The 41,905-nt window shown below is 65.7% G+C and carries 50 protein-coding genes and 1 tRNA gene; 21 read left to right on the top strand and 30 right to left on the bottom strand.

Annotated features, from left to right (window positions below):
• Positions 1–252 precede the first annotated feature (252 nt).
• Complete coding sequence (gene murA, locus AU192_RS15865) at positions 253–1,506, bottom strand: UDP-N-acetylglucosamine 1-carboxyvinyltransferase (RefSeq protein WP_064397820.1); 1,254 nt, start codon at positions 1,504–1,506, stop codon at positions 253–255.
• 70 nt (positions 1,507–1,576) lie between these two features.
• Between murA and AU192_RS15860 the strand changes: the two genes are divergently transcribed.
• Positions 1,577–2,155 (top strand): cob(I)yrinic acid a,c-diamide adenosyltransferase, encoded by a 579-nt coding sequence (locus tag AU192_RS15860; protein WP_064397818.1) that lies wholly within the window; start codon positions 1,577–1,579, stop codon positions 2,153–2,155.
• On the opposite strand, the gene AU192_RS15855 is transcribed toward AU192_RS15860, so the two are convergent.
• From AU192_RS15855 to fadD1, 16 genes are all read right to left on the bottom strand, one after another.
• Positions 2,152–2,598, bottom strand: a complete 447-nt coding sequence (locus AU192_RS15855) for a DUF2550 domain-containing protein (RefSeq protein ID WP_064397817.1) — start codon at positions 2,596–2,598, stop codon at positions 2,152–2,154. The two genes, AU192_RS15860 and AU192_RS15855, sit on opposite strands and share 4 nt — an antisense overlap.
• Positions 2,599–2,637: 39 nt before the next feature.
• Positions 2,638–3,003: a F0F1 ATP synthase subunit epsilon gene (locus AU192_RS15850; RefSeq protein ID WP_064397815.1), complete on the bottom strand. Its 366-nt coding sequence runs from the start codon at positions 3,001–3,003 to the stop codon at positions 2,638–2,640.
• Positions 3,004–3,005: 2 nt separating this feature from the next.
• Positions 3,006–4,532: a F0F1 ATP synthase subunit beta gene (gene atpD / locus AU192_RS15845; protein WP_064397813.1), complete on the bottom strand. Its 1,527-nt coding sequence runs from the start codon at positions 4,530–4,532 to the stop codon at positions 3,006–3,008.
• A 21-nt stretch (positions 4,533–4,553) separates the two neighbouring features.
• Entirely contained in the window at positions 4,554–5,480 is a 927-nt protein-coding gene (locus AU192_RS15840) for a F0F1 ATP synthase subunit gamma (RefSeq protein ID WP_064397811.1), read from the bottom strand.
• A gap of 13 nt (positions 5,481–5,493) precedes the next feature.
• Positions 5,494–7,140: a F0F1 ATP synthase subunit alpha gene (gene atpA / locus AU192_RS15835; protein ID WP_064397810.1), complete on the bottom strand. Its 1,647-nt coding sequence runs from the start codon at positions 7,138–7,140 to the stop codon at positions 5,494–5,496.
• A gap of 41 nt (positions 7,141–7,181) precedes the next feature.
• The gene (locus tag AU192_RS15830; RefSeq protein ID WP_064397808.1) at positions 7,182–8,513 is read right to left on the bottom strand and encodes a F0F1 ATP synthase subunit B/delta; all 1,332 of its coding nucleotides are present in this window, start codon (positions 8,511–8,513) and stop codon (positions 7,182–7,184) included.
• A gap of 3 nt (positions 8,514–8,516) precedes the next feature.
• Positions 8,517–9,035: a F0F1 ATP synthase subunit B gene (locus tag AU192_RS15825; protein WP_064397807.1), complete on the bottom strand. Its 519-nt coding sequence runs from the start codon at positions 9,033–9,035 to the stop codon at positions 8,517–8,519.
• Between the two features lie 8 nt (positions 9,036–9,043).
• Positions 9,044–9,292, bottom strand: coding sequence for a F0F1 ATP synthase subunit C (locus AU192_RS15820; RefSeq protein WP_064347125.1), 249 nt, complete (start codon positions 9,290–9,292; stop codon positions 9,044–9,046).
• A 65-nt stretch (positions 9,293–9,357) separates the two neighbouring features.
• Positions 9,358–10,113 (bottom strand): F0F1 ATP synthase subunit A, encoded by a 756-nt coding sequence (gene atpB, locus AU192_RS15815; RefSeq protein ID WP_064397804.1) that lies wholly within the window; start codon positions 10,111–10,113, stop codon positions 9,358–9,360.
• A complete protein-coding gene (locus AU192_RS15810; protein ID WP_064397803.1) occupies positions 10,113–10,565 on the bottom strand; it encodes an ATP synthase subunit I in 453 nt (150 codons plus the stop codon). The genes atpB and AU192_RS15810 overlap by 1 nt, the downstream gene beginning before the upstream one ends.
• Positions 10,566–10,801: 236 nt before the next feature.
• Positions 10,802–12,019 (bottom strand): glycosyltransferase family 4 protein, encoded by a 1,218-nt coding sequence (locus AU192_RS15805; protein WP_207544948.1) that lies wholly within the window; start codon positions 12,017–12,019, stop codon positions 10,802–10,804.
• A 2-nt stretch (positions 12,020–12,021) separates the two neighbouring features.
• Positions 12,022–12,675, bottom strand: a complete 654-nt coding sequence (locus AU192_RS15800) for an L-threonylcarbamoyladenylate synthase (protein WP_064397801.1) — start codon at positions 12,673–12,675, stop codon at positions 12,022–12,024.
• A gap of 22 nt (positions 12,676–12,697) precedes the next feature.
• Positions 12,698–13,561 carry a peptide chain release factor N(5)-glutamine methyltransferase gene (prmC, locus tag AU192_RS15795; RefSeq protein ID WP_064397799.1) on the bottom strand — a complete coding sequence of 288 codons (864 nt, stop codon included), beginning with the start codon at positions 13,559–13,561 and terminating at the stop codon, positions 12,698–12,700.
• A complete protein-coding gene (gene prfA, locus AU192_RS15790) occupies positions 13,558–14,649 on the bottom strand; it encodes a peptide chain release factor 1 (RefSeq protein ID WP_064397797.1) in 1,092 nt (363 codons plus the stop codon). Before prfA ends, prmC begins: the two co-directional genes overlap by 4 nt.
• A gap of 87 nt (positions 14,650–14,736) precedes the next feature.
• On the bottom strand, positions 14,737–15,006 hold the full coding sequence (gene rpmE / locus AU192_RS15785; RefSeq protein ID WP_064397795.1) for a 50S ribosomal protein L31: 270 nt from the start codon (positions 15,004–15,006) through the stop codon (positions 14,737–14,739).
• Between the two features lie 215 nt (positions 15,007–15,221).
• The gene (gene fadD1 / locus AU192_RS15780) at positions 15,222–16,790 is read right to left on the bottom strand and encodes a fatty-acid--CoA ligase FadD1 (protein WP_064397793.1); all 1,569 of its coding nucleotides are present in this window, start codon (positions 16,788–16,790) and stop codon (positions 15,222–15,224) included.
• Between the two features lie 101 nt (positions 16,791–16,891).
• On the opposite strand from fadD1, the gene AU192_RS15775 reads away from it, so the two are divergent.
• Positions 16,892–17,503 carry a TetR/AcrR family transcriptional regulator gene (locus AU192_RS15775; RefSeq protein ID WP_064397791.1) on the top strand — a complete coding sequence of 204 codons (612 nt, stop codon included), beginning with the start codon at positions 16,892–16,894 and terminating at the stop codon, positions 17,501–17,503.
• Here AU192_RS15775 and AU192_RS15770 read toward each other — a convergent pair.
• The gene (locus AU192_RS15770) at positions 17,500–18,090 is read right to left on the bottom strand and encodes a maleylpyruvate isomerase family mycothiol-dependent enzyme (RefSeq protein ID WP_064397790.1); all 591 of its coding nucleotides are present in this window, start codon (positions 18,088–18,090) and stop codon (positions 17,500–17,502) included. The genes AU192_RS15775 and AU192_RS15770 overlap by 4 nt on opposite strands.
• 68 nt (positions 18,091–18,158) lie before the next feature.
• On the opposite strand from AU192_RS15770, the gene AU192_RS15765 reads away from it, so the two are divergent.
• On the top strand, positions 18,159–18,608 hold the full coding sequence (locus tag AU192_RS15765) for a MarR family winged helix-turn-helix transcriptional regulator (protein WP_064397788.1): 450 nt from the start codon (positions 18,159–18,161) through the stop codon (positions 18,606–18,608).
• A gap of 60 nt (positions 18,609–18,668) precedes the next feature.
• On the opposite strand, the gene rho is transcribed toward AU192_RS15765, so the two are convergent.
• The 6 genes from rho to argS all read right to left on the bottom strand — a co-directional run bounded on the left by rho (position 18,669) and on the right by argS (position 27,310).
• The gene (rho, locus tag AU192_RS15760; RefSeq protein ID WP_064397787.1) at positions 18,669–20,591 is read right to left on the bottom strand and encodes a transcription termination factor Rho; all 1,923 of its coding nucleotides are present in this window, start codon (positions 20,589–20,591) and stop codon (positions 18,669–18,671) included.
• Between the two features lie 296 nt (positions 20,592–20,887).
• Positions 20,888–21,832 carry a homoserine kinase gene (gene thrB, locus AU192_RS15755; protein WP_064397785.1) on the bottom strand — a complete coding sequence of 315 codons (945 nt, stop codon included), beginning with the start codon at positions 21,830–21,832 and terminating at the stop codon, positions 20,888–20,890.
• 3 nt (positions 21,833–21,835) lie between these two features.
• Positions 21,836–22,918 (bottom strand): threonine synthase, encoded by a 1,083-nt coding sequence (gene thrC, locus AU192_RS15750; protein ID WP_064397782.1) that lies wholly within the window; start codon positions 22,916–22,918, stop codon positions 21,836–21,838.
• Positions 22,915–24,240 (bottom strand): homoserine dehydrogenase, encoded by a 1,326-nt coding sequence (locus AU192_RS15745; RefSeq protein WP_064397780.1) that lies wholly within the window; start codon positions 24,238–24,240, stop codon positions 22,915–22,917. Before AU192_RS15745 ends, thrC begins: the two co-directional genes overlap by 4 nt.
• Positions 24,241–24,242: 2 nt before the next feature.
• Positions 24,243–25,622, bottom strand: a complete 1,380-nt coding sequence (lysA, locus tag AU192_RS15740; RefSeq protein ID WP_197505954.1) for a diaminopimelate decarboxylase — start codon at positions 25,620–25,622, stop codon at positions 24,243–24,245.
• A gap of 35 nt (positions 25,623–25,657) precedes the next feature.
• A complete protein-coding gene (gene argS / locus AU192_RS15735) occupies positions 25,658–27,310 on the bottom strand; it encodes an arginine--tRNA ligase (protein WP_064397777.1) in 1,653 nt (550 codons plus the stop codon).
• A gap of 102 nt (positions 27,311–27,412) precedes the next feature.
• Here argS and AU192_RS15730 point away from each other — a divergent pair.
• A tRNA-Arg gene (locus AU192_RS15730) sits at positions 27,413–27,485 on the top strand.
• A 74-nt stretch (positions 27,486–27,559) separates the two neighbouring features.
• On the opposite strand, the gene AU192_RS15725 is transcribed toward AU192_RS15730, so the two are convergent.
• The gene (locus tag AU192_RS15725; RefSeq protein ID WP_064397775.1) at positions 27,560–28,771 is read right to left on the bottom strand and encodes a tyrosine-type recombinase/integrase; all 1,212 of its coding nucleotides are present in this window, start codon (positions 28,769–28,771) and stop codon (positions 27,560–27,562) included.
• Positions 28,764–29,348: a helix-turn-helix domain-containing protein gene (locus tag AU192_RS15720; protein WP_165593310.1), complete on the bottom strand. Its 585-nt coding sequence runs from the start codon at positions 29,346–29,348 to the stop codon at positions 28,764–28,766. Before AU192_RS15720 ends, AU192_RS15725 begins: the two co-directional genes overlap by 8 nt.
• A 113-nt stretch (positions 29,349–29,461) precedes the next feature.
• Here AU192_RS15720 and AU192_RS25125 point away from each other — a divergent pair, with 113 nt between their 5' ends.
• The 9 genes from AU192_RS25125 to AU192_RS15685 are packed head-to-tail and all read left to right on the top strand — an operon-like array spanning position 29,462 to position 33,264.
• Positions 29,462–29,701 (top strand): helix-turn-helix domain-containing protein, encoded by a 240-nt coding sequence (locus AU192_RS25125; RefSeq protein ID WP_082695032.1) that lies wholly within the window; start codon positions 29,462–29,464, stop codon positions 29,699–29,701.
• Positions 29,698–29,916, top strand: coding sequence for a hypothetical protein (locus tag AU192_RS15715; RefSeq protein ID WP_064397772.1), 219 nt, complete (start codon positions 29,698–29,700; stop codon positions 29,914–29,916). The genes AU192_RS25125 and AU192_RS15715 overlap by 4 nt, the downstream gene beginning before the upstream one ends.
• The gene (locus AU192_RS15710) at positions 29,913–30,371 is read left to right on the top strand and encodes a hypothetical protein (RefSeq protein ID WP_207544947.1); all 459 of its coding nucleotides are present in this window, start codon (positions 29,913–29,915) and stop codon (positions 30,369–30,371) included. Before AU192_RS15715 ends, AU192_RS15710 begins: the two co-directional genes overlap by 4 nt.
• The gene (locus tag AU192_RS25580; protein ID WP_133148033.1) at positions 30,368–31,249 is read left to right on the top strand and encodes a hypothetical protein; all 882 of its coding nucleotides are present in this window, start codon (positions 30,368–30,370) and stop codon (positions 31,247–31,249) included. Before AU192_RS15710 ends, AU192_RS25580 begins: the two co-directional genes overlap by 4 nt.
• Positions 31,246–31,461, top strand: a complete 216-nt coding sequence (locus AU192_RS25575) for a hypothetical protein (RefSeq protein WP_133148032.1) — start codon at positions 31,246–31,248, stop codon at positions 31,459–31,461. Before AU192_RS25580 ends, AU192_RS25575 begins: the two co-directional genes overlap by 4 nt.
• Positions 31,462–31,464: 3 nt before the next feature.
• Positions 31,465–31,803: a hypothetical protein gene (locus tag AU192_RS15700; RefSeq protein WP_064397769.1), complete on the top strand. Its 339-nt coding sequence runs from the start codon at positions 31,465–31,467 to the stop codon at positions 31,801–31,803.
• Positions 31,800–32,192 (top strand): hypothetical protein, encoded by a 393-nt coding sequence (locus AU192_RS15695; protein WP_064397768.1) that lies wholly within the window; start codon positions 31,800–31,802, stop codon positions 32,190–32,192. Before AU192_RS15700 ends, AU192_RS15695 begins: the two co-directional genes overlap by 4 nt.
• Positions 32,189–32,515: a hypothetical protein gene (locus AU192_RS25810; RefSeq protein WP_064397766.1), complete on the top strand. Its 327-nt coding sequence runs from the start codon at positions 32,189–32,191 to the stop codon at positions 32,513–32,515. The genes AU192_RS15695 and AU192_RS25810 overlap by 4 nt, the downstream gene beginning before the upstream one ends.
• Before the next feature lie 20 nt (positions 32,516–32,535).
• On the top strand, positions 32,536–33,264 hold the full coding sequence (locus AU192_RS15685; RefSeq protein WP_064397764.1) for a hypothetical protein: 729 nt from the start codon (positions 32,536–32,538) through the stop codon (positions 33,262–33,264).
• A gap of 235 nt (positions 33,265–33,499) precedes the next feature.
• Here the strand turns inward: AU192_RS15685 and AU192_RS15680 are convergent, their stop codons facing one another.
• Positions 33,500–34,306 carry an alpha/beta fold hydrolase gene (locus AU192_RS15680; protein WP_341271751.1) on the bottom strand — a complete coding sequence of 269 codons (807 nt, stop codon included), beginning with the start codon at positions 34,304–34,306 and terminating at the stop codon, positions 33,500–33,502.
• Between AU192_RS15680 and AU192_RS25730 the strand changes: the two genes are divergently transcribed.
• The 3 genes from AU192_RS25730 to AU192_RS15670 all read left to right on the top strand — a co-directional run bounded on the left by AU192_RS25730 (position 34,241) and on the right by AU192_RS15670 (position 36,073).
• Positions 34,241–34,420, top strand: a complete 180-nt coding sequence (locus AU192_RS25730; RefSeq protein ID WP_165593308.1) for a hypothetical protein — start codon at positions 34,241–34,243, stop codon at positions 34,418–34,420. The genes AU192_RS15680 and AU192_RS25730 overlap by 66 nt on opposite strands.
• Positions 34,421–34,953: 533 nt before the next feature.
• On the top strand, positions 34,954–35,169 hold the full coding sequence (locus AU192_RS15675) for a ribosome modulation factor (protein ID WP_242656958.1): 216 nt from the start codon (positions 34,954–34,956) through the stop codon (positions 35,167–35,169).
• Positions 35,170–35,332: 163 nt separating this feature from the next.
• The gene (locus AU192_RS15670; protein ID WP_064397758.1) at positions 35,333–36,073 is read left to right on the top strand and encodes a DUF5131 family protein; all 741 of its coding nucleotides are present in this window, start codon (positions 35,333–35,335) and stop codon (positions 36,071–36,073) included.
• On the opposite strand, the gene AU192_RS15665 is transcribed toward AU192_RS15670, so the two are convergent.
• Positions 36,070–37,065, bottom strand: coding sequence for a three-Cys-motif partner protein TcmP (locus AU192_RS15665; RefSeq protein WP_064397825.1), 996 nt, complete (start codon positions 37,063–37,065; stop codon positions 36,070–36,072). The two genes, AU192_RS15670 and AU192_RS15665, sit on opposite strands and share 4 nt — an antisense overlap.
• Before the next feature lie 154 nt (positions 37,066–37,219).
• Here AU192_RS15665 and AU192_RS15660 point away from each other — a divergent pair, with 154 nt between their 5' ends.
• Positions 37,220–37,513: a GIY-YIG nuclease family protein gene (locus AU192_RS15660; protein WP_064397757.1), complete on the top strand. Its 294-nt coding sequence runs from the start codon at positions 37,220–37,222 to the stop codon at positions 37,511–37,513.
• A gap of 32 nt (positions 37,514–37,545) precedes the next feature.
• On the opposite strand, the gene AU192_RS15655 is transcribed toward AU192_RS15660, so the two are convergent.
• Entirely contained in the window at positions 37,546–38,439 is an 894-nt protein-coding gene (locus tag AU192_RS15655) for a GIY-YIG nuclease family protein (RefSeq protein ID WP_064397823.1), read from the bottom strand.
• A 468-nt stretch (positions 38,440–38,907) separates the two neighbouring features.
• Between AU192_RS15655 and AU192_RS15645 the strand changes: the two genes are divergently transcribed.
• The 4 genes from AU192_RS15645 to AU192_RS15635 all read left to right on the top strand — a co-directional run bounded on the left by AU192_RS15645 (position 38,908) and on the right by AU192_RS15635 (position 40,966).
• Positions 38,908–39,153 (top strand): hypothetical protein, encoded by a 246-nt coding sequence (locus AU192_RS15645; RefSeq protein WP_064397755.1) that lies wholly within the window; start codon positions 38,908–38,910, stop codon positions 39,151–39,153.
• Positions 39,150–39,482, top strand: a complete 333-nt coding sequence (locus tag AU192_RS15640) for a hypothetical protein (RefSeq protein ID WP_064397754.1) — start codon at positions 39,150–39,152, stop codon at positions 39,480–39,482. Before AU192_RS15645 ends, AU192_RS15640 begins: the two co-directional genes overlap by 4 nt.
• 388 nt (positions 39,483–39,870) lie before the next feature.
• Positions 39,871–40,020 (top strand): hypothetical protein, encoded by a 150-nt coding sequence (locus tag AU192_RS25725; protein WP_165593309.1) that lies wholly within the window; start codon positions 39,871–39,873, stop codon positions 40,018–40,020.
• A 106-nt stretch (positions 40,021–40,126) separates the two neighbouring features.
• Entirely contained in the window at positions 40,127–40,966 is an 840-nt protein-coding gene (locus AU192_RS15635; RefSeq protein ID WP_064397752.1) for an AbiJ-NTD4 domain-containing protein, read from the top strand.
• Between the two features lie 42 nt (positions 40,967–41,008).
• Here the strand turns inward: AU192_RS15635 and AU192_RS15630 are convergent, their stop codons facing one another.
• On the bottom strand, positions 41,009–41,794 hold the full coding sequence (locus tag AU192_RS15630) for a phospholipase D-like domain-containing protein (protein WP_133148031.1): 786 nt from the start codon (positions 41,792–41,794) through the stop codon (positions 41,009–41,011).
• Positions 41,795–41,905: the final 111 nt, after the last annotated feature.

Here is a 41,905-nt window from a genome sequence, read left to right as displayed (position 1 = left end):
AAAACAGGGCATGGCAAAAAACAACAACAAACAAAAACCACCAAACACACTATTGAGTTCTCAAACAACACACCCGCTTTTGGGGCAACCCTGCCAGTCTATACCGATCTGGACAGAGACGTCAAACCCCGTCCGCCAGTCCGATTGGCCTGGGGCCGTGGGCTTCTCACAAGAGGATACGCCAGTTCCGAACAAACCCCAAAGCGGGTCCCGGGGCCAGGGACACAGTTCGCGGCAGCCCGGCGGTGCCGGTCAGGCTACGCGCTCGATTTCGGCGCCCAAGCTCTGGAGATTCTCGACAAACAGCGGATAACCGCGGTCGATGTGGAAGACGTCGTGGACCTCGGTATCGCCGTCGGCGACCAGCCCGGCCAGGACGAGCCCGGCACCGGCCCGGATATCGGACGACCAGACCGGCGCACTGGAGAGCTGCGGGATACCCCTGACCACCGCGTGATGGCCGTCGGTCCTGGCATCGGCTCCCAGGCGCACCATTTCCTCGACGAATCGGAAGCGGGCTTCGAAGACGTTCTCGGTGATCATCGACGTGCCGTCGGCGATCGACGCCAGGGCGATCGCCATCGGCTGCAGGTCCGTCGGGAAACCGGGGAACGGAAGCGTCGCGACGTTCACCGCCTTCGGACGCTCGTACTGGACCACCCGGAACCCGTCGTCGGACTGCGTCACGGTGGCGCCGGCGTCGTGCAGCTTGTGCAGGACCAGCTGCAGGTGCTGCGGGTCCACGCCGGTCACGGAGATATCGCCGTGCGTCATCGCGGCGGCGATTCCCCACGTCGCCGCCACGATCCGGTCGCCGATCACCCGGTGCTCGGTCGGATGCAGCCGGTCAACGCCGGTGATCGTCATCGTCGGGGTGCCCGCGCCGGAAATCTGGGCGCCCATCTGGTTGAGCATCGCGCAGAGATCGACGACGTCGGGTTCGCGCGCGGCATTGTGGATGGTCGTGACACCCTCGGCGACGACGGCCGCCATCAGAATATTCTCGGTGGCACCGACGGAGGGAAACTCCAGCTGGATCTCGGCGCCGCGGAGGTGGTCGGCCTCGGCCACCACACAACCGTGCTCGATGTTGCACCGCGCACCCAGCTGGCGCAGGCCGGCCTGATGCATGTCCAACGGTCGCGACCCGATCGCGTCGCCGCCCGGCAGCGCGACTTTGGCTCGCTTGCACCGGCCGACGAGCGGCCCCAATACGCACACTGAAGCGCGGAACTGACGAACGGCGGCAAAGTCGGCGTCGTACTTGGGTTCGTCGGGCGAGGTGATCCGGACGACGTCGCCGTTCAGCTCGACGGTGGCCCCGAGACCCCGCAGCACCTCGGCCATCAGTGGTACGTCGAGGATGTCCGGGCAATTCGTGATCGTGCTGGTGCCTTCAGCCAGCAGGGTCGCGGCCATCAGCTTCAAGACGCTGTTCTTTGCTCCCCCGACGGCAACTTCGCCAGATAACCGGTTTCCGCCGGTCACCACGAATCGCTCGCTCACGCGGGTAAGTCTAAACAGCGCCGCGGGCCATGTCAGTTTCCTCGGCCACGGGTTCCGGTACGGTTTGACCATGGCGGTCCATCTCACCCGGATATACACGCGTACGGGCGATGACGGCACCACGGGCCTGAGCGATTTCAGCAGGGTGTCAAAGAATGACGCCCGCCTCGTGGCGTATGCCGACTGCGACGAAGTCAACGCCGCCATCGGCGTTGCCATCGCCCTGGGAAGTCCCACCGAGCAAACGTCGAAGGTGCTCAAGCAAATTCAGAACGACCTCTTCGATGCGGGCGCTGACCTTTCGACTCCGGTGGTCGAGAACCCCGAACACCCGCCGCTGCGCATCACTCAAAGCTATATCGACCGACTCGAAGCCTGGTGCGACGAGTTCAACGAGCCGCTACCCGCGCTGAATTCGTTTGTGCTGCCCGGCGGTAGTCCCCTATCCGCGTTATTGCACGTCGCTCGCACGGTTGCCCGCCGCGCTGAGCGATCGGCCTGGGCAGCGGTCGAGTATCACGGCGATTCGATCACCGTGCTACCCGCGAAATACCTGAACAGGCTGTCGGATCTGCTCTTCATCCTGTCCCGCGCTGCCAACCCACAGGGCGACGTGCTGTGGCAACCGGGCGGTCCGGCAACGGATTAGAAGCTTCGGCGCCGCGCGCGAGGCGACGGCCGGGACTCCAGCCAGGACAGAAACGCCGTCAGCGCACCACGATCCAGCGCGATCTCGTAGCCGCGACGACGTTCAGGGCTGGTATCACGCAGCTCCAGAACCACGATTTCGTCGGTCATGATGTCGTACTCGTCGCCGCGCGGACCGCGGCGCGACACGATCTCCAGGCCGCGGCGGCTCAGCCGACGGTCGGGCCACCAGCGCAGACTCGACAACCGGTAGAAGCCGGCTTCGCCACCGCGATAACGCATTACACCGTGGCGCCAGCCCTGGCCACCGACAGCCGGCACGTCCCGCAAAATCCCTGCGGTACCGCCTACCTGCCGTAGCTTCCACAGCCGGTAGGACAGCGCGATCACGACGAAAAGCAGCACGCAGATCAGCGCGACCATGATGAACATGAGCGCGCTCATCTGTCTATCCCGTCGCTCCGCTCGCCCAGGCGCCGACCGCTAGTCGATCTGGCCCAGGGCGCGAAGCCTGGCTCGACCTTTTGCCGCGACTGCGGGATCGTCGGATTCGGAGTCCTGCCGCGCACGGTCGCTATCGATCTCGGATTCGAGTTCGGCGGACTCCGCAAGGATGATCACGCCTTCACCGGTGACCGACATGAACCCGCCGTCGACGGCGATGCGCAGATCCTCCTCGCCCTCTCGCTCGACGCGCACCATGGCGTCGTCGACGAGCTGAGCAACCAACGGGATATGGCGGGGCAAGATGCCGATCTCACCCGCAGTGGTGCGGGTGAACACGAACGTCGCCTTGCCCGACCAGATTTCCCGCTCGACGGCGACAATGTCGACGTCCAGATCTGCCATCGCTATTCGTCCTTGTCGGAATCGTCGCCCTTGTCGGCGTCGCCGTTCGAGTCCGTCTGAGCGGGGGCGCCGTCACCGCCGCCGGCATCCATCTTGGCGCCGAGGCTTTCTGCCTTCTTCTCCAGATCCTCGAGACCGCCGATGAGGAAGAACGCCTGCTCCGGCAGATGGTCGAAGTCGCCCTTGGTCAGCTTGTCGAACGCTTCGATGGTCTCCTTCAGCGGAACCGTCGAGCCGGGCTGCCCGGTGAACTGCTCGGCCGCCATCATGTTCTGCGACAGGAAGCGCTCGATCCGACGGGCGCGCTGCACCAGCTGCTTGTCCTCTTCGGCCAACTCGTCGATACCGAGGATCGCGATGATGTCCTGAAGGTCCTTGTAGCGCTGCAGGATCCGGATGACCTCTTGGGCGACGCGGTAGTGCTCGTCGCCGACCACGCTCGGGTCGAGGATCGTCGAGCTGGACGCCAGCGGGTCCACCGCCGGGAAGATGCCCTTGGAGAACACCGAACGGCTCAACTCCGTGGTGGCGTCGAGGTGGGCGAACGTCGTCGCGGGCGCCGGGTCGGTGTAGTCGTCGGCGGGCACGTACACGGCCTGCATCGAGGTGATCGAGTGGCCTCGGGTCGAGGTGATGCGCTCCTGCAGCTCACCCATCTCGTCGGCGAGCGTCGGCTGATAGCCCACCGCCGAAGGCATGCGGCCCAGCAGCGTCGAAACCTCCGAACCCGCCTGGGTGAATCGGAAGATGTTGTCGATGAACAGCAGCACGTCCTGGCCCTGCTCGTCACGGAAGAACTCGGCCATCGTCAACGCGGACAACGCGACTCGCATACGAGTGCCCGGCGGCTCGTCCATCTGGCCGAACACCAGCGCGGTGTCCTTGAGCACGTCGGCGTCGGCGAGCTCGACCCACAGGTCGTTGCCCTCGCGGGTGCGCTCGCCCACACCGGCGAACACCGAGGTACCGCCGAAGTTGCGGGCGATGCGGTTGATCATCTCCTGAATCAGAACGGTCTTGCCGACGCCGGCACCACCGAACAATGCGATCTTGCCGCCGCGGACGTAAGGGGTCAGCAGGTCGACGACCTTCAGGCCCGTCTCCAGCATCTCGGTCTTGGGTTCGAGCTGATCGAACGCAGGCGGCTTGCGGTGGATCGACCAGCGGTCGAAGTCCTTGCCGTAGCCGGGCTCGTCGAGGCAGTCGCCCAACGCGTTGAACACGTGGCCCTTGACGCCGTCGCCGACCGGCACCGAGATCGAGCTGCCGGTGTCGGTCACCTCGACACCACGCACCAGGCCGTCGGTCGGCTGCATCGAGATGCAGCGCACGAGGTTGTCGCCGAGGTGCTGGGCGACCTCGAGGGTCAGCGTCTTGGCCAGGTCCTTGTAACCGATCTCGGCGTGCAGCGCGTTGAACAGTTCCGGCACGGAACCGCGCGGGAACTCGACGTCGACGACGGGGCCGGTGACACGTACGACGCGGCCCGCGGTGTCGGTGCTGGTCGCTTTTTCAGCAGTAGCAGTCATTGTCTTCTTCGCTTTCTGGGGCTACTTCTTGGCGGCGTCCGCAAGCGCGTTCGCGCCACCGACGATTTCGCTGATTTCCTGGGTGATCTGAGATTGCCGTTCGCGGTTGGCCATCAAGGTCAGGTCCTTGATGAGATCGTCGGCGTTGTCGGTCGCCGACTTCATGGCGCGCCGGCGAGAAGCCGACTCCGACGCCGCCGCCTCGAGCAGCGCGGCGAAGATGCGGGTGGAGATGTACCGGGGCAACAGTGCGCCGAAGAGAGTTTCGGCATCCGGTTCGAAGGAGAACAGCGTCTGCAGTCCGGGGTCTTCTTCGCTGTACTCCACCACCATCGGTGCGATCCGGCGTGCGATCGCAGACTGCGACAGCATCGACCTGAATTCGGTGAAGACGATGTGCAGTTCGTCGACTCCGAGGACGTTGTCGGCACCGGGGTCGTCGCCTTCGTCGTCCATGCCGGCCGTGAACGCGTCGACCAGCGTGCTCGCGATCTCCTGAGCGTTTTCGTAGTCGGGCCGCTCGGAGAAGCCGGTCCACGACTCCTGGATGTCCCAGTTGCGGAAGCTGTAGTACCCGAGAGCTTTACGACCCACCACGTACAGGATCGGTTCCTTGCCCTCCGAACGAAGAAGGGCAAACAGCTCCTCGGACCTCCGGAAGATGTTCGCGTTGTACGCACCGGCGAGACCTCGGTCCGACGACACCACCAACACGGCGGCCCGCCGGGGATTCTCACGCGGGACGAGCAGCGGGTGATCGAGTGCGCTCGCGCTCGCGAGTTCGGTGAGCATGTTCGTGATCTCGCGGTCGTAGGGCCGAGCCGCCTCGACTCGGGCCTGCGCCTTGGCGATTCGCGACGTCGCGATCAGCTCCTGGGCTTTGGTGATCTTTTTGATCGAGCCCGCGGAGCGGATGCGGCCGCGCAATTCGCGCAGTGTGGCAGCCATCTGTGTTCAGGCCTTACTTCTTCTTCGGTGCGGGCTTGCGGACCTTCACCGATTCCTTTTCGACGTCTTCCTCGTCCATCGCCTCGACATGCTCGTCGGGCACGACCGAGCTGCCGTCGGTGGTGGCGAAGCCCTTCTTGAAGTCGTTGACGACCTTCTCGAGCTTCTCCTCCAGTTCCTCGGAGAGCTTCTTGCTCTCCCGGATCTCCTTGAGGATGCCCTCCTGCGACCCCTTCACGTGGTCGAGGAATTCCCGCTCGAACTTCTGAACGTCTTCGACGGGAACGGAATCCAGGTGACCCCTGGTGCCGAGGAAGATCGCGACCACCTGTTCCTCGACGGGCATCGGGCTGCTCTGCGGTTGCTTGAGCAACTCGACGAGCCGGGCGCCGCGGTCGAGCTGCGCCTTCGAGGTCTCGTCCAGATCGGAGGCGAACGCAGCGAACGACTCGAGTTCGCGGTACTGCGACAGGTCCAGACGCAGCGACCCGGCCACCTCCTTCATCGCCTTGATCTGTGCGGCGCCACCGACACGCGACACCGAGACACCCACGTTGATGGCCGGCCGCACACCCTGGTTGAACAGGTCGGTCTCCAGGAAGCACTGACCGTCGGTGATCGAGATGACGTTGGTCGGGATGTACGCCGAGATGTCATTGGCCTTGGTCTCGATGATCGGCAGACCGGTCAACGAACCGCCGCCGAGCTCATCGGAGAGCTTTGCGCAGCGCTCCAGCAGCCGGGAGTGCAGGTAGAACACATCGCCCGGGTACGCCTCGCGGCCCGGCGGGCGACGCAGCAGCAGCGAGATCGCGCGGTACGCCTCGGCCTGCTTGGTCAGGTCGTCGAAGACGATGAGCACGTGCTTGCCGTCGTACATCCAGTGCTGAGCGATCGACGAGCCCGTGTACGGCGCAAGCCATTTGAACCCGGCCGAGTCCGACGCCGGCGCGGCGACGATCGTCGTGTACTCCATGGCGCCGCCCTCTTCGAGGGTCTGGCGCACGCTGGCGATCGTGGTGCCCTTCTGCCCGATCGCCACGTACACACAGCGGACCTGCTGATCGGGATCGCCGGACTCCCAGTTCTGCCGCTGGTTGAGGATGGTGTCCACACACACCGCGGTCTTACCGGTCTTGCGGTCGCCGATGATCAGCTGACGCTGGCCGCGACCGATCGGGGTCTGCGAGTCGATGGCCTTGATGCCCGTCTGCAACGGCTCGCTCACGCCCTGGCGCTGCACCACCGACGGCGCCTGGAGCTCGAGCGCGCGCCGTTCGGTCGTCTCGATCTCGCCGCGGCCGTCGATCGGCTGGCCCAGCGGGTTGACCACGCGACCGAGGAAGGCGTCGCCCACCGGCACCGAGAGGACCTCGCCGGTGCGCTTCACCTGCTGGCCTTCTTCGATCTTCTCGAAGTCACCGAGGATGACGGCACCGATGCTGTGCTCGTCGAGGTTCAGTGCCACGCCCAGCACGCCGCCGGGGAACTCGAGCAGCTCCTGGGTCATCACCGACGGGAGACCCTCGACGTGAGCGATGCCGTCGCCGGCGTCGATGACGGTGCCGATCTCTTCGCGCTCGGTGTCCGCCTCGAAGCCGGAGACATACTCCTCGATCGCGCCCTGGATCTCATCCGCCGAGATCGTCAACTCTGCCATGGTGTTCTTCCTACTTCGTGTGTGGGTCTTGGTGTGGTGGGTCAGTCGGGTAACCGGGTCTCGGCCGCCGCCAGCTTCGACGCCAGCGACCCGTCGATCACCTCGTCGCCGACGGCGATCGTCAAGCCGCCGAGCAGTTCGGGGTTGACGTCGAGCTGAATCGACACCGGACGGTCGTAGATACGGGTGAGCAGTTCGGTGAGCCGCTCGCTCTGGGCGTCGCTGAGCTCAGCGGCCGCGCGAACCTGCGCCACGACCTCACCGCGCCGCGAGACAGCCAGGTTCGCGAGTTCGCGAACGGCCTCGTCGGCGCGCTCCCCGTGCAGCAGATCGAGCGTCTGACGCAGCAGGTCGGCGGTGTTCTTGCTCGCCCGTCGCCCAAGCACGTTGTTCAGCAACCCGATTCGTCCCTCGAGCGGGGCGGTGTATTCACCCAGCAACGAGATCAGGCGCGGCTCAGAATCGAGGATGCGGCTGAACCGGAACAGCTGATCTTCGACGTCCTCGATCTGACCCTCCCCCTCGGCCCGCACCAGAAGTGCCAACCGGGCGAGGTGCTGGAAGCTGTGAATCAGATCGGACGTGGCCGACCAGCGCTGCGACACAGCGGTTTTGATCAGGTCGAGCGCGGAGTCCGAGACCTGGCCCGAGAGCAACCGCTCGACGAGCTGAACCTTGGGCTCATCAGCGCTGGAGGGATCGGCCAAATGCCGGGAGAGCACGGGCTCGCGGCGCAACAGTTTCGAGGTGGACGCCAGATCGTCGGCCAGCCGCGTCAGCGCTTCCCCGTCCAGACCGTCGGCCACCCCGTCGAACCGCTCGACCAGCTGAGCCAGGGAGTCGCGGCTGGCGGCACGAAGCTTCGCCGTGACGACGTCGGTGAACGTCGTCGTCGACGGGGCCATCTCGTCGAGCTCGGCGAGGAAGCGGTCGACAGTCGCGGATTGTTCGGAGCTATCGGAGACGAAGTCGCGCACCAGGTCGCCTGCCCGCTGCACCGATTCGGCACCGAGGCTCTGCCGGAGCTCGCGAACGAGCTGTTGGCGCAGAAGCTGAACCTGTTGCGCCCCTAGCGTCTTGATGCGCTCCAGCTCGACGTCGGCCTGCGCGCGCAGCTGCTCGGCGATGATCTCGGCATCCCTGCGAGCCTCTTCGATCACCTGTGCGGCCTCGGCCTTGGCCTGTTCCAGAGCTTTTGCGTGCTCGGTATCGGCGTCGGCCACCTTCTTCTCGGCCTCGGCGTGTTCGGTCAGCTGATCGCGGATCGTCTCCTGCTGGGTCCTCATCATGTTGCGCACCGGCGGCACGACAAACTTCACGATCAGGAACACAATAAGGATGAAGCCGATGAATTGGCCGATAAAGGTCGACATGCGTCAGCGCTCCCGTCCTGTCGCGACCGGCACCGTGCGCGTCGCCACGTCGACGCCGAGCACCCGACTAGCGAGGTTGGCGGCCAACGTCTCCACCGACGACTGGAGATCGGTCGTCAGTGCCCGCGACTGCTGCGTGAGCTGTTCGTTCGCCTGCTGCAGAAGTGTCGAGACTTCCGCGTTGGCGCGGGCCCGCGCGTCGTCGACGATCTTGCGACCCTCTGCACGGGCCTCTTCACGGACCGACGTCGCCTCGCGGCGGGCGTCCGCCATCACATTGCGATAGTCGGCGTCCGCGGCTGCCCTCAGTTGGGCTGCCCGTCGATTGTCCTCGGCCGTCTTGAACACCATCGCCTCGCGCTCGTGCAGGACCCGAGAAATCGGGGGCACGACCCACTTGGCGATCACTCCGAGCACGATCAAAAAGATCAGCAGCACGAAGATGAAGGTGCCGTTGGGGATGAGGAAGTTGCTCTGACCGCCTCCCTCAGCCGCCAACAGAACGACGTTCGAGTCAGCCATGGCCGGCTTTAACCTCCGACCGGCGTGGCGAACACGAACAGCGCCATGAACGCCAGGTTGATGAAGTACATGGCCTCCACCAGACCCACCGTGATGAAGAACGGCACGAACAGACGACCCTGAGCTTCGGGCTGGCGGGCTACGCCGTTGACCAGAGCGCTACCGACGACACCGTCGCCGATCGCGGCACCGATGGCGCCGCCGCCCAGAAGAAGTCCACCGCCGATGAGCGCTCCGGCAGCGATAGTGGGATCCATTCCTTATCCTCCTTGATTTCTGGTAGCAGTCCTACCAGGTGGTTTTGTCGAGCATTTACACGTGGTCAGTGATGTTCATCCTCAAGCTCCATCGACTGACCGAAGTACAGGATCGTCAGCAGCGCGAAGATGAACGCCTGGATGGCGCCGATGAACAATTCGAACGACTTCCACAGGGCATTCGGTGCCCACAGGATGTACGCCGGAAACAGGGCGATGATCGTGACCATGATGCCGCCGGCGAAGACGTTGCCGAAAAGTCGGAGTGACAACGAGACTGGCTTGGCGAGCTCTTCGACGAGGTTGATCGGGGCGAGGAACGACACGTGCCCCTTGAGCAGTCGCACGGGGTGGCCGAGCGGACCGCGGCGCCAGAACCCGGCGGCGTGATAGCAGATGAATACGAACAGGCCGAGCGCCAACACGAAGTTGATGTCGGCGGCCGCGGGTTTGAGCAGTTCGTGAATCCCGGTCTCGTCGCTGTACTGCCACGGAAAGACCGACAGCCAGTTCGCGATCAGGATGTAGACGAACAGCGTCACCGCGAGGGGCAGCACGAACGGCGCGATCTTCATACCGATCGCGGACTCGACCTGGTTGCGCACCTGGACGGTGATGGCTTCCCAGAAGAGCTGCACTCCGCTGGGCACACCGCTCGACGTCACCTTCGCGCGCAAGTAGAACGCCAGCGCCAGCACGATCACAGCGGCGATCGACGCGGAGAGCAACGTATCGGTGTTGACAGTCAGCCCAAACCAATTGGCCTCGGTATGCGTGCCGACGTGAATTCCGGAGTCGGCGGCGAGGATGGTTTCGGTCATTACTGGATGGCCTCCCCTTGGGGTCCAACGGTGTCAGTCGGGCTACCTGCGCGCAGTTTCCGCGCGACGGGCACGGCGGTCGTGAACACGAGCAACATCTGGAACAACGCCATTCCGAAGACCACACCCAGTCCCTCGGGCCGGAACGCAAACGCGATCACCAGGCCGATCACCGTCAGGACCATCAAGCGTACGGCGGAGTTCACGGCCATTTTGCTCTTCAGCGGGTGAGCATGGGCGGTGATCCGCAGGGCCGATCGTCGTACCAGAATTGCGTTGAACAAGCCGAGGCCCAAGCCGATGCCGAAGAAGATTCCGACCATCGGATGGCCGAGCAGGGCGGTCGCCACCGTGGCGAGCACGGTCAGCGCAAAGCAGATCACCGAGAGCCGTAATGGGCGGAACGCAACGGATGGCAACACCAATGGCGCATCTTGCGCTGGCGTCGTCACAACTTCACCTCAATCCGCGGTTCACGGTGGCTGCCCCGATGATTTGCGTGCATGCGCCCTGAGAGTATCGGAGGGCGTTTGGCTCGCTGGAATCACCCACGGGGCAGCTCCCTTTGTCGGTCGTGGTTCCGTTCCGATCGGTGGTGTACCGATGGCCCGGGGGCCGGCAACCCGTGAGGTTTTTTCGGGTTCTGAATGCACCCTAACACATGGTGGGAGGCATAAAAGGGGGTCTACTACTTTTCGTCGTACATCGCCTGGAATTGGCCGTTTCGCCGACGGAGAAGAGGGATCAGGGTCACGACGACGGCGACGAGAATTGCGGCCAGCATGACGGCTCCGCTGTAGCGCGGATCGATGAAGATCGTGCTGGCCGCACCGAAGCAGACGATGGCCACCCACAGATAGATCACCAGGACGACTCGCCGGTGCGAATGTCCGATCTGGAGCAACCGGTGATGCAGGTGCATCTTGTCAGGTGTCGTGAAGTGCACGCCCGCGCGGGTACGCCGGATGATCGCCAGCAGGGTGTCGAGCGCGGGGACGAACATGACCGCGACCACGAGCAGGAACGGCGACAGCAGCGCGAAGACGTCGCGCACCCCGTACGCCGTCTGAGAGATGGGGCCCGCGGCGGTGGTGGCCGCCGCCGCCAGCATCAGGCCGATCAGCATCGACCCGGAGTCGCCCATGAAGATCCGGGCGGGGTGGAAGTTGTGCGGCAGGAACCCGAGGCACACCCCGGCCAGCACCACCGAGATCACCGCGGGCGGATAGAACAGGACGTCGCCGCCGTGGTCGCGCAGCAGCCCGACCGAGAAGATGCAGATCGCCGATGCGGTGATCAGCCCGAGGCCGGCCGCGAGCCCGTCGAGCCCGTCGATGAAGTTCATCGCGTTGACGATCGACACCGTCAGCGCCAGCGTCAGCAGGATCGATGACACCTGATCCAAAACGATGGTGCCGACGCCGCCGATCGGGATGTAGAGCACGCTCCACGCCACCCCCATGGTGACGAGCACACTCGCCGCGGTGATCTGACCGGCGAACTTCGTCAGCGAGTCCAGGCCCCAGCGGTCGTCGATCAGGCCGACGACCATGATCAGCCCGCCGGCGACGACCACCGCGGGCATGCCCGTCGAGTAGACGAATCCTCGCGTCAGCGCCGGCAGTTGGGAGGCCAGCAGGACGGCGAACGCGACGCCGATGTACATGGCGAGTCCGCCCATCCGCGGGATGGGTTGCGCGTGCACGTCTCGGTCGCGCGGAATCGCCACGGCACCGAAGCGACGCGCCATGACCCTGACCCACCCGGTCGCGAAGTAGGTGATGATCGCGGCCGTCAGACCGACCAGCGCGAGCTCCCGGATCGGTACGCCCGCACCGCGATCGTTGAGTGCCAGCAGCGTGTCGGTGGCGTAGACCACCGGTGAACCGTACTGCACGAAAGCCAATCTCAGTCCGTCAAAGTCGTCGGCTCGACACCGAGCACGGTCGCGATCGCCTCCACACCGACCGGGCCTTCGCGTAGCACGCGGGGATGTGCGCCGGTGAGGTCGACGATCGTCGACGCGGCCTGCCGCTCGGATGGTCCTGCTTCGAGGTACACCTCGACTTGTTCGCCGAGTTGTTCTCGCGCCGCTTCTGCGGTGACTGCCGGGGGTTGTCCGGAGACGTTGGCACTCGAGACCGCCATCGGCCCGACTGCGCGCAGCAGTTCGATGGCCACCGGATGCAACGGCATGCGCAGCATCACAGTTCCGTGCGCATCGCCGAGGTCCCAATGCAGCGACGGGGCCTGGCGTACCACCAGGCTCAGCGCGCCCGGCCAGAAAGCGCGGATGAGTTCGCGTGCGCTGCTCGGCACGTTGTAGACCAGGCCCTCGATTGTGTGCCACGAACCGACCAGGACGGGCACCGGCATGTCGCGGCCCCGCCCCTTGGCGGCAAGCAGCGCCGCGACGGCTTCACCATCGAATGCGTCGGCGCCAACGCCGTAGACGGTGTCGGTGGGCAACACGACCAGGCGGCCGCCCTTGAGCGCGCTGATCGCCGACGCGATACCGGTCTCACGCTGGTCGGCGTCGGAGCAGTCGAACAACTGGCTCATGTCGCGACTTCTCCTTCGGGCGTCATCTGGTCCTCCGCGCGGTCACGAACCGTGGCCGCCCGGTGAGGTCGCGCCGGGCGGTGACGTCGTCGAAACACGTTGCGAGGCGGAAACACTCGACGGTACGGTCCGACGTCGTGTCGTCGTGCTCGACGGCCACCAACCCGCCCGTGCGCAGCCACCGGCCCGCCAGGCCGACGATCGCCTCGATCACTCGCATCCCGTCGGGTCCCCCGAACAATGCGTGGGCCGGATCATGTTCGGCCACTTCGAGTTCCAGCTGCGCACCGTCGGGAATGTAGGGCGGGTTCGCAACGATGAGGTCGACCGAACCGTCGAGTTCGGGCAGCAGCGTGGGTGCGGTCACGTCGGCGCAGACCACCTCGACGCCGGTTCCGGCGAGATTGCGTCGCGCGTATTGGAGCGCCGACTCGGAGTCGTCGACGGCGTTGATGCGCGCGTCGGGCCGGTCATTCGCCAACGCGAGCGCCAGCGCACCGCTGCCGGTGCACAGGTCGACGATCACCGGGGCATCGGGTAACCGTTGCGTCAGAGACCATTCCAGCAAGGCTTCGGTCTCGGGGCGTGGGATGAACACGCCCGGGCCGACGTGCACGTCGACCGGCCCGAACGCGGCGGTGCCGACCAGGTGCTGCAGCGGGACGCGCCGGGCGCGCCGGTCGATGAGATCGTCGTATCGTTGCGCGAAGTCGGGTCCGGCCTCGATGAACCGCAGACGGCCCCGGTCGGTGCCCAACACGTGCGCGGCCAGCAGTTCGGCGTCGACGCGCGGCGTGGCGACACCCGCTTCGGCCAGCACCGTCGCGGCGGCGTCGATGGTCTGGCTCAGCGTGGTGGATGCCGGCGCCGGGCTGGGCCGGGTCATGTGGCCTGCAGTCTCGCTTGCTTGTCGGCGGCGGCCAGCGCGTCGAACAGGTCGTCGAGGTCGCCGTCGAGCACCTGGTCGAGGTTGTGCGCTTTGAAGTTGATCCGGTGATCGGCGATCCGGTTCTCCGGGAAGTTGTAGGTCCGGATGCGCTCGCTGCGGTCCACTGTGCGGATCTGGCTGGCGCGGTCGGCCGAGGCGTCGGCCTGCGCCTGCTCCTCGGCCATCGCCTGCAGTCGCGCGGCGAGCACCTGCATCGCACGGGCCTTGTTCTGCAGCTGCGACCGCTCGTTCTGACAGGTGACGACGATGCCGGTGGGCAGGTGGGTGATGCGCACCGCGGAGTCGGTGGTGTTGACGCCCTGGCCCCCCTTGCCCGACGACCGGTAGACGTCGACGCGCAGATCAGATTCGTCGATCTGCACCTCCTCGATCTCTTCGGGTTCGGGGTAGACGAGCACTCCGGCCGCGGAGGTGTGCACGCGGCCCTGCGACTCGGTGACCGGGACGCGTTGCACCCGGTGCACGCCGCCTTCGAACTTCAGCCGCGACCACACGCCGTCGGCGGAGTCACCCTTGCTCCGGATCGACAACGTGGCGTCCTTGTAGCCGCCAAGGTCGGAGAAGGTCTCGTCCAGCACGGTGACGGTCCAGCCGTGGCGCTCGGCGTAACGGATGTACATCCGGGCCAGGTCGGCGGCGAACAGCGCGGACTCCTCGCCGCCCTCCCCCGACTTGACCTCGAGCACGATGTCGTCGGCGTCGTGCGGGTCGCGGGGTGCGAGCAGGTCGGTCAGCTGGGTGTCGAGCTGCTCGACGGTGGACACCAGCTCGTCGACCTCGGCCCCGAACGACGGGTCGTCGGCGACCAGCTCCCGTGCCGCCTCTAGGTCGCCGCGGGCTGCCTCGAGCTTGCGGTACGTCGCGACGATCGGCGACACCTGCGCGAAGCGCTTACTTACCTTGCGGGCGCGGGCGGCGTCGGCGTGCAGGTCCGGATCGCTGAGTTGGCGTTCGAGGTCGGCATGCTCGGCCAGCAGCGTGTCGATCGCTCCTCCCGACTGAGTCGGGGACTGCGCGCGAGCCATGTCGACCTCCTCTCCGTAGCCCCTCGCGAACGCAAACCGGCGCCCGGCCTGGCCGCTGATGCGGCAGAACGGGCGCCGGAAAGGACGCTACTTGTCCGCTGAGCCTTTGTCGGCCGCGGCCTCGGTTTTTCCCGTCGCTGCGCTCGCCCCGGTGCGCTTGCCGTAGCGCTTCTCGAAGCGCGCCACCCGGCCGCCGCTGTCGAGGATTTTCTGCTTGCCGGTGTAAAAGGGATGGCACTGCGAGCAGACCTCGACGTGGATCTGTCCGCTCTGCTTGGTGCTGCGCGTGGTGAACGTGTGGCCACAGCCGCAGTGCACGGTGGTCTCTACGTAATCAGGGTGAATACCCGTTTTCATGGTTTCCTCTTCGATCGTGGCCCCGGGTCGCCCCTCCGTGCTGGAGGTGACGGGCGTGAACCGGAACCGAGGGTCGGCGGTCCATTATGCCAGCTAGGGCCGCCAAGTGCCTAAACGCGTGCGCACCGGGCGGTATTCCGCTTCCACCTCCGGCCGAACGTGGGTTACCGGCACGCGGCGGGGCGGTTTGGCGTGCCATATCCCCACAATCGCGCCTAAAGAGGCTGGTACCTGCCGCCGTCGCGCCGCCAGAGGGTTCTGCCGTCGGGTGTGACTCCCCGCGCGACGAGCTCACGCTTGAGGATCTTGTTGGTCGCGGTGCTGGGCAGGTCGTCGGCCACCCACACGTAGCGCGGCCAGGCCTTGGGCGAGAGGTCCCGCTGGGCCGCCAGGAACTGCTCGAACGCCCCCGAATCGAGTTCGGCGTCGTCCTGCAGCACCAGGGCGGCCATCACCTGGTCGCCGACGAGTTCGTCGGGCACCGGATAGACAGCGACGCGGTTGACCGCCGGCAACCGGAGCAGGATCCGCTCGATCGGCGCGGTCGCGAGATTCTCGCCGTCGACCCGCATCCAGTCGGCCGTGCGCCCGGCCAGGTAGATGTAGCCGTCGGCGTCGCGGTAGGCCAGATCCCCCGACCAGTACATGCCGTGGCGCATCCGCTCGTCGGTGGCGTCCGGGTCGTTGTAGTAGCCGCGGAACAGGCCGCTGCCGTCGGTGTTGACGAGTTCGCCGATCGCCACGTCGGCGTTGGTCAACGCGCCGTTCTCGTCGAACTCCGCCACCGGGCACTCGGTGACCGTGTCGCTGTTGTAGATCGCCACGCCTGGAAAGCCTTGCCCGATCGAGCCTTTCGGTGTGTCGGGGGTGCGGGTGATGATCACGGCGTTCTCGGTCGAGCCGAAGCCGTCGTCAACGGTGACATCGAAGCGCCGGCTGAACTGCTCGATGTCGCGGTCGGTGGCCTCGTTGCCGAATGCGACGCGCAGCGGGTTGTCGCGATCGTCGGGTTGCTCGGGTGTGGCCAGCACGTAGGCCAGCGGTTTGCCCACGTAGTTCATGTAGGTCACGCCGTGGCGTCGGATGTCGGCCAGGAACCGCGACGCGGAGAACTTGGCGGGCACCATCGCGGCCCCGGCGACGAGTGCGGGTGCCCATCCGCCCACCACGGCGTTCGAATGGAACATCGGCATCGACAGGTAGCAGACGTCGCGCTCGGTGAGTTCGAACTTCTCGGCCAAGGCGTTGCCCGCGAACAGCACCATGAGGTTGGCCACCTGGACCGCTTTGGGCTCTCCGCTGGTGCCCGACGTGAAGATCATCATGAATGTGTCGTCGACGGCGGCTTCCCGGTGCGCAACGAATGTCGTCGCGGTGGCCAGGAAGTCGGACCAAGCAGTGCTGGACGTGTCGAGCAGCGTGACCCCCGGAAGGTCCAAACCGTCGAGCAGCGGGCGGTGCTCGGCGTCGGTGATCAGGAACTGACAGTGCACCTTGGCGACGTCGCGCGCCAGGGCCTCACCGCGGCGCGTGGTGTTGATACCGCACACCACGTAGCCTCCCAGGCCGGCCGCAGCCAGCGCGATCAGCATGTCGGGGGTGTTGCCGAGCAGGACGCCGACGTGCAGGGGACGGTCCTGGTCGGCGGCCCCGATGAGCGCGGCGGCCTGCGTCTTCGCCTCGGCAACGTACTGGCGGTACGTCCAGGTGCGGTTCCCGTACCGGATGGCGACGGTGTCGCGGTCGGCACGCTCGTTGAGCAGCTGCTGGAGCGTGTCCGCCATGGCTCACCTTCCGACAGTGAACAGATTCGCGATTGTGTCTACCATGACACAATGCTCCGATCGGCCCACTTGAGGGCGAGGTTAACGGAGGAGCCCACCCGGTGACGAGCGATGCCGCCACCAAGAGCGTCCGCGATCGACTGATCGACGCGGCCGAGATCTGCCTGCGCGCCAAGGGAATCCGCGCGACCACTGTGTCCGAGGTGGCTGAGGTGGCGGGCGTCTCCCGCGGTTGGCTGTATCGCCACTTTCCCGACAAGGTCTCGCTGCTGGGGGCGGCGATCGTGCGGCTCAACGAGGCCTATTGGTCCGAGGCGCACGAGATGCTCGAGCGCGTCGACGGCCTCGACCGGCAGCTCGCCGCCGGCGTCCTGCACGGGCGCACGGCCTATGACGACCCTGGCACGTTGTTGATGAAGCTGCGCATCGACGAGCCCGAGGAGTTCGCCGCGTGCGCAGGCGCCGGCGTCCAGGGCCTGGTGCCCGACCTGGCAGATTTCTGGTCTCGCTACCTGATCACCGCGCGCGAGTCGGGCGAGATCCACCCCGACACGGACGTCGCCGCGGCATCGGAATGGCTTGCCCGCGTGCTGATTTCGCTGGCAACGGTACCCGGTAAGACGCTCGATCCCAGCGACGGCGACGCGGTGTTGCGGCATCTGCGCCGCTACGTCATGCCGGGACTGCGAGCCGACCCGCCGAGTGATCTTTAGGCGACGTCGATGGCGGCGGCGGGCCGGCCCACGAGCGTCATGAGGATGTCACGGATCGGCGCCTCGACGCGGCGGCCCTCGCCGGCCTGGAATTCGGCGTCCGTCGCGGCGAGTTGCACGCCACGAAAGCGTCGCTGCGCCTGGAAGGGGAAGCCCATCGTCCACACCCTTTCGGCCGCAGCGACCGCCGCGTCCACCGGCATGGGACGGTCGATTCCAAGCGGCACCGCGATGTCCTGGGTGTGCACCAACACATCCATCAACGGGTCGAGTTCGGCGGTGCCCGGCGGGCGTTTACGCGATCCCCGCATGGCGCGCAGCGCCGCGGTGAGCTCTGCAGGAGATCGGTTGTCCTGCACCGCTACTCGATAGATCATCGCGTTGATCCGAAAGCCGGATCGCAGCAGTTCGAACAGCAATCTCGGTTTACCTGATGCGGAGTGTGTGATGTGGGCGGCCACATCACGAACGGTCCATCCCTCGCACAGGGTCGGTGTCGACCATTGTTCGGGTTCGAGGCCGTCGAGCATGTCGGCGAGGCCCGCGCGCTGTTCGTCGATATTCCGCCAAACGGTGTCGGACTCCACGGACGCCTCCTCCAGTTAGTCAGGTACCCTGACGAATATAGTCAGGATCCCGTACTAAGGTCAATGGGGTGAGCGACTGGGTCAGCACGGCGACGTTGATGTTCATCGGCCATCGTGCTGCCGAGGCACGCGTCATGGAGGCATTGGTCGCGGCAGGTGCCGACGACATCACGCTCGCGCAGTCCAGGCTCATGCAGCGCCTTGACCTGCGGCAGGTGAATTCGAGCGGAATGCGGCTTACCGACCTCGCCGAGCAGGCACGCGTGACCAAGCAGACCGCCGGCGCGCTGATCGATCAACTGGAGCGGTCCGGTTATGTGGTGCGCACGACGGACCCCACGGATGCGCGCGCTCGACTCGTCACGTTGAGCGACAAGGGCATGGCGGTGTGCCGGGCCGCGGGCGAGGAGATCGCCAAAGTCGAGGACGAGTGGCGACGCTTCCTCGGTGAGCGCCGGTTTCAGCAACTTCGCGACGCGCTGACGGCACTGCGCGAGATCACCGACCCCTACCGATGAGCGGTTTCGGTGCCGCTCGTCGCGCTCAGCGCAACCGGCGGCACCGAAATCAGCACGCGGTCAGTCGGCGTCCATCGAGCCCGGAGCGGTCTTGGAGACCTGCACCAAGAACTCGTAGTTGTTCTTGGTCTTGCGCAGCTGGCTCATCAACAGGTCGATCGCCTGGTGCGGATCCAGCCCCGACAACACGCGCCGCAGCTTGTGCACGATCGCGAACTCGTCCGGCGACAGCAGCAGCTCATCCTTGCGGGTACCGGACGGATTGACGTCGACGGCCGGGAAGACGCGCCGCTCGGCGATCTTGCGGTCGAGCTTGAGCTCGGCGTTGCCGGTGCCCTTGAACTCCTCGAAGATGACCGTGTCACCGGTCGACCCGGTCTCCACCATCGCGGTGGCGACGATGGTCAGCGAGCCACCCTCTTCGATGTTTCGGGCCGCACCGAGGAACCGCTTGGGCGGATACAGCGCAGTGGAGTCGACACCACCGGACAGGATGCGACCCGAGGCCGGCGACGCATTGTTATACGCGCGGCCGAGGCGGGTGATCGAGTCGAGCAGCACGACGACGTCCTTACCCTGCTCGACGAGCCGCTTGGCCCGCTCGATCGCCAGTTCGGCGGCCTGGGTGTGATCGGACGGCGGCCGGTCGAACGTCGAGGCGATGACCTCGCCCTTGACCGAGCGCTGCATGTCGGTCACCTCTTCCGGACGCTCGTCGACGAGCACCACCATCAGGTGGCATTCCGGATTGTTGGTGGTGATCGCGTTGGCGATGTCCTGGAGGATCGTCGTCTTACCCGCCTTCGGCGGGGACACGATCAGCGCGCGCTGACCCTTGCCGATCGGCATGATCAGGTCGATGACGCGGGTGGTCAGCTTCTCAGTGTTGGTCTCCAGGCGCAGCCGCTGGTTCGGGTAGAGCGGCGTGAGCTTGTTGAACTCCGGCCGCTTCTTGGCCTCCTCGACCGGCTTGCCGTTGACGGTGTCCAAACGCACCAGCGGATTGAACTTCTGCCGCGGATTCTTGTCGCCGCCTTCTCCGTCTCGGGGCACGCGCACGGCGCCGGTCACGGCGTCACCGCGGCGCAGACCGTTCTTGCGCACCATGTTCATCGAGACGTAGACGTCGTTCGGGCCGGCCAGGTAACCGGAGGTGCGGACGAACGCGTAGTTGTCGAGAACGTCGAGGATGCCGGCAACGGGCTGAACGACGTCGTCCTCGCGCAGTTCGGTGTCGCGGTCACCGCCGCCGTCACCGCCACCGCGCTCACGACGCCTGCGGTCCCGGAACCGGCGACCGCGACGACCGCCCCGGCCTTCGCCGTCGTCGTCGTTGTTGCCGCCTCCGCCGCCGCGGTTCTGGCCACCCTGCTGCTGGTCGCCGTCGGACTTGCTGTCCGACTTGTTGGACTGGTCGCTCTTGTTGGACTGGTCGCTCTGGCGGTCACCTGTCTTGGCGTCGCCAGTGGCGTTGTCCGATTGGTTACCCGATGCGTCGGGTGTGCCGGCTCCGCGCGACGCGCCACGTCGCTCACGGCGCCGGGGCTGCTGCTCGGCGTCGGCGTTGGAATTACGGTCGTCGCCGCTCTCGGCGCCCTGCTCGGCGTTCGGAGCCTCCTTGGCGGGTTCGGCGGTCTTGGCTTCGCTGCTCGCGGGAGCCTCGCCACCGGCGGAAGCCTTTCCGCGGCCGTTCGAATCGCCGCGCCGCTCACGGATGGCGGCGACCAGTTCGCTCTTGCGCATACCGGACGCGCCCTCGACGCCGATTTCCTTGGCCAAGGCGCGCAGTTCGGGCAGCACCATGGTCGACAAGGCGCCCCCGCGGTTGCCCGAAGCGACCTCGGCGGTCGGTGCGGTTTCGGCGGTCGGCGTGGCGTTCGGCGCGTCCGCCGCCGCAGAAGTAGAAGAATCTGAACTCACGGCGTTTGGCAGCTCACCGTTTTCGCTGCTGCCCCCAGCCGTGATCAGGTCCGTTTCAGTCACGGATGTCCTTTCTTTCCCTCGCAGAACGAGTCGTGCGGGGATTCGGTGCGATCAGTCGATCCACTGAACGCATGGGCCCCACCATTGCCCCTGCAACGGTGATGGCCGGGCCTCGCCGGTATACGGCGAACCGTCAATCCACGAGTAGACCACGGGGAAAATGGGTGGTGTCCTATTGTCGGCGCAGGTAGAGACGCTGCGATTGCCTGACGACAGCGAGAATATCCCGCATCGGGACGGGAAGCAAGAAAGACATGGGTGTCGTGTTGCTCCTGTGATTCCTGTTCCGACCGCTTTCAGCGTCGTGCTGCTGCGCCTGACATCCACTTCGCGCCGTCACCAATGGTCATGGGTTTGACGGTGAACCCGTTCGCGGTACCGCACTCGAGAGCTTCTGCGGGCAACTCCGAGGACGTGCACAGTGCAAGTACCGACGGACCCGCTCCTGAGAGCACCGCTGCTACGCCGCAACGTCGCAGGACCCCCAGGTATTCCGCGGAAGCCGGCATGGCCGACGCCCGTTGCGGCTGATGCAGGACGTCTTCGGTCGCGGGCATCAGCAGGTCGGGCCGTGTTGTCAACGCGACCATCAGCAGGGCGGCCCTGCTCACGTTGAAGCGCGCGTCGGCATGGCTGACCTTCTCCGGTAGGAGCACGCGTGTCTCTGCGGTCGACGAGCGCTCGTCGGGTATCGCGACGAACAGGCGGATGTCGGGGTGCACCCGGATCGGCGCGGCGTCGAATCGGGGCGCCGACTCCGGTCCTTCCGTCCAGGACACCACGCCGCCGCCCAGCACCGCCGCCGAGGCGTTGTCGGGATGCCCTTCGAACTCCGAGGACAGCTGGACGAGGTCGTGTTCGGAAAGGATCTCCGAAGAAGTCTGCGCGGCAAGGCCGTTGACGACCGCGAGTCCGCTGACCACCGCTGCTGCCGAGGATCCGAGGCCTCTCGAGTGTGGGATGTCGTTGCGGCACCGCACCGTCATGCCGGAAGCGGCGATGTTCAGGGCGTCGAGCCCTCGCCGGATGGCCCGCACCACAAGATGGCTTTCATCCAGCGGCACTTGCCCCTGGCCCTCACCTTCGACCTCGACCGTCAGACCGGAATCCGTTGTCTCGACGACGATCTCGTCGTAAAGGCTCAACGCGATGCCCAGGCTGTCGAAACCCGGGCCGAGGTTCGCGCTGGATGCCGCCACCACGGAGGTGGCCCTCAGTCCCGGCGGCAGTACGTGAGTCACCGGCTATCCCAGCCCCAACTGTTCGACGACGGCCACTGGATCAACAGGCACCGCGACGACGGACGGCATGCCCTTCAACGCGGTGTCCGGATCCTTGAGCCCGTTGCCCGTCACCGTGCACACGACCGTCGAACCCTTGGCGACCCAACCGTTTTCGACAGATTTGAGCAGACCGGCGATGCTGGCCGCCGACGCGGGCTCGACGAACACACCCTCGCTGCTGGCCACCAGGTGGTAGGCCTCGAGGATCTCCTCATCGGTGGCGGCCAGGAATCGACCGTCGGACTGCTGCGCTGCGGCCACGGCGGTGGTCCACGATGCGGGCGAGCCGATTCGGATGGCCGTCGCGATGGTCTCCGGATTCTTGACCGGTTCCCCGTGTACGAGCGGCGCCGCGCCAGCCGCCTGCGTGCCGAGCATGCGGGGAAGACGATCCGAGACACCGTCGCGGTGATACTCGGTGTAGCCCTTCCAGTAGGCGGTGATGTTGCCGGCGTTGCCCACCGGCAGCGAATGCACATCGGGCGCGACTCCCAACGCGTCGACGATCTCGAAGGCCGCGGTCTTCTGTCCTTCGATCCGGTACGGGTTGACGGAGTTGACCAGCGAGATGGTCGGGAAGTCGGCGGTCAGTTTGCGCGCGAGTTCCAGGCAATCGTCGAAGTTGCCGTCGACCTGGATGATCTTCGCACCGTGCATGACGGCCTGGGCCAGCTTGCCCATCGCGATCTTGCCCTGCGGCACCAGCACTGCGCAGGTGATCCCCGCTCTGGCCGCATAGGCCGCTGCCGATGCCGATGTGTTGCCCGTCGACGCGCACAGCACCGCCTGCTGGCCGCGCGCCACTGCCTCGGTCACCGCCATGGTCATGCCGCGGTCCTTGAACGAACCGGTCGGGTTGAGCCCCTCGACCTTGAGATGCACTGTGCACCCGGTGAGTTCGGACAGCCGCTGCGCAGGCAGCAGCGGAGTCCCACCCTCACGCAGGGTGATCGGCGTCCAGCTGTCCTCGACCGGCAGCCGGTCGCGGTACGCGGCGATCAGGCCGGGCCAGGGCTGGTGAACGGTCTGCGCTGAGGTGCTCATTCGCTGGTTCCTTCCATGCGCAGCACGCTGTTGATGCTCTGCACGACATCGAGGTCGGCCAGCGCTGACACCGTCTCCGACAGTGCCGCGTCGGTGGCCTGATGGGTCACCACCACGATGCGTGCACCGCAGCGCTGACCACCCTCGTCGACCATGCCCTCCTGGCGCACCTCGGCGATGCTGACGTCACGTTTACCGAATTCGGCTGCCACAGCGGACAACACGCCGGCGCGATCGGCGACGTTCATGTTCACGTAGTAGCGAGTGGGGATGAAGCCGATCGGCGCGATCGGCAACTTGGCGTATTTCGATTCGCGCGGTCCGCGGCCGCCCTGCACGCGGTTGCGGGCCGCCATCACGAGGTCACCCATCACCGCTGAGGCCGTCGGCGCGCCACCGGCGCCCTGCCCGTAGAACATCAGACGGCCAGCGGCCTCGGCCTCGACCACCACAGCGTTGAACGCTCCGTTGACGGCGGCCAGCGGATGATCCAGTGGCACCAGCGCCGGGTACACCCGCGCCGAAACCCGTTGCTGGCCCTCATCGCTGGTGAGCCGCTCGCAGATGGCCAGAAGTTTGATGGTGCAGCCGAGCGCCTTGGCCGATTCGAAGTCGACGCTGCTGACCTTGGTGATGCCCTCGCGGTACACGTCGTTGGAGCTGACGCGGGTGTGAAAGGCGATCGAGGCCAGGATCGCCGCCTTCGCCGCGGCGTCGTATCCCTCGACATCGGCCGTCGGGTCGGCCTCGGCGTAGCCGAGCGCGCTCGCGTCGGCCAGCGCGCTGGCGTAGTCGGCGCCCGTGCTGTCCATCTCCGAGAGGATGTAGTTGGTGGTGCCGTTGACGATGCCCGCCACTCGGACCACCGAGTCCCCCGCCAGCGACTGGGTCAAGGGGCGGATCACGGGGATCGCGCCGGCGACCGAGGCCTCGAAATACAGGTCGACCCGGGCGTTCTCGGCCGCCTGGGCCAACTCCCCCGTGGACACCGCCATCAGCGCCTTGTTCGCGGTGACCACGGACTTGCCCTGCTCCAGAGCGGCCAGGATCGCTTTGCGGGCCGGTTCCACGGGCCCCATCAACTCGACGACGATGTCGACGTCGTCGCGGGAGACGAGTTCTTCGATGTTGTCGGTGAGCTTGTCGATGGAGATTCCGCGGTCGTCGGCCACCCGACGGACGCCGACGCCGCGCAGCACCAACGGCGCGCCGATGCGCGCAGCAAGGTCGTCGGCGCTCTGCTCGATGATGCGCACCACCTGGCTGCCGACGTTTCCAAAGCCGAGGACCGCTACGCCGATGGGCTTTTGCGAGTCAGTCATCGTTACCTCACTTCCAGACTCAGTAGATCGTCGACCGTCTCCCGGCGCAGGATCAGGCGGGCTCGCCCGTCGCGCACGGCCACCACGGCGGGACGGCCGATCAGGTTGTAACGGCTCGACATCGAATAGCAATACGCACCGGTCGCGGCGACTCCCAACAGATCGCCGGGCCGGATGTCGTCGGGCACCCAGGTGTCGCGGACGATGATATCGCCGCTCTCACAGTGCTTTCCGACGATACGCCCGATTGTGGGCGCGGCGTCGGTATTGCGTGATATCAGCCGTGCGTCGTATTCCGCACCGTAGAGCGACGTGCGGATGTTGTCGCTCATACCACCGTCCACGCTGACGTAGCGGCGATGTGCGGTCGGGCTGACGGCCACATCCTTGACGGTGCCAACCTCGTAGAGCGTGATCGTGCCGGGACCGGCGATGGCCCGACCGGGCTCGACGACCAACCGCGGAGTGGGTAGCCCGACGGCGGCCGACTCGTCGCGCACGATCGCGGCCAGCTTGGCCGCCAGATCGGCGATCGGCGGTGGATCGTCCTGGGGTAGATACGAAATACCGAGGCCGCCGCCCAGGTCGACGATCGACATCTGCGAGGTCTTGTCGACGCCGAACTCGGCGACCACGTCGCGAAGGAACCCGATCACTCGATGGGCGGCGATTTCGAACCCGGCGACGTCGAAGATCTGAGATCCGATGTGGCTGTGCAGACCCTTGAGGCGCAGGTGATTGGCCTCGAATACCCGCCGGACGGCATCCATGGCGGCACCCGAAGCCAGTGAGAGCCCGAACTTCTGGTCCTCGTGCGCCGTCGAGATGAACTCGTGGGTGTGCGCCTCGACGCCGACCGTGACGCGGACCAGAACGTCCTGGACCACGCCCGCGGCGCCGGCGATCTGGTCGAGGCGGTCGATCTCGATCATCGAATCGACCACCACGTGCTCGATACCGGCCTTGACGGCCGCGGTCAGCTCGGCAACCGATTTGTTGTTGCCGTGCAACGCGATCCGCTCGGCGGGGAAACCACCTGCCAGCGCGACGGCCATCTCACCTCCGCTGGCCACGTCGAGCGAGAGGCCTTCTTCGGCGATCCAGCGGGCCACCTCGGTGCACATGAACGCCTTGGCGGCGTAGCGGACGTTGTCGCCGCCACCGAACGCCGCGGCGATCTCGCGGCAGCGCGACCGGAAGTCGTCCTCGTCAACCACGAATGTCGGCGTGCCGAACTCTGCGGCGATGTCGGTGACCGGCACACCGCCGATCGATACCAGACCGTCGTCATCGCGAACAGTGCTGCGAGGCCACACGTTCGGCGCCAACAACAGAAGCTCGGACGGCGATTGCGGGCGCGGCGGAGCACCACCGTGGTGGATCTCTTCGGCGTGCCGGGGACCGGCGGGATGGGCGATCACATGCGCTCCGGAGCGGAGACGCCGAGGATGCCAAGGCCGTTCGCGATCACCTGACGGGTGGCTGCGCAGAGCGCCAGGCGCGCACCGTGCAGCTGGTTGGGTGTCTCGTCGCCCTGCGGCAGCACACGGCAGGAGTCGTAGAACCGGTGGTAGTCGCCGGCCAGATCCTCGAGGTATCGCGAGACGCGGTGCGGTTCTCGCAGTGCGGCAGCCGTTTTGAGCACGCGCGGGAATTCGCCGATGTTGCGGATCAGCGTGCCTTCCTTGTCGTGGTTGAGCAGTTGCAGGTTCTCGGTGTTGGGAACGACACCCAGTTCGGCGGCGTTGCGGGCCAGCGCCGACAGCCGCGCGTGCGCGTATTGCACGTAGTAGACCGGGTTTTCGTTGGATGCCGACGACCACAGCTCGAGGTCGATGTCGATCGGGCTGTCGACCGAGGACCGGATCAGCGAATAGCGGGCGGCGTCGACGCCGATCGCCTCGACCAGGTCGTCGAGGGTGATCACCGTGCCGGCCCGCTTGCTCATCCGGACCGGCTGGCCCTCGCGCACCAGGTTGACCATCTGCCCGATGAGCACCTCGACCGTGGCCGGGTCCTCGCCGAGGGCGGCCGCCACCGCCTTGAGCCGGGCGATGTAACCGTGGTGATCGGCACCGAGCATGTAGATGCACAGGTCGAACCCGCGCTGGCGCTTGTCCAGGTAGTAGGCGATGTCAGCGGCGACATAGGCCGGCGCACCGTCGCTCTTGATGACGACGCGGTCTTTGTCGTCGCCGTAGTCGGTGGTGCGCAACCAGGTTGCGCCGTCCTTCTCGTAGATGCTCCCCGCTTCGCGGAGCCGGGCGATGGCCTGCTCGACGCGTCCGGACGTGTGCATCGAGTCTTCGTGGGTGTAGACGTCGAAGTCGGTGCCGAAGTCGTGCAGGGACTGTTTGATGTGGGCGAACATCAGGTCCACGCCGATGGCGCGGAACGTCTCCCGCATCTCGTCTTCGGGCAGGCCCAGCGCGTCGGGCTCCTTGGCGAGCACCTGCGCGGCGATGTCCTTGATGTAGGCGCCCGCATAGCCGTCCTCGGGTGTCGGTTCACCCTTCGCCGCGGCGATCAGGGAGCTGGTGAACCGGTCGATCTGGGCACCGTGGTCATTGAAGTAGTACTCCCGGGTGACCGCGGCGCCCTGGGTCGACAGCAGCCGGCCGAGACCGTCGCCGACGGCCGCCCAGCGGGTGCCGCCGATGTGGATCGGCCCGGTGGGGTTGGCGGAGACGAACTCGAGGTTGATGTTGCGCCCTGCGAGGGTCTCGGAGTGACCGTAGGCGGTGCCGGCCGTCAGGACGTCGGTGACGATGACGTTCTGCGCCGACGCCTCCAGGCGCAGGTTCACGAAGCCGGGTCCGGCGACGTCCGCAGCGGAAATCCCGGCGTTGTCGGCCAGGGCCTCGGCCAGCCAGCCGGCCAGTTCCCGCGGGTTGGCGCCGACCTTTTTACCCAGTTGAAGGGCAAGGTTGGTGGCATAGTCGCCGTGCGCGGGATTGCGCGGGCGTTCGACGGTGACGGTCTCCGGCAGCGCTGACGCGTCGAGTCCATGCTGGGCCAGCACCGCGGCAGCGGTGGACTTGAGCAGGTCGGCCAGGTCGGCGGGGGTCACGGGGGTCCATCCTATGGTCTCGGGTGGTCAGCCCCCGAATCCGTTTCCGATGAGCCGAATGCGCTAGGCTGTCGAAGCCCATCGGCGCTGTTTTTCTCACGCGCCCCCGTAGCTCAGGGGATAGAGCGTCTGCCTCCGGAGCAGAAGGCCGCAGGTTCGAATCCTGCCGGGGGCACTTTCAAAATGAGGCTTGACCTGCGGTGACGCGGTGCCCGACCGGCTGCGGTAGGACTCTTCTCGACTTGTGTGTCACGAGGTTGTCACAACTCGCACGAAACTGCTCGAAACGATCTCCCCCAACGTCTGACCCGCGGCCGTCAGGGCATCGTCCTGCGAATGCGCGTAGATGCGGGCCGTCGTCTCGGCGTCGGCATGCCCGAGCCACTTCGCAATCACCGCCAGCGGCACCCCCCGCAGATGCATCGCAGTACCGCACGAATGCCGAGCGTCGTGCAGGCGGATCGGCCGCACCTTCGCCGTCTTCGCCAGCTTGCGCCACATCCGCGTCAGGGTGTCCGGGGTGTACGGCGCCCCGATCTCGTTGACGGCGACATACCCGCTGTCGGTGTGCGCCGCCCCGAGGGCGAGTCGTTCGGCGGCGTAGCGGGCCGAGGCGCGGCGCAGCACAGAGACCAGGCCGTCGTCGAGCGGCAATGTGCGCCGCGATGAGGCCGTCTTCGGGTCGTTCTCCACCACAACGCCGGCACCCGCCTGGACACGGCCGCGGGCGATCGTCAGCGTGCCCGCCGTCAGATCTATGTCGTCCCACCGCAACCCCGCGATCTCGCCGCGCCGCAACCCGGTCAGCGCCAAGTACCAGAGATGCCCGTTGCGGTCATCGTCGGCAGCGCGCAGCACCTGCCGGATCTCTTCGGGTGTGTAGGTGGCCATCTCAGCGCGCACCCGCGGCACTTTCCGGATTGCGGCCGCGACGTTGCCTGACAACTCGCGGCGTTCCACGCCGTAGTCGAGCACCGCGCGCCACGCATCGACCGCTTTGTTGACCGAACGCGGCGACCACGCCGAGCGCGTCGCACCCTTCGCCGTCACGGTGCCGCCGTCGCGGAGCGCGACGAGAAGTTTGTCCAGATCCGGCCGTGTGAGTTTCTGCGCGGGCATGCTGCCGTGCCGCTCCCGCAGCGGAGCGAGCAGGTAGGTGTAGCCGTTGATCGTTGTGGCCCGAGCGTTGTGGAGCGACGTCAGCCAGTCGCTGCACAACTCATCGACCGTCACCGCTTTGCGTGCGACGAAAGTGCCGGCGGCAGCTTGGGCGGTTATCTCGGCAAGCGCGTCGCGCGCCTGCTCTTCGCGGGCGTATCGGCGGCGGACCTGTCGACGCTTACCCGTCTGTGGGTCGATGCCGGCGTCGACCGTGACCTGATAGCGCACAACGCTTTTGCCCGTTCTGCGGTCGGTGACTTCGACCTTCTTGATCTGCGGCGGAAGCTGGCGCCTACTCATCTGCTGCCCATTCCTCGGTGGTTGTGTCGATCAGGTCATCAGTCCGCGCGATTCGGTTAGTCAGATCCGCGATGTGCTTTATCCGTCGCGAATCGTCAGCATTGCCGAGCAACTCGAAAGTGGCCTTGGCTTGCTCAAGTTCACGATGTGTCGCGGCCCGCTGCCGCGTAAGATCAAGTATAAGTGCCAGCGGTGATGCTGAACCAGCTTGTGCCGGAACAGTATTCGGATCGTACGCATCGTCACCAGTGAACCATGCGAGCGCAGCGGCTGTTGTCGCCATCTGGCCCGGTAGAAATTCGATCTCACGGTCGGGATGACCACCAAGAATCAGTGACAGGGGCGGAACTTCGAGCGCCGCCGCAATCGTCATCAGTTCGGCAATATCCAGCGACTGTTTCCGGCCGGACTCGTAGTTCGCAATTTGCGATCGCGTGATCGGGTATCGCAGGCGCTCTGTTTCGTCGGCGACTTGCTGCGCAGACATTCGCCGGCCGGCCCGCGCGCTGCGTATCGCCTGACCGATACGCGCGTGCAGACCCTGCGACCACCCCTCAGCCCCGCTGCGTTGTGTCATAGCGACACACAGTAACGCAGCCTTGTGCAAACGACAACGATGCGATACAACTTGATCTGAACAACACAGGTGCCCGGCAATCTGTGTAATCACGACACAGACAGGTTGAACACATGGCCGACCTCGCCGCATCGACTGACGCACGGCTACATGACCTAAAAAAGGTAGGACGGCGCCTGGACGTGGGCCGCTCAACGGTTTTCGCGCTCGTGAAATCCGGCGAGCTACGAAGTGTGAAAATCGGAAACCGAAGGCTGGTATCTGAGTCCGCGCTCGTTGAGTTCATCGAACGTCTCGAAGCGAACGCCGACACCATGCAGCGCAGCGACGACCAACGCGAAGTCAGCGCGTGACCACCGAAGCACACCAGATCGCGGCCCGCCTCGCGGCGGCAAGCGAAGTGTTCCCGATCAAGAAGACCGACGACTTCGACTCCCGCGCCGATGTGACGGCAGAAGGCGATGTCATCACGGTTGTCGTCACAGATCACCTTGGCCGCGCCAAGCGCGAGTACCGGGCTGTCATCCAGTACGTCGCCGAGGATGCGCGCCATCCGGGCGCGCCATGAGCGAGCGCCCCGGCGCGTGGGTCGACCACGAACGGACCGCCTGTCTATGCGGCGACGGCCTGCCCGGCTTCTGGGCCGCGGTCTGCATCACCGCGACGGGCGATGACGCGCTCTGGCTGGTGTCCCTCGACGAACTCGACGCCGAACACCCGCGGCGCGGTGACGCCAACCAACCCCACGAACAGTTAGGACCGCTCCCGGCGGTGTGGCGCCGCCGTCTCTGCGGCGATCCGCGTTGCGGTGCGCCGACCGCAGCGGGACGACCGTGCCGAATGAAGGTCGCCAGCCACGGCGAAGTCTGCGACGTTCACCGCAAGCCACGGTGCGACGGCTGCGGGCAGATCATGTACCACCAGGTCGGCGGTTGGGGCTGCTTCGGATGCCACCCCGACCGGCATTGGACACCCCAGCGGCAGCAGGCCGACGTCGTCGACAACGATGCGGGCGCGCCATGACAGCGTTTCATCCCCGCGATTTCCGCCGCGGTCTGCGGCACGCCGGACTCACCCACGGCGAGTACCGGGTAGCGGTCGAACTGGCTGAGCACTCCAATCGCGACGACCCGATTGTGTGGCCATCGGTAGCCGCACTGGCCGACGTCTGCGCCATGACGGAACGGGGCGTCCAGTGCATCCTGTCCAGCCTCTCAGCAAAGGGGGTGGCGGCCCGCGTCTCTAGCACAAAGGGCGGCCGAGGGAACACAAACCGCTGGCGATTGCTCGTCAAAACCCCGAACAACGCTTCGGGGTTTACGACCGGTTCTCAGGCAGAAACCCCGAACCACGCTTCGGGGTTTACGGCCAGTTCTCAGGCAGAAACCCCGAACGAAACTGCACAGAAACCCCGAACGAAACTGCACAAAACCCCGAACCGTCGTTCACCCGAAGTAGTTAGAAGTAGGAAGAAAGAAGGAGAGGAAAACGCGCGTGCGCGCGCGGACGAACCAACCGACGAACCGCTCGACGTGGAGGCCGTCCCCGACCAAGCCAACGCTCCCCCACCCGAAGAGCCATCCAGGAACAGCGAAGCGGCGAGCAACGAGATGGCGCTGTGGGTCCGCGGACCCTACGGGCCGCGGTGTCGCAAGCATGTCAACCACCCGGACCCGCCGAAATGTCCCCGCTGCGGTGATGCGCGAGAAGCCGACGAAGCCGAGCAGGCCGCTACTGCCGAACGCGAACGCACCGAGCGGCGCATCCTCGCCGACGCCAAACGTGACTGCGACATGTGCGACGGGACCGGACAAGTCGACGTCGATACGAACACGGTCGCCCGCTGTCCCGCCTGCTCGACACCAGAAGCCAGACAGCGACTCATCGCGGAGTCGGCATGAGTCGCCGTCGCCCCGCCGAGCAGACCGCGCGCGAGGAACGAGCGTCTGCGATTCGCCGGTGCCGCCGCTGTGACCCCTGCGGCTGGCGACTTGGCCCGGACCGCACACCCATAGAGCCCGCCGTCCGCTGCGATCACGGCGCACCGGCCACACCGCCCGCGGTTCGGGACATCACCGCGCCGATCCATGATCCCGACGACACCGAGGACTGACCCATGCCCGATTGGGACACCATGCGCGCGCTGCTCGAAGGCATCCCCGCGCTTTCAGGCGCTCGCTGCAAGGGCCGCTGCGAGTTGTTTGAGCGGACCACCGGCGAGTGCCGCGCCGCCGGCCGGATGACTTGGAAAGACCTCGACGACGCACGGCGTGAGGCGCTGCGGCTGTGTAACGACGGCTGTCCGGCGTTGGAACCGTGCCGCGCATGGCTCGGTGCTCTGCCGGCCGCACAGCGTCCGCGCGGCGTCGTCGCCGGCCTAGTGATCACCGCTGGCGGGGTGCCGTCGAGGACCGGGACGCCGGCCACGCTCGTCGCTTCCGAGGCGGACTCATGACCGCCGCAGAGTCCGGGCTGATTCGCGCCGGCGGCGTCGTGGTGCTGAGCGGACCTGCATTGCACTCCGCGCTCCAAGCCACCCTGATCGCCATCAGGAACCGCAAGCTGTCCGGACTCCCGACCCTGCCCTACGAGGCCCTGGCCTGCGAACTTCGCGCTGCGATGACCGCAGACGGTCACGCGGCCATCGCAATTGGCGCCGTCAGCGATCCTGTTCCGGTGGACGAACAACCGAGCGTGCCGCTCGCGGAAGCAGCTGCCCGCCTGAACATCTCGGACCGGCAGGCCCGCCGACGGGCGCCGCAACTCGGAGGCCGCAGGATCGCCGGCCGCTGGTTTGTCGACCAACTGGCGCTTCGCCAACACATCGAAGGAAGGCAGGCATGAACCGGCAAGAGCAAGCCCGAATCATCGCCTCGCTGACCGACGACGAACTGAAAGAACTCACTGAACGGGCAGCGAAGCTGCCCCCACCGGATGAGGGCGAAGTCGAACGGCGGTTCCTCCAAGACCTCTCCGGATCTGTGCACCCGCGCGAGTGGATGGCCGAACTCGCCAACCTATTCGGGTCAGCCGAGCCCGAAAGCGACGGAACCGGAACCGACGCCGCCGACGATCCGCCCGACGCGACCCTCACCGACGAGGAAAGCGCCGCAGCGTTTCTGCGCGTCATCACGAACCGATCCGCGCAACCCCGCCGAAACCCGTAGTCCGAAAGGAACCCACAGCCATGCAAATCACGCCGCGCTTCTACGTCACGCAAGTCCGCAACGCCGCCCACACCATCGGCGTGCCACTACCGCCGACCCTCACCAAGCAACTCGACCAAGCCGACGCGCTCGTCCGCGCCGCCGAAACGATGGTCGGTACTAGCGGCGACCTCAACAGCGCGATCCTCGACGCCCTCGAAGCTGGCCGCGACTACCACGACGACCCGGCCGTGCAACGCACCGCACTCGACCGCATGATCGCCAACTTCCAGTCCCACGGCGTGAACGAAGCGGCCCAGGCCCGCGCCATGCAGCGCCGCCGAGACGCGCTCACCGAGCACGCCGACGACATCCTCGGGGCGTGGGCAGACGCCATCGAACCGCATTCGGCTGCCCTCGCCGCAGCCGCGGCCGAACTGCCGACCCACGACCTCGCCGACACCGCGACGATCATCGCCGCCGGACTCGACGCCGTCCAACATTGGAACGACGCGCAGCACGCCATCAAAATTTGGGACGCCGCCGCGTCAGGGTTCGCCGCGTTCGCCGCCGCCGCCCGCGTCGACACCGGGCAGCGGTATCTCATCTTCACCGACTCCGGTGCCGCCACCGTCAAGCACGCCGGACGTCAGGTCGACGCCTGGACCCTCGCATGCCACGGCGTACCGCTCCATCTCGCCACCCTCGAAACCTTCACCGCACGCGTGGCTGCACACCAATACGAGGACCGAGACGTTGACGTCGCCTAGCGGTGACGAACGCAGCGACGCATCTCTGACACCTCACGGCCAGTGCGCGCAGGACCGTTCCCGGCGGTTCGCCGCAGCGCCAGGCCGCGAGGACCAAACCGAGGTAGCCGCCCACGAACAGCCGTGCGGCTGGCGCATCGGGAGCGCCAAAGCGCGCGCGTCGGCCGCGCGGCCAACCACCACGACGACGCGGACCAGGACGTGACCGACCGTTACTCGACCACATAACCGTCGACTATGCCCACTGCGCGAACCAGTCCATCAACGTTTTCGCGACTGCGTCGGGTTGTTCGTCTGGAATCCAGTGTGATCCGCGAACTACTTCGAATCGAAAGTCATGCGTCACGTAACGCTCGGACCGACGGGCGGCGCGTTCGAGTATGTAGCTGTCACCATCACTCCAGATCATTAGTGCCGGAACCGCAACCTTTCCGACACGGCCCGCCCATGGTGCTGCGCGATACCAATTGAGTGCCGCAGTGTAGGCACCCGGCTTCGTCATGGCCTCTGCATCGCGATCGGCGAGGCCCGGCTGTTGACCCCCAGACCTCAACATCTTGGCCAACCTCTTACCGCTCCGGGCTGCGCCGAGGTAGTACCACTCCGGGATCAACGGCAATTGATAGAAGTAGGCGTACCACGAAGCCAGGCCCTGTCTGCTCGTCAACATCGCGTCTTGTAGCGCCGCCGGGTGCGGGCTGGAAAGCGACGACAACGTCCAAACCAGGCCGGGATACTTCGCCGCGAAACTCCAGGCGACCAATCCGCCGTAGTCATGCCCGACCAAGTGCACGCGGTCCGCGCCGCTTGCCTCGACCAGCGCGCCCACGTCTTCCACTAACTCAGACATCCGATAATCGCGGCGCCGGGTGGGTCGTGCACTGGGTGAGACACCTCGCTGGTTGGGTGCCAAGCATCGGTAACCCGAACTCGTTAGGCGTGGAATTACCTCGCCCCACGCCAGATTCGTCTGCGGATGGCCGTGCAGCAACACGACGACGGGCGCGTCTGCCGCGCCGGCGTCCAAGACGTCAAAGAACATGTCGCCGCGACCAAAATGCTCCATCACAAGATCATCAAGCCTGGCACGCCCCTCGAAAACGAATTCCGCAAATTGCGAGGCGAGGGGTCACTTCGCAGCAGCCTTCAAACCTGACGTTGTTTGGAAGCGCAACGCGACCGGGATCCCACTCAAGCAGACCAGGGGGGATGACCCGTCGAGAAGAATGGCGGCGCCCCCCGAGGCAATGGCGGTCCTCCCCCTGGATTCTCAAAAAAACAAACCGCTGGAAGGACGCAGGATGCCCCGCCGTGCCGACGTGCCGTGCATCAGGTGCGGCCGGCTGGTGCCGACGTACCGCGATAGCGCGCCGGCCGGTCGGCGCCGGTGCGGGCGCTGCGTGACGGCCGACGCGGTGCCGTGGCGGCACGGCACGCGGACGGGATACCGGCGGGAGGGCTGCCGCTGCGACGAGTGCCGCGCTTGGGCCGCGGCGGGGGCTCGGGTGTATCGGGCTGAGTACCGCGAGCGCACTGGGACCGGCTTGCGCTCGCGCTCGAGGTACGGCCGAAAGGCGCGGGACGCGATCGCCGCGGCGTCCGCCGCGCGGCCGGCCTGATCGTCGTCGTGGTCCTGGTGGTCGGCGTGGGATCCACGGTTCCGGGCCGGCGCGGCTGCATGCTTGGCGGGTGACGTCGAAGCGCGCTGAGTACATGTTCGCGCTCTACTCGGGCTCGGTCGCCGATCCTGGGGACCGCAACCCGTACGCCGGCGGCGACTCGTTGGTCCTCGCGAAGCTGTGGATGCGCGGATACATGCGCATGCTCCGCGTCCGCATCGAAACCGGGCCGGCGATGCAGCGCTACCTTGCCGCGCGTGCCGCGGCGGAGCGCTCGGCGGAATGACTTCGCGACACCGTATGCGCCCTGGCCGGGTGTCGGACGTCGCCGATACGGTGTGCGATCGAACAGCGTTGCGTCGATCTGCAACAACACGCTGGGCGGTCGTGACGTGATGACCAATCGCAGTGCCCTAGGGTGAGCGCAACGGATTTGTGAGGGTGGGCGCATGGCTGACCGATCGGCGATCGAATGGACAGAGGCCACCTGGAACCCTGTCACCGGCTGTGATCGCGTTTCCGCCGGCTGCGACCACTGCTACGCAATGACGTTGGCAAAACGGTTGAAAGCCATGGGATCCGAGAAGTACCAGAACGACGGCGACCCGCGCACATCCGGACCGGGCTTCGGCGTGACCGTCCATCCGCAGGCACTCGACGAACCGCGCCGCTGGCGCCAGCCGCGCGTCGTCTTCGTTAATTCGATGTCTGACCTGTTCCACGCCCGCGTGCCCGTCAGCTTCATCCGGGAAGTGTTCGACGTCTGCCGCGAAACCCCGCAGCACACGTATCAGGTGCTCACCAAACGCAGTCTGCGACTGCGCCGACTCGGCGAAAGTCTCGACTGGCCAAGCAATCTGTGGATGGGCGTCTCCGTGGAGAACGCCGACGCGTTGCCGCGCATCGACCATTTGCGCGATGTTCCCGCCGCCGTGCGCTTCCTGTCGTGTGAGCCACTGATCGGGCCGCTCGACGGCCTGAACCTTGACGGCATCCACTGGGTAATCGCCGGCGGCGAGTCTGGCGCGAACCACCGCCCGGTTGACGGCGAGTGGGTGCGCGGCATCCGGGACGTGTGCCAGGACGCCGGTGTCGCATTTTTCTTCAAGCAGTGGGGCGGTCGGACGCCGAAGGCCGAAGGACGCGAACTCGACGGCCGGCGGTGGGACGAAATGCCGACTGCCGTCTAGCGGTTCTCGTCGAGATAGTCCTCGTAGCCCCACCACTCAGCGGTGGTTGGATCCCAGCACGGTTCAGGGCGCCACAGCCGTTGGCCGGCGTTCGCATCGTCGGCGCCGCCGTCCTCGAACAGTGAGAACTGACCTGTCTTGGCTTCCTTGGCCTGCCGCATCATTTCGGGCTCGCGTAGCGCGGCCTGGTTGTACAGGTGCCGCATTATGCGGTCGCCGGCGTCGTGGTCAGTGGCGAACACCATGTCGTAGATTTCCAGCTTGTTGTGCATCTGCATCGGGATGCGGTGCGTGATGGCATATCCGAGTTCGTGCTCGAACTTCCAGCGCATCAGGTTGACCATCTGCCGCCGGTAGTCGCTCGCGATGATCTTGCGCTGGTCGAATGCCCGCTGGATCTGGCGCCATTCGCCGCCGCCGTACAAGCGGTCTACCCGCTCCTGGAATGCCTCGTTGTTCGTGCCTCGTACGCCTTTGAGAATCATCGTGGGCGACATCAGGATCCAGATTTCCGCTTTGCGTCCGTACCTGCGGTCCCGGCGGAACGCAGCGAGTTTGCGGATAGTCTCCCAGTGCACTTCGGCGGCCTGCTGGTCGACGAACGCGAACGTCGGCGCCCACGCGACGTCGGCGAGACCAGCCAGGATGCCGTCGATCGTGGCGTTGCAGTCGCCTTCCACGACCTCGTAGCGGGTATCGCCGGGGAACTTCTCTCTTAGGTGCGTGTCGAGCGCGCGGGCGCGGGCCGGATCAAGTTCACCGAAGCGCAGTCGGCTGAACGGCGGCTGCGCGCTCATCGCGACGACTGGTGAACCGTCGAACTCGGCGCCGGTGTAGCGCTCGACGTTCTTCGGTTGGCCCGCCATCAGGTCGAGATAGATGCACTCAGACGACTTGCCGCTGACCGCCTTCGTGAACGCTGGCAGATAGCCGCTCAAGATCTCCAGCTTGTTCCGTGTCCAGTAGGACCACGGACGCGGGTTCGGGCTGATGACGTTCCCCCCTACAGTCGGCCGACCGGGCAAATCCCCCTTAGTCGACTGTAGGACCGCAGCGCGACAAACCTGCGCAGCGACGTAACAACGTCGTGCAGTTTGCGGCGCACCGCCGCGGACGAGTCGTCACTGTCTCGCCTATGGTCGCGGGATGCCGCTGCGTAAGCAGGTCTACAAGATCACTTACCCAAACGGGAAGATCTATGTCGGATCGGACCTCACAGGATCCATTTCCTACTTTGGCAGCCCGAGCGCCAAGGCACTGATTGAAGCCGACCATGCCGACCAGCGGCTTGATATGACGGTGCGCAAGGAGATCCTCTGGGAGTCCGAGACAGCTTCTAAGTCGGAGGTTCTCGCGATGGAGCGAAAATTGATTCGCGAGACAGGAGCAAACAATCCGGCGATCGGCTACAACATTATGCCGCGCTGGACCGGTGGCTGACGTACACCGCCGACTGCCGGATTGGACGGGCGCTATTCGACGCCCCGGCTTTCCCACTCGCCAAACGTCCCGTCCGATGAAATCCACTCCCGACGACCATTGCAGGACCGTCCGAGGGCTACAGCACCGGCAGTCGACGGGGCTGAAAATACGATGTTCCGGGTCACGCGGCCTACCTCGCCCTCGACCACGATCGCCCCGTTCTCAACCAGTTGCTCATGCTGGTCACGGCAAGACCGATACGCCTTCCGAGTGCTCTGCGCCTTGCCGACGCCATGCCAGGACGCGACCACCAACGAACCAGCGAGCATGGTGAACTCGCCGTCGATCTGTTGTGCCCGCGCGTCCACGCCGAGTTTGGCGTGACCTAGCCGAAAAATGGGTGACGTTGTCGGTTCCCCGAAAATGGCCACCGCCGCGCTGGGCTGTGGAACGCGAATGGCGTTGACGCCCAGGACCGGCAAGACGATCTGCAACTGAGAAATGAAATAGTCCATGTCCGATTTGTCCGCCTCAGGCAACGCCGGGGCAGCGGGCGTAGTGCTGTTGTCGACTGTTACGCGGCCAGCTTCCGTTGCCAGCGCGACCAACTTTGACTCCAAATAGCGCCCATGCGCTTTGGTCAGGTTGGCATCCTTGGACGTGATGATCACAACGCGATCCCAGGACTTCTTGTTGTGGTTGCGCAACCGGTCGGCGACCACCTCGGCCTCGCCGACATAGCAACGGGTGTTGCCGATGGCTTCTTCGTCGTCGCTTAGGAGCAAGTAAGCGCCAGTGTGCTGTGCCTCGTCGCGTAGAAGCAGCTTCGCTAGGTCCGACTTGCCTGCCATCAGCAGGTGACCCGTCCAGTTGGTAATTTCAGCGGTCGTCAATCCACCTGGTGTTCCGTCGACCAGAAACAGCTTGATTTGCTTCCCGCTCATCGGAACACCGTAGCCAGAGTCCGCGCAGTCCCACGGCGGCCTGCTCACATCGCGTGCGAGACGTCCGCGGCGACGTCGAGCGCCTGGTCGTCGGTGTCACGACGTTGTCACAACTCGTCCGGAACTTCTGTGCAAACGGGCATGGACCGCTGCGGACGCATACACCCCATTTCCGCAGGCAGTTGGCCCGGTTGAGAGCGGATCGGGAGACGGGTACGGATGCCGGCGGACCCGGATGGATGGGTCGGATCTGCCTCCGGAGCAGAAGGCCGCAGGTTCGAATCCTGCCGGGGGCACTTCCTATTCTCGCAGCTCAACGCAGCTTTTCATCCCTTACCCGGTGCGCGGCGTGCAGCTAGCGTGCACTTTCCTCGGCCCGACCAGCTACTGCTAGCAAATTGACCTCTTGAGCTGCGGTGATGCCCGGCGTACCGTTCGACGTCCGTTCGGTGCGGGAGGAGGCGAGCCATGGACTTTGAGAGCTACGGCTACTTGGGCGGTGGCAGCCGCCTGCCGGTCCCGCTCACGGTGGCGATGCCGGTGGGCTCGCTGGTAACAGACCCCACCGATCCCGGCGTCCTCGGCGTGGTGGTCGAGCACCCGGCCGTCGACCCCGATGGCGATGTGTGGCCGCAGCTGATGAACGTGCTGTGGCTGGACCTGGGCTACGAACTCATCGCGGCACAAGTGCTACGGACGGCGGTGCCGCTGTGACGCTGCCCCGCGACTGCCACGTCGCTTACGCCGACGATCCGCACACGCCCATCGGCGTCGTGACCGGCCACCCGTCCCCCGGCCTGGTGGAGGTCACGTTCTACGGCGGCGGCATGGACTACGACATCATGCTGGCCCGCCATCTGGTGCCCGTGAGCGAGTGGCGGCTGTTGCCGCGGCCGGGACGTCTCACCCCGTACCAGCGGCAGGCCATCGCGGCGTGCCCGTGGTGCGACACACTCGGCCTGGTCGACGGCCAGGACGGCGAGCCGGTGTTCTGCGATCACCGGGCAGTAGATGCGGCGACCCATATGCAAAGGACAAACTGACCGCGTGGGGTCACTTCCGCCCCAACTGTCACAAATAGGCGGGTGTGCGTCGGCGTGTCATCCCGGCGAGCGCCCGAAGCGAGTGCATGATGATTGCGGATTCTCAGGTTCACCGCGACACGCAGGGTGTTGAGCGTGCGTTGCGTCCGGCTGTTCCGATAGCCTTTGCCCTGACAGAAGCAAGGCCCCAGGCCCGCGCCTAGGGAAAGGCTCTGGACCTGAGGCTTGCCACCTACTTGGCCGTAGACCGACAAGCTATCAGGTGATGTGTGCCGGGTCTCGGCGACCGGCACATTTGTGACCAGAGCGTTCTTCCCTTGCTGCTGTTGCGGGTGCGCTGTCGCGTGCGCAACCGCGACGACGCGCGAGGAAGGAGGTGAGGGTCATCATGACCGCATCGACGGGACAGCTCTGTCCGGCGAGTGGGGTTTGGCAGTCCATGGACTTCCCCAGCACCACCGCTCCGATCGCGAAGGGCAACCGCATGCCGCCACACAACGGCAAGTCGGTTACCTGGCAGCTGATTCAGTACGCCTAACGGCGTCAGCTGAGGGGCGGCACCAGCGCGGGGTGGTGTCGTCCTTCTCTCCGGCTTATGGAGCGCAGATTACGTTGCACCACCGACACCGTTAGGAGTTCAGGAATTGTCAGACGGCGACTACGGCGGTGCCCGCCCGCCGACGTTCTCGCAGCGGGCCGGGCATGTCCCATACCCTACGGAGATTCAACACGGCGATCTTGACGGCCGCTGCCGCACCGATCTCTGGAACTACATCATCAAGATCTACCTACATAACGCGGGTCCCGTTAGTTTTGAAGACATTTGGGCTGACCACTATGGGCTACCCCTGAACGATTACGCCTTTCGGAAGCTCTTCGCCCAGCTCGAGCAGACAGTTCGTAAGTCCGCGTACCACTACCTTTTCGACCTCGTGGAGTGGCTCGTCCAGCGCACCCCCGACGGGTACTCGGAGATGAGGTTCGGGACGACGTCGGAAGACATCAACCGCATCCTTGCGCGCAACCGTGCTGGCTACCGCATCGTAGACTTCCAGGTCGTGCCCATCACCAATGAGGCTGAGCTGTCGTCAATTACGACCGCGATCGAGTCGACCTCGACACCGGCGGCCAGACATCTCAAGAATGCCCTGGCACTGTTCGCGAACCGCGATCAGCCGAACTACGCCAAATCGATCCAGGAGTCCATTTCTGCCGCAGAGGCCGCGGCACAGGAATTGGCCGGAGTCAGGAAGCCCCTTGGCGACTCGCTTGACATCGTGAAGAAGAACAGCACCGATCTGCATCCGGCATTGATCGCTGGCTGGAAGAACTTGTACGGCTTCACAAGTGACAGTGGCGGCATCCGTCACGCCGGGTTCGACGGAACGATCCAGCCGAGCCAAGAGCTGGCGCAGTATTTCCTCGTGACCTGCTCAGCGTTCGTGAACCTAGTCACCGTCATCAAGTCGCAGCAACCAACGTAACTGGCACACATCAAGTACCCGTCGTGCCGGGGCCCGGCCAGGTTATCGCCAGGGGTCGGATGACAAGAAGTATGTCTCGTCAGGCGCTGTAAGCGTCCGCCACACCGGCGCGAAGTACTTGTTGTTCAGTTTCGTCACCTCGGCGAAGTCGGTCACCACTTCCGACACGTCTAGTCCGCGGTCGGCTCGCCGCGCGCCGGCATTCGTGAGATTCGTGGAGCCTTTGAAGGCGACGAGTCCGTCGATGATCAGTATCTTCTGGTGCGGTGCGTCATATATGCCTTGCGTCGACGGAATCACCTTCGCCGTCAGATCCGGCGCCTCGTCGGGGAAGTCGGTTAATTCCGCCCGGGCATGGGCCTCCACGTTCGACGCGAAGCCGTAAACCGGGACGCGCATGCTTGCCATCTTCAGCGCCCCGATCATGACGTGGCTGATCCCCCAGGTGGTGAAGTGAACGAAGTAACGAGCACGGGAAATGACTTCGAAGAAGGTGCGCATCGTCGGCCAGGGCTGTGATCCGAAGGAGCCCTGATCCCCTCTTGACTCTCGAACGACTTCGGCAAGCGCCGTTGCATGCGGGAACAGTTCACCGTGGTCAATGACCCAGCCCTGATCACGGAAGTGCTGCCGTACCGTCTTGTATCCCGTCCAGCTCTCCTCGACGTCCCCAACGAACGTGACGGCACAGGCGGGGCAGGAATACGACTGCGGCTTGTGGTCGTCTCCCATATCGGGCTTCACATCGCGAATCAGCCCTCGGCACGCGGGGCAAATCCTGCTCGGAGGTTGAAAGTCGAGAATTGACGTGATGTCGAAACCTGCCACACCACCATCATCTCCCTGCACAGGCCGACAACGGGGCGGTACTCCCAGACTGGGGCAGCATCTAAGCGCCAATGCCCACCGTGGGCCTGGGGGTGGGGGGGGGGCGCGGCC

Origin of the sequence: Mycobacterium lehmannii (assembly GCF_001499925.1) — a bacterium.
Taxonomy (GTDB): domain Bacteria; phylum Actinomycetota; class Actinomycetes; order Mycobacteriales; family Mycobacteriaceae; genus Mycobacterium; species Mycobacterium lehmannii.
Note: the sequence above shows the minus strand (reverse complement) of the source record. Positions and strands in the feature narration are given on the sequence as shown.

Bases quoted from the DNA above. Each gene is read 5' to 3' on its own strand.
- AU192_RS15860 (WP_064397818.1), top strand. From the start codon at position 1,577: ATGGCGGTCCATCTCACCCGGATATACACGCGTACGGGCGATGACGGC.
- AU192_RS15855 (WP_064397817.1), bottom strand. From the start codon at position 2,598: ATGAGCGCGCTCATGTTCATCATGGTCGCGCTGATCTGCGTGCTGCTT.
- AU192_RS15850 (WP_064397815.1), bottom strand. From the start codon at position 3,003: ATGGCAGATCTGGACGTCGACATTGTCGCCGTCGAGCGGGAAATCTGG.
- atpD (WP_064397813.1), bottom strand. From the start codon at position 4,532: ATGACTGCTACTGCTGAAAAAGCGACCAGCACCGACACCGCGGGCCGC.
- AU192_RS15840 (WP_064397811.1), bottom strand. From the start codon at position 5,480: ATGGCTGCCACACTGCGCGAATTGCGCGGCCGCATCCGCTCCGCGGGC.
- atpA (WP_064397810.1), bottom strand. From the start codon at position 7,140: ATGGCAGAGTTGACGATCTCGGCGGATGAGATCCAGGGCGCGATCGAG.
- AU192_RS15830 (WP_064397808.1), bottom strand. From the start codon at position 8,513: ATGTCGACCTTTATCGGCCAATTCATCGGCTTCATCCTTATTGTGTTC.
- AU192_RS15825 (WP_064397807.1), bottom strand. From the start codon at position 9,035: ATGGCTGACTCGAACGTCGTTCTGTTGGCGGCTGAGGGAGGCGGTCAG.
- AU192_RS15820 (WP_064347125.1), bottom strand. From the start codon at position 9,292: ATGGATCCCACTATCGCTGCCGGAGCGCTCATCGGCGGTGGACTTCTT.
- atpB (WP_064397804.1), bottom strand. From the start codon at position 10,113: ATGACCGAAACCATCCTCGCCGCCGACTCCGGAATTCACGTCGGCACG.
- AU192_RS15800 (WP_064397801.1), bottom strand. From the start codon at position 12,675: ATGAGCCAGTTGTTCGACTGCTCCGACGCCGACCAGCGTGAGACCGGT.
- prmC (WP_064397799.1), bottom strand. From the start codon at position 13,561: ATGACCCGGCCCAGCCCGGCGCCGGCATCCACCACGCTGAGCCAGACC.
- prfA (WP_064397797.1), bottom strand. From the start codon at position 14,649: ATGGCTCGCGCGCAGTCCCCGACTCAGTCGGGAGGAGCGATCGACACG.
- rpmE (WP_064397795.1), bottom strand. From the start codon at position 15,006: ATGAAAACGGGTATTCACCCTGATTACGTAGAGACCACCGTGCACTGC.
- fadD1 (WP_064397793.1), bottom strand. From the start codon at position 16,790: ATGGCGGACACGCTCCAGCAGCTGCTCAACGAGCGTGCCGACCGCGAC.
- thrC (WP_064397782.1), bottom strand. From the start codon at position 22,918: ATGAGCACCTCAGCGCAGACCGTTCACCAGCCCTGGCCCGGCCTGATC.
- AU192_RS15745 (WP_064397780.1), bottom strand. From the start codon at position 24,240: ATGACTGACTCGCAAAAGCCCATCGGCGTAGCGGTCCTCGGCTTTGGA.
- AU192_RS15725 (WP_064397775.1), bottom strand. From the start codon at position 28,771: ATGAGTAGGCGCCAGCTTCCGCCGCAGATCAAGAAGGTCGAAGTCACC.
- AU192_RS15720 (WP_165593310.1), bottom strand. From the start codon at position 29,348: ATGACACAACGCAGCGGGGCTGAGGGGTGGTCGCAGGGTCTGCACGCG.
- AU192_RS25125 (WP_082695032.1), top strand. From the start codon at position 29,462: ATGGCCGACCTCGCCGCATCGACTGACGCACGGCTACATGACCTAAAA.
- AU192_RS15710 (WP_207544947.1), top strand. From the start codon at position 29,913: ATGAGCGAGCGCCCCGGCGCGTGGGTCGACCACGAACGGACCGCCTGT.
- AU192_RS25580 (WP_133148033.1), top strand. From the start codon at position 30,368: ATGACAGCGTTTCATCCCCGCGATTTCCGCCGCGGTCTGCGGCACGCC.
- AU192_RS25575 (WP_133148032.1), top strand. From the start codon at position 31,246: ATGAGTCGCCGTCGCCCCGCCGAGCAGACCGCGCGCGAGGAACGAGCG.
- AU192_RS15700 (WP_064397769.1), top strand. From the start codon at position 31,465: ATGCCCGATTGGGACACCATGCGCGCGCTGCTCGAAGGCATCCCCGCG.
- AU192_RS15695 (WP_064397768.1), top strand. From the start codon at position 31,800: ATGACCGCCGCAGAGTCCGGGCTGATTCGCGCCGGCGGCGTCGTGGTG.
- AU192_RS25810 (WP_064397766.1), top strand. From the start codon at position 32,189: ATGAACCGGCAAGAGCAAGCCCGAATCATCGCCTCGCTGACCGACGAC.
- AU192_RS15685 (WP_064397764.1), top strand. From the start codon at position 32,536: ATGCAAATCACGCCGCGCTTCTACGTCACGCAAGTCCGCAACGCCGCC.
- AU192_RS25730 (WP_165593308.1), top strand. From the start codon at position 34,241: ATGGCCGTGCAGCAACACGACGACGGGCGCGTCTGCCGCGCCGGCGTC.
- AU192_RS15680 (WP_341271751.1), bottom strand. From the start codon at position 34,306: ATGTTCTTTGACGTCTTGGACGCCGGCGCGGCAGACGCGCCCGTCGTC.
- AU192_RS15670 (WP_064397758.1), top strand. From the start codon at position 35,333: ATGGCTGACCGATCGGCGATCGAATGGACAGAGGCCACCTGGAACCCT.
- AU192_RS15660 (WP_064397757.1), top strand. From the start codon at position 37,220: ATGCCGCTGCGTAAGCAGGTCTACAAGATCACTTACCCAAACGGGAAG.
- AU192_RS15655 (WP_064397823.1), bottom strand. From the start codon at position 38,439: ATGAGCGGGAAGCAAATCAAGCTGTTTCTGGTCGACGGAACACCAGGT.
- AU192_RS15645 (WP_064397755.1), top strand. From the start codon at position 38,908: ATGGACTTTGAGAGCTACGGCTACTTGGGCGGTGGCAGCCGCCTGCCG.
- AU192_RS25725 (WP_165593309.1), top strand. From the start codon at position 39,871: ATGACCGCATCGACGGGACAGCTCTGTCCGGCGAGTGGGGTTTGGCAG.